Source organism: Rhizorhabdus antheiae (assembly GCF_049889055.1).
Classification (GTDB): domain Bacteria; phylum Pseudomonadota; class Alphaproteobacteria; order Sphingomonadales; family Sphingomonadaceae; genus Rhizorhabdus.
On record NZ_JBLTWO010000012.1, the window covers coordinates 1 to 56,545 of the forward strand.

The following is a 56,545-nucleotide window of genomic DNA, read 5'->3' on the forward strand; positions in this document are numbered from 1 at the left end:
GCTCCGTCGCCGCCAATGAACTGATCCGGCTGCCGCCATAAGGTCGCTTCCAGCGGGGCGCGGTCTCACAGGCTGGTCTCGATGAAAGGATGCAGCCGGTCATAGGACATCGCATCCGAGCGGGCTGCCATGGGCTGGATGCTCTTGCGAACTCCTTGCCCAATCAAACCGGCGATATAAGTTGGGCACATTCGACCCCGCGTCTTGTTGGCCAGGCTCTCCAGATACGGCGCTAGCCACCGCTCATGACCTGCCTACCGGTCGGCCGGCTCGGCGACGGACATGATTTTTCTTGCGCGGCATCCGACGTTGCCGCCCGCCAACATTGGCGCCTAGGCTCGCCCCCCTTTTCCCGAACAGCTATTGTAGAGCAACGCACGCACCACATCAAATGTGATGGGCGGTCAAGATGTGGGGTTCAGTGTGGGGTTATGAGGCAGTCGGAAATTTTACTTTGATAAAACAGGCTGATGTCAAAGCCCGATAATCCCTCCCGCTCCGCCATTCCGCATTTTGTACATACCAGAGACATGGGTGACAGGTTGTACCGGTCACATGGGTAACAACCTCGTGCCGAACGGGTTGTCGATGGTTTGCAGGGTTTTCTGTTCCAAGTCGATGTATCCGAGATCGTAATCGAGGAATGAGACGAGCCATATTCCGTCGTCGACTTCCTTGCTGCCGAGTTTCTGGCCGGCGAGGACGGTCGAGACGTTGATCTTTCTCCGGTACATGCAGATTCGGCCGCAGGCGGTGACGAGCACGTCGCGGTCGTGGAAGGGATACTCGATCTGGGGCAGGCCCTGATAAGGTCTTGTCGCGGGGGTATAGAGTTCGGCGGGACATTTCGTGCCGAGCGCTTCATGCGGGCGCTCGTGGTGGAACTCGGTAACGAAGCTGTCGAACCGGTCCTGCTGCTGGAGGAAGTTCATGCGCGCCGGGCGATTCGCCTCGGCTTTGAGCGTCCGATGCATGCGTTCGTGCCGACCGTTCTGCTGAGGCCGGCCTGGCTTGATCCGTTCGATGGCGATGCCGAGGCGGAGCCACCAGACGGACAGCTTGGACAGATTGTAGAGGCCGTTGGGACTGGCGAAAGGGATGCCATTGTCGGACCGTATCGCGGTCGGGAGACCTCTTTCTCTGAACAGTCTCTCGAAGCTCTCGATGACGGGCATTTCGCGCGTCGATTCCAGCGCCTCACAGGCGAGCAGGAAGCGCGACGCATGGTCGGTCACGGTGAGCGGGTAGCAATATCGACCGCTGCCGAGTTTGAACTCGCCCTTGAAGTCGGTGCACCAGAGCTCGTTCGGGGCCAGGCCGGGCGACAGGGATGTTCCTGACGCCTTGTTTCGCCGCTTTCTGGCGCGGGTAACACGTCCATGGCGATCGAGCACCGCGTGAACGGTGCTGACGGACGGTACGCGATAATCCCCGTCGAGCTTGCGCACCAGCAACTCCTGGATCTTGCGGGCGCCCCATCCCGGCTTGTCCTGCTTGGTCGCGATCAGCAGCTGCACGATCTGGTCGGGCAGCTGATTGGCGTATCGCACCGGACGGCGGGAGCGATCACATAGCGCGACCGGCCCATCCTCGCGGTACCGGCTGACGATCTTGTAGCCGGTCTTGCGAGATATGCCGAACTCCCGACACACATCGGTCATCGGCTCGCCCTCCAAAATGCGGGCCACGAAGCGCAGACGTTCGTCCATCACGGAGACTTCCTTCCACGGCATCGACACATCTCCCCTGCGATCGCAGGGGAGATGTGTCACCCATGTCTCCGGTACAGTCTGTCACCTATCTCTCGGGCCGCTCATTGAGTAATGACCATTATTCAATGCTTTGGGACCTATTTCCGACAAGGCTATCTTAATGACGCTGGCTTGGTCGAGTGTTACACCATCGCAGATTTGCGAGATGGTTCCGGTTAACGGACTATAGGATCTAGAAGGAGCCCACTATTTGCACCGGTAAAGCGGTGATGGAGTTGATAGGCTTCATTCTCGGTCAACGACGACACGCAATCCGCCGCGAGCCGCGCCGGTCTGTCACTACCGAGGTGATCGGCCTCAATGACATAGCGCGTGACCCGGCTACGGCAGCAGGACCGCCTTGATGCAATGGCCGGCGGCCTGTTCGTCGATCGCGCGGTTGATGTCGGCGAGCGGGTAGGTGGAGATCAGCCGGTCGAACGGGAAGCGGCCGGCGCGGTGGAGCGCGACCAGTTCGGGAATGAAGCCGTCGAGATCGCTGTCGCCTTCGATGATGCCTATGATCCGGTGGCCATAGGTGATCAGCGAAGCGAGGTTGACGGACAGGCTGCTCTCCGGGCTCGACGGCACGCCGACCAGCCCCAGCATGCCGCGGCTGGCGAGGCTGGCCAGCGCTGCCTCGACCACCGCCTCGCGCCCGCTCGATTCGAAGGCGAAGTCGACGCCGGCGGGCAGGATCGCGCGGATGGCAGCGGCGATGTCGCCCTGCGTCGGATCGATCACATGACTGGCGCCGAGCTCCTGCGCGATGCGGCGGCGGGCTTCGACAGGTTCGACCAGGATGATCGTGGTGCAGCCCTGGACGACCGCGCCCATCACGGCGGCGAGGCCGACAGGGCCGCCGCCGAAGATCGCGATGCTCGATCCGGCCGGGCAGGCGAGCGACCGCATCACGCCACCGGCTCCGGTCTGAAAGCCGCAGCCGAGCGGGCCGAGCAGTTCGATCGCGAGATCGTCGCCCTCGACCTTCACCACATTGCGCTCGCTGGCGAGCGCATGGCCGGCGAAGGAGGACTGGCCGAAGAAGTTGGACGACAGCGGCGTGCCGTCGAGGCTGAGCCCCGAGCTTCCGTCCGGGCGGCCGCCGGCATAGTTCAGCATCGGAAAGTCGCGGCAATAGGAGGGGTAATGCGCCTCGCATCGTGCACAATGGCCGCAGCTGGCGAAGCTCAGGACGACCCGGTCGCCAGGTGCCACCTTGGTCACGCCCGCGCCGACGGCCTCGACCACGCCCGACCCCTCATGGCCGAGCACGGCGGGGAGCGGGATGGGGATGAACTGGTCGCGCGTGATCAGGTCGGTGTGGCACAGGCCCACGCCAGCGATCCGCACCAGCACCTCGCCGGCGCGCGGCGCCTCGATCTCGATCGGCTCGACCGAGAAAGGGGCATGGGGTTCGCGGGCGATCGCGGCGATGGTCTTCATATATGTCCTCGATGGGCCGGAGAGAGGTTCAGAGGGAGACGATGACGGACTTGGGCTCGAGATAGGCGTCGAGCACCTCGGAGCCATTTTCGCGGCCTATGCCGGACATCTTCATGCCGCCGAAGGGAAAGGCGGGGTCGGCCAGCAGCACGCAGTTGACGAAGACGGTGCCGGCCTGGAGTGCGGCGGCGGTGCGGTGCGCGGTCGACAGGTCGCGGGTGAAGACATGGGCGGCCAGACCATAGTCGCTGTCATTCGCCAGCGCGACCGCCTCCTCGACATCCTCGAAGGGCGCGGTGACGAGGACGGGTCCGAACACTTCCTGGCGCGCAATCTCGGCATCGACGGGCACGTTCCGCAGCACGGTCGGCGGAAAGTAGAAGCCCGAAGAGGGTATCGCGACATCGGCTGCCAGCGCCTCGATGCCGGCCCCGCGCGCGCGGTCGACGAAGCCTGAGACGCGCTGGTGCTGACGCGCGCTGATCAGCGGGCCCATGGTGCTCGACCGGTCGGCACTGGGGCCGAGCCGCTGAGCGGCGCCGAAGGCGAGGATTCCATCGATCACCCGATCCTCGATCGACCGATGCACATAGAGGCGCGTGCCCGCATAGCAGACCTGCCCACTGTTGAAGAAACAGCCCATCGCCAGTTGCGGGATGGCCTGATCGAGATCGGCGTCGGCGCAGAGGATCGAGGGTGACTTGCCGCCGAGCTCGAGGGTGACGCGCTTGAGCGAGGGTACCGAGGCGGCCAGGATCGACTGGCCGGTCGCGGTCGAGCCGGTGAAGGCGACCTTGGCGATCGACGGGTGATCGACGAGGGCTGCGCCCGTCGCGGGATCGCCGGTGACGACCGACAGCACGCCATCGGGCAGGCCGGCCTGGCGCGCCAGTTCGACCAGCCGCAGCGCGGTCAGCGGGCTTTCGAGCGCGGGCTTCAGCACCACGGTGCAGCCGGCGGCCAGCGCCGGCGCGATCTTCCACATCGCCAGCACGATCGGGAAATTCCACGGCGTGATCGCCGCGACGACGCCGACCGGCTCGCGCCGCGAATAGACGTGAAAGTCGCCCGGTGTGGTCGACAGGGTTCCGGCACGCCCGGCCAGCTTGGTCGGCCAGCCCGCATAGACCCGCAGCCAGTTGATCGCGACGGGAATGTCGAGCGTCTCGGTGACCGAGATCGGCTTGCCCGTGTCGAGCGATTCCAGGGCGGCGAGGCGCGGCAGATCGGCCTCGATCGCATCGGCGAAGCGGTGCAGCAGCCGCTCGCGCGCCAGCGGCGACAGGTCTTTCCAGCCGGGCGCATGCAGCGCGCGTTCGGCGGCGCGGACGATCTGGTCTACCTGATCCGCGTCGGCGCAGGCGATTTCGGCGAAGGCCTCGCCCGCGCAGGGGTCGATGTCCGGCACGGCGCTGGTCGTCGCCAGCCGATCGCCACCGGCGAACAGGTCCAGCGTGGGCAGGACCAGATCTTCGAAACCCCTTGTGGCACCCACTGTGAATTCTCCTATCGGCGCCTGCGGAAATCGCTGGGCGTCTCGCCCGCAAATTGTCGGAAGGCGCGGGTGAAATGGCTCTGACTGGTGAAGCCCAGCCCCTCGGCGATCGTCGCGAGCGGCGTGTCCGACTGCTCGAGCATCTGGCGGGCCCGGTCGAGCCGAGCACGCATGACATATTGGTGCGGGCTGACGCCGGTCGCCTTCTTGAAGATCCGGCAGAAATGGGTCGGCGTAACGCCCGCCTGCGCGGCCATCGCTTCCAGGCTGTGATCGGCTTCGGGCCGCTCCAGGATCGCGTTCATGATGTGGTGGATGCGGTAGGAGGAGAAGGCGGCGGTCGGGATCTCGGTCTTGCCGGAAGCGACGGGCCCGCGCAGCATATGCGCCTTCAGCGCATCGACCAGCGCGCTGACATAGACGTCGCGCTCGGCCGTATGCGGTGCATAGAGTTCACCCAACACCTGGCGGGTCAGAGCGACGCCAAGCGGGTCCGAAAAGGCGAAGCGCATGCGCTTGAACTGGTCGAGGGCGGGCGCCCGCTGGAGGTCGTTGGACGCGACGCTCAGGGTCACGACATCGAGCTCACCATCGACCAGCCAGCCGGTCGGCTGGCCCGAGGGGACGATGGTGGCGCAACCCGGCAGCGACGCGGTTTCGCTCCAGCCGTCGCGTTCCCAGGTCCTTACATTGGGCTTGCCCGCTATGTGCACGACGAACATCGGATCGGGCAAGGCGGGCAGGGTGTAGCTGCCGACGAACTGCCGCCAGCGACACAGGCGCCAGCGGCCATGCTCATTGCCCAGCTCCATATCGGGTGCGCGGCCCAGGGCATCCGCAATGATGTCTTCGTCGTGCCAGCTCTGGCTCGTCATCGTGACCTCTCCCCTCCTCAGGCGGGCGTCAGCCTCACGTCGAGATTTTTCAGGCCGTTGATGAAGTTGGACCGGAAACGACGTGGCGGCTGCACCACCTCGAAGGATCTAACATGCGAGGCGAGGAGGCCAAAGGCCACGCGCAGCTGCATCTCGGCGAGACGCGAGCCGACGCAGACATGCTGTCCGCTGCCGAAACCGAGATGCTGGATATTGCCCCGCGCGACGTCGAAGCGGTGCGGATCGGCGAAGACGCTCTCGTCGCGATTGGCCGCGATGTACCACATCACCACTTTGTCGCCCTGGCGCACCCGCTGCCCGCCGATCTCGGTATCGGCGGTCGCGGTGCGGCGCATGTGCATGACAGGGCTGGCGTGGCGCACCATCTCGCGCACGCCGGTCTTGAGCAGGTCGGGATCCTGCCGGATCGCCTCCCACTGCTCGGGGCTGTCGGAGAAGGCCGCGATGCTGTGGCTGATCGAATTGCGCGTCGTCTCGTTCGCGCCCACCAGCGCGAGAATGAGATTGCCCAGGAACTCGCGGAAGGACACGGGCGCACCGTCGACTTCCATCGTCGCCAGCAGCGTGGCGAGGTCCTGTCCCGGCGTTGCGCGCCGCTCCTCGAACAGGCGCTCCGCGAAGGCAAGGAACTCGCCCATGATCTTCGCCATCGCCTCGGGCGACTGGCGGAAGTCGGGATCGTCTTCGCCGACGAAGGCGTTGGTCCAGTGGTAGAGATCGACCCACATGTCGGACGGCAGGTCGAACAGCTCGCACAGGGTGAGCAGCGGCAGTGGCGCCGAGAGCAGGGGGACGATATCGACGGTCTCGCCGAGCGGAATGCGGGCGATCAGCGCTTCGCAGCGTTCACGCACACGCTGCTCGATGCCGGCGAGCCGCCCCGGCGCGACCGCCGGCATGATGAACTTGCGATATTGGGTATGGAGGGGCGGATCGACCGAGATGAAGGGGATGCCGATGGCGGACTCGCCGGCACCGGTCAGCCCCACTTCATTCTCGTTGAAGATCCGGTGGCCGCCATTTTTGTAGGCCGACGAGAAGAGCCGGGGATTCTTCGATACTTCGACGATGTCGGCATAGCGGGTAAGCGCCCAGAAACCGGGACCATCGCTCTCGGGGTTCCAATGGACCGGGCTCTCCCGCCGGAGGCGATCGAACAGGTCGTGCGGTACCCGGTCGAGATAGAGGTCCGGATCCTTGAGATCCGCAGGGGCGATGGTCGTGGCCACGGGGGCGCTCACCGGCCGGTCAGAAGCTGTAGCGGGCGCTGACGCCGAAGGTGCGCGGCGTGCCCGGGATCAGGAAGTTGTAGGGGAAGCCGGCACCGCGCAGGTCGAGACCATAGGTATAGATCTTGCGATTGAACGCGTTGTTGATCCAGCCGCGCAGCTGCACCGGCCCGTGGGTCCATGCGATCGAGGCGTTGACCTTCGCATAGGCGCCCTGCTGCAGTTCCGAATTGACCTGCCCGGTTCCGGTGGCGTTGGTCGCGTTGAACGGCGAGAAATACTGCCGGCTGAAATAGTTCATCACCGGCGAGAAGGTCACGCTGTCGGTGCCATTGTCGAAGAATGTCCAGTCGGCACCGAGCGTCGCGGTCCAGCGCGGCGCGAAGGGCAGCGAATTGCCCGAGAGGTCGGTGTTCTGCAGCGTCAGCGTCTTGTATTTCGCGCTGAGATAGCCGGCCGAGGCATTGATCGTGAAGCCGCGCACCACGCGATAGGTGGCTTCGACCTCGCCGCCATAGACTTCCGACTTGGGCGCATTGACCAGGAAAGAGACCGGGCCTGGGCGGGTGTCCTGCACCTGCTGGTTGCTATAGTCATAGTAGAAGCCTGCCGCCGACAGCGTCAGCGCATTGTCGAGGAAGCGGCCCTTGATGCCCGCCTCATAGGCGTTGACCCGTTCCGGATCGATATAGGTGATGCCCACCGACGAGGTGTAGCCGCCGCCGTTGAAGGCGCCGGAGCGATAGCCGCGGCTGTAGCTGGCATAGAGCAGCGTGCCGCTGTCGAGCGTGTAGCTCAGCGCGACGCGACCGGTGAGCGCGTTGTTCCGGCCGGAGATCGCGTAGCGGGCGGCGGGATTATAGGCGCAGGTGCCGGCTACGCCGGCACAGGGTACGGTCGAGGCGAGCGGGGTTTCCGCGCCGCCGATATTGCCGGCGAAGAGATAGGCGAAACCGTCGCTATAGCGGGAGCGGTCCCAAGTGTAGCGCGCGCCGAGAGTCAGCACCAGCTTGTCGGTCAGATCATAGTCGCCCTGGAGGAAGGCGGCATAGGATTTGCGGGTCTGGCGATAATGCTGGAAGAAGCCGCCGTTCACGCCCGGCCCGAGCGCGCTGGCGATGTTGAAGAGATTGTCGGTAACCGTGCGGTCCCAGCCATAGAAAGCGCCGCCGACGAGCTTGAGCTTCTCGCCCTCATAGTTGATCCGGGCTTCTTCGCTGAACTGACGGAAGTTTGACCGCCAGTTGATGTCGAGGACGTCGAGCGGGGAGCCGTCGGCTGCCTGCTGGAGATTCTGCTTGCCGCCATCATAGGAGGTGATCGAGGTCAGCGTCATCTCCGGGGTCAGTTCCAGCGCGACGTTCGCCGCGACACCCCAGGCATCGGTGCGGTTGTCGCCGATCCGGTTCTCGTTGACCTTGAAGAAACCCTGGCCCGGCGTGGCGGGGCCGGTCAGGCCGTGTACGCCCGCCTGCGTTCCGCGATCGCGACCGGCATAGGCGCGGATCTTGATGTCCAGCCCGCCATTGCCGGGCTTGGCGCGCAGGTAGAAACGGCCCTGGAGCGTGTCGACGCTGTTGGCGTCGCGGCCACCCGCGGCGACATTGCGGATCTGGCCGTCGCCCTTTTCGTAATTGCCCGCGACGCGAACGCCGACCTGGTCCTCGACGATGGTCGTCTCGACCGCGCCCTGCGCACGGAAGGTGTCGAAATTGCCGTAGCCGGCCTCGAAATAGCCGTTGCTGCCTTCGAGCTTCGGCGCGCGGGTCACGAAATTGATCGCACCGCCGGTGGTGTTGCGGCCGAACAAGGTGCCCTGCGGCCCGCGCAGCACCTCGACCCGGTCGAGGTCGAACAGGCCCATGCCGTGGCTGGTGCGCGCGGCGATGTACACGTCGTCGATATAGACGCCGACCGGCGACGCCTGGTTGCTGTTATATTCGTTCGCGACAGAAATGCCGCGCAGCGAGAAATTCGGCTGGGTGCTGCCATAGGGGCTGCTCACCTGCAGGTTGGGAACCGCCGTCGCCAGATTCGCCGAATTGGTGATGCCCTTGTTCTGCAGCGTGTCGCCGTTCAGCGCGGAGATGGCGAGCGGCACGGTCAGCAGCGACTGCGAGCGGCGCTGCGCGGTCACGACGATGTCGGCGATATCTTCGGTTACCGAAGCATCCGCCGCCTGAGGTGCAGAGGTCTGGGCCTGGGCGACCGTAGCGAGAGAAATGCCGGCGGCCAGAAAGGCGGGCAGGGACAATGTCCGGAAAGCAGTGCGCATAGACCTCTCCTCCATGTTGATTCGGCCTGTTCCGGCCGTTGGTCCTGACGCCGATGTAGGGGAAGACGTCCGCGCTGGCTTTACATGGCAATGACGCGACTTTTGACATTTCTTGCGCGTCATCTTGCCTCACGGGGACCGGGTGATGCTTTTGCGAGCGCGATAAGCGCGCGTGCTTCCGGACGCCGCACACCCTTTGGAGAGGCGTCCCATGCATCCTTCCCACTTCGCCGCGAGCAAGCCTGCTTCGCCTGCGATCATCATGGCCGAGAGCGGCGAGACGATCAGCTATGCCGCGCTCGACGCCGCCGCCAATCGCGGCGCGCATCTGCTGCGCCGGCTTGGCCTGCGGCGTGGAGACGTGATCGCGGTGATGGCGGACAATGACGCGAGCCTGTTCGACATCGGCTGGGCAGCGCAGCGGACCGGCCTCTATCTCACCAGCATATCGACGCGGCTGAGCCTGGCGGATTTCGGTTATATCCTGCGCGATTCCGGCGCGCGGCTGCTGATCGCCTCGGATCGTCTCGCGCCGGTGGTCGCGGAGCTGCGCGACGAGATGGTCGATCTGCAGCCTTTCCTGTTCGACCAGCCGGCTTTGGGGATCGCGTCCTGGCGCGAGGCCTGCGCCGGTCTGCCGTCGACCCCGGTCGCTGACGAGAGTGCCGGCACCGACATGCTCTATTCGTCGGGCACCACCGGTCGGCCCAAGGGGGTCAAGCCGGAGCTGCCCGAGGGAGCGATCGACGCCCCGACGCCGCTGATGGGGATGGGCACCACGCTTTATGGCATGGACGAGGCGTGCGTCTATCTCTCGACCTCGCCGCTCTATCATGCGGCACCGCTGCGCTGGGCGATGACGATCCATCGGCTGGGGGGCTGCGTGGTCGTCATGGAGAAGTTCGATTCGGAGGCGGCGCTTCGGCTGATCGAACGCTACCGGGTGACGCATGCGACCTGGGTCCCGACGCATTTCGTCCGGCTGCTGCGGCTACCCGATGTGGTGCGGAACGGCCATGACCTGTCGTCGCTGCGCGCGGTGGTCCATGCGGCTGCGCCCTGTCCCGCGCCGGTCAAGCAGGCGATGATCGATTGGTGGGGCCCTATCGTCCACGAATATTATTCGGGTACCGAATGCTGCGGCATCACGGCGCTGTCGGCGGAGGAGTGGCTGGCGAAGCCCGGCTCGGTCGGCCGCGCGGTGCTCGGCACAATCCACATCCTCGATGAGGACGGGACCGAACTGCCGGTCGGCGCGACGGGCGGGGTCTATTTCTCCGACGGCCCCGCTTTCTCCTACCACAAGGACCCGGCCAAGACCGCGCAGGCGCATAGCCCGCAGGGTTGGGCGACGCTCGGCGACATCGGCCATGTCGATGAGGACGGCTATCTCTACCTGACCGACCGCAAGAGCTTCATGATCATTTCGGGCGGGGTGAACATCTATCCGCAGGAGATCGAGAACCGCCTGGCGACCCATCCGGCGGTCGCCGACGTGGCGGTGATCGGCCTGCCCGACGAGGAAATGGGCGAACGGGTCGTCGCCGTCGTCCAGCCGACCGATGCAGCGGCCGATCATGCGGAGCTGGCGGCCGAGCTGACCCGCTTCGCGCGAGAGGAGCTGGGCGGGGTGAAGACCCCGCGCCAGTTCCTGTTCCGCGCCGAACTGCCGCGCGAGGCGACCGGCAAGATGATGAAGCGGCGGCTGATCGACGAGCTCAGGGACGCGAACGCCGCCTGAGCCTCGTCGCCGGGGCTGCGCTCAGCGACCCTGCCAGTGCGGCGCGCGCTTCTCGGCGAAGGCGCGCGGGCCCTCGACGAAATCCTCGGATCCGAGCATGGCCGTCATCGCCGGCCATTGCCATTGTTCGCGGATCGCCTCGGCAGTGCCCAGGGTGGCGCTTCGCCGCACCGACTCCTTGGTCGCGCGGATCGACATCGGGCTGCAGGCGAGGATCTGTTCGGCCCAGCCTCGTGCAGCGGCAAGGACGTCGCCGTCGGTGACCTCGTTGACTATGCCGATCTTGAGTGCTTCCGTGGCGGGCACTCGGCGTCCGGTCAGCAATATGCCCATCGCGCGCGTGCGCCCGACGATCTGCGGCAGGCGCTGGATGCCGCCCGCAAGTGCGGCGAGACCGACGCGGGGCTCCGGCAGGGCGAAGAAGGCGGTCGAGGCCGCGACGACGATGTCTGCCGCCAGCACGATTTCGAATCCGCCGCCAAAGGCCGGTCCGTTCACCGCGGCGATGACCGGCTTGGTCAGGCCCTCGCGCATCGTCAGGCCGCCGAAACCGGACTCGGGCGTGAACATGTCGCCGCTCGCCGCCTGCTGCTTCAGGTCGTGCCCCGCGCAAAAGGCCTTGTCTCCGGCGCCGGTCACGATCGCGACCCATTGCTCGTCATCGGCCTCGAACGCGTCGAACGCCGCCGCCATGGCGCGCTGGGCGGTCGCGTCGAGCGCATTGCGCGCGGCGGGCCGGTTGATGGTGATGATGGTCAGGCGACCTGCGCGCTCGACCAGGACGGGCGGTTCGCTCATGCTGCGAGCATCCCGGCGAGCCGTCCGGTGATGATGGCCTCGGCGTCCCGAACCATGCGCGCGATGAGCTCCCGGCAGGTGGGGATGTCGTGAATCAGGCCCTGGATCTGGCCCGCCCAGACGAGCCCGGCGTCAAGGTCCCCGGTTTCGAGCGCGACGCGGCCGAGCGCACCCGACACGAGCGGCCGGATGTCCTCGAAGGTCGCTTCCGGCCGGCTGCTGATCTCGACCACGCGATCGGACACGCTGTTCTTCGCGACCCGGCCTGTGTTGTGGAAGCGGCGGAAGATCAGGTTGGTCGAGCGCTCGTCATTGTCGAGCAGGAACTGCTTGATCCGGTCGTGGATCGGCGCTTCGACCGTCGCGCAGAAGCGGGTGCCCATGTTCACGCCGTCGGCGCCGAGCGCGAGCGCAGCGGCGAGCCCCCGTCCGTCGCCGAAACCACCGCTGGCGATCATCGGGATGGTGATCCGGTCGGCGGCTGCGGGGATCAGCACCAGCCCCGGCACATCATCCTCACCGGGATGGCCGGCGCATTCGAAACCGTCGATCGAGATCGCGTCTGCCCCCATGCGCTCGGCGGAAGCGGCGTGGCGGACTGCCGTGCATTTGTGGATCACCTTGATGCCGTGCGCCTTCAGGTCGTCGATATGCTCCTGCGGCTTGTGGCCGGCGGTCTCGACGATCCGCACGCCCTCCTCGATGATCGCGCGGCGATAGTCGGCATAGGGCGGCGGGGTGACCGACGGCAGGATGGTGAGGTTCACGCCAAAGGGCTTGTCCGTCATGTTGCGGCAGCGCTCGATCTCGCGCCGCAGCTCGTCCGGTGTCGGCTGGGTCAGCGCGGTCAGCATGCCCAGGCCGCCGGCATTGGACACGGCCGCTGCCAGTTCGGCGCGACCGACCCACATCATGCCACCCTGGACGATCGGATGCTCTATGCCGAAGGCTTCGGTGAAGCGGGTGCGGATCGCCATTACAGCGCCTCCACGATCGTAACATTGGCGATGCCGCCGCCTTCGCACATCGTCTGCAGGCCATAGCGCAGGCCGCGTGTGCGCAGCGCATGGACGAGGGTCGCGAGCAGCTTGGTCCCGCTGGCGCCGAGCGGGTGGCCGAGCGCGATCGCCCCGCCGTTGACGTTGAGCCTGGCGGGATCCGCGCCGAGGGCCTTGAGCCAGGCGAGCGGTACCGGGGCGAAGGCCTCGTTCACCTCATAGAGGTCGATCTGGTCGATCGAGAGGCCGGCGCGGTCGAGCGCCTTGCGCGTCGCGGGGATCGGCTCTTCCAGCATGATCACCGGATCGCCGGCCGAGACCGTCATGGTGACCAGCCGTGCGATCGGCGTCAGCCCATAGGCCTTGAGCGCGCGTTCCGACACGATCAGCGCGGCGGAGGCGCCGTCGCAGATCTGGCTGGCATTGGCGGCCGAGATGACCCCGCCCTCGCGCAACAGCTTGACCGAGGCGATGCCTTCGAGCGTGGCGCCCGCGCGGATGCCTTCGTCGACCAGATGCGGAACACCATCGACGTCGAGTGGTACGATCTCGTCACGGAAGGCACCCGCCCCGGTTGCGGCGGCGGCGCGCAGATGGCTTTGCAGGGCGAAGCGGTCGAGCGTCTCGCGGTCGAAGCCATATTTGGCGGCGAGCATCTCCGCGCCGTCGAACTGGCTGAAAGTGTCGACGCAATAACGCTGCCTTATGCGGGGGCTGATCGGGCCGGTGCCGATGCCCTCCTTCTCATGCAAGGAGACGTTCGAAAACATCGGCACGCGGCTCATGCTTTCCGCTCCCGCCGCGATGACCACGTCCTGCATGCCCGACATCACCGCCTGCGCCGCGAACTGCACGGCCTGCTGCGACGAGCCGCACTGGCGGTCGATCGTCACGGCGGGCACGCTTTGCGGGAGACCGGACGCGAGGACGGCGTTGCGGGCGAAGGCAAAGGCCTGCTCGCCCGCCTGGGTGACGCAGCCCAGGATCACATCCTCGATCGCGGCGGGGTCGACCCCCGTGCGGGCGACGAGCGCATCGAGCACGGCGCCCGCCATGTCGGCGGGATGCCAGCCTGCCAGTTTTCCATTGCGACGCCCGCCAGCGGTTCGAATGACGTCGACGATATAGGCCTCGGCCATGGTCATGCTCCTTTGAAGTCTGGGGTGCGTTTGGCGATGTAGGCGGCAAGCCCCTCGCGACATTCAGCCGAGCCGCCGGCCTGGGCGATCGTGCGCGCCTCGCTGGCCAGCTGGGATTTCAGGTCGGTCTGGAAGCTGTCGCGCAGCAGGGCGCGGGCGGCGCCGAGAGCGGCGCGGGGGCCGTCTGTCAGCGCCCTTGCCATCGCAAGACCTTCCTCACCGAGCCGTTCGTCGTCGACCATCCGGGTGACGAGGCCGATGCGCTCGGCCTCGTCTGCGCCCACTCGCCTGTTGGTCAGGATGATCTCTTGCGCCTTGCGGAGGCCGACGAGGCGGGGGAGCATCCAGCTCATCCCGCCATCTGGCGTCAGTCCGAGCGCGCCGTAAGCGGCGGTGAAATGCGCTGATCGCGCGCACAGCACCACATCGCCAGCAATGGCGAGGCTCAGCCCCGCACCGGCCGCCGGGCCGTTGACGAGGACGAGCAGCGGCTTTGCCATGCGGGCGAAGCGTTCGATCGCGGCGTGAAGCGTGGTCGCGAGCTCCTCGAGAAACGCGTCCACCTTGTCGCCGGCCGCGCGAAAGGCGCTGAGATCCCCGCCCGCGCAGAACAGTCGGCCTTCGCCGGACAGCAACACGCATCTTATCGGGTCGTCCTGCTCGCACCGGATCGCCACGTCGAGCAGGGCCTGGGCCATGTCCATGTCGACCGCATTGCCGGCTTCGGGCCGGTTCAGCGTGACCCGCGCGATGCCGTCGGCGATCGACAGACGGACGGAGCCACCTTCGCTCATCGCGGGGCCATCCGGATCGCGCCATCGAGGCGGATCGTCTCGCCGTTGAGCATGGGGTTCTGGACGATGCTTTCGACCAGCTGCGCGAACTCGGCCGGCTGGCCGAGGCGGCTGGGGAAGGGCACCTGCCGGCCGAGCGAATCCTGTGCCTCCTGCGGCAGAGTCGCGAGGAGCGGGGTCCAGAAGATACCCGGCGCGACCGTCATCACGCGGATGCCATAGCGGGCGAACTCGCGCGCGATCGGCAGGGTCATGCCGACGATGCCGCCTTTCGATGCGGCATAGGCGGCCTGGCCGATCTGTCCGTCATAGGCCGCGACCGAGGCGGTGTTGACGATCACGCCGCGCTCGCCATCCGGGCCGATCGGATCGGCGTCGTGGATGCGGGCCGCGAACTTCGACAGGGTGTTGAAGCTGCCGATCAGGTTGACCGTGACGATCTTCGCGAAGTCGGGCAACGGCAGCGCCGACCCGTCGCGGCCGATCACCTTCGCGGGCGGCCCGATGCCGGCGCAGTTGACCAGGATTCGCGCCTTGCCATGCAGGCCTTCGGCCTCGGCGATCGCATCCTCGACGGCCTTTTCGTCGGTGATGTCGATTGCGGCGAAGTGGCCGCCGATGGCGGCCGCACGGCTGCGGGCCAGATCATGATTGAGGTCGAAGATGGTGACCTTGGCGCCTGCAGCGGCAAGCCGTTCGGCGGTCGCTCCGCCGAGCCCGGAGGCGCCCCCGGTCACGATTGTGGCGATACCCCGAACGTCCATGCCCAGCTCCCGATAAAACTCATGAGATTAATATGCACTCGTGAGTGTATTGCGCATCTTCGGGTTTGGTGTCAATCAGCCCCCGCATGGAAGACGTGACCCCTTTTCGTTCGGCAGAGCAGAGGCTGGCCGACCGCGCGGCGAAGCGCTCCGCGGTCCTCAGGGCCGCAGTGCGGATGTTCAACGAGAAGGGATTCTTCGCGACCTCGCTCGACGATGTCGCGGCGAGCCTGGGCGTGTCCAAGCGCACCATCTATCATTATCTGTCGAGCAAGGATCAGGTGCTGCTGGAGTGCCTGACGATCGGGCTCGAACAATTGCTTGAGGCTGCGGCACAGGCCCGCGCGGAACCGGGGACGGGGCGCGACCGCCTCGCAAAATTCCTGCGACGCTATTCCGAGATCAACATGAACGACTTCGGCCGCTGCGTGATCCGGACCGGCGAGGAGGCGCTGTCGGCAGAAAGCCTGCCCCGCTATCGCGCGATGAAGCGCGACATCGACCGCGAATTGCGCGGCCTGATCGCGCAGGCGGTCGAGGACGGATCGATCGCGCCCGTCGACGTCAAGATCGCCGCCTTCACGGTGGCCGGCGCGATCAACTGGCCCGCGCGCTGGTACAAGCCGGACGGGACCGAGAGCCCCGAAAGGCTCGCGGCGGAGATCGTCGAGCTTCTGTTGAAGGGGCTGGATTTGCGAGGGCCGTTTCCAGGCCCGGATGCCGCAGCTTGAAGATTCCAGTGACCATGTCCTAAGAACATGTCGCGCGCATCTGGACAGAAGACCCAGACCGATTCAAGCTTGCCCGTACCTCCAACACCTCGGGAAGAAACACCTGGATCGGTGCTCAGCCTGGCAGGACTGACAGGATAATGCCTTGTGGGAGCGCCCGTCAGCGAAAGTCGACGTTAGCCAACCATGGAAGAGCCGATTGTGGTGCTCGCCCGGGTCACCGATCACTGAACCTTCGGTCGAGGGCGTGGGGAGCTGTTGGAACTGGTCGGTCGTCGCATGCTCGTTGATGCGGTTACGCCGGCTTGACGCGATGCTCGGGGCGACTGGCATGGCGCTGAATAGCCTTGCGAGTCGGTTGGGAAGGTCGAACGAATTTGGAATCCCTGGCCTGCTTCAGTATCAGACCTCTCCTCCCCGATTTGAGTACGGTCTTACTGAGGCATGCCCCGCGCTGCATCCGCTCGTCTCCATCTGACGATCTGACTTGTCAATGGCATGATTTCCGGGGAGCAGGTCATGTGTTACAAAGCAGCCAAGGTTACTCTCTAACAGGCCCCAGGAATATGGAACAATTTGAGCGATTCCATCAATCTACTCCATGTAGTTAGAAGTAAGGCTTCAATTGTTCATCTTGGTACGATCAGCGCCCTTTAGACCGAGCCTCGCGCGCGCTTCTTCTGGCGTTGCAGGCTCAAGCCCCATCTCCTTGATGATCCGAACGATCTTGGTCACTTGCTCTGCATTGCTCGAGGCAAGCTTGCCTCGCTCGAGAAAGAGGCTGTCTTCGAGTCCGACACGCACGTTGCCGCCCAGCATCGCAGCCTGCGTGCAAACTGGCATCTGATAACGTCCTGCACCGAGGACGGACCACACATAGTCGTCACCGAACAGCCGATCAGCCGTCCGTTTCATGAAGATGACGTTATCGAGATCGCCGCCGATGCCGCCCAGAATGCCGAAGATCGACTGAATGAAGAATGGTGGCTTGGCGATGCCCTTGTCGACGAAATAGGCGAGGTTGTAGAGGTGTCCGATATCATAGCATTCATGCTCGAACCGAGTACCGTGCTCGGAGAGCAGATTGTAGTTCTTGGCGATGTCGGCAAATGTGTTTCGAAATATGAAACTCTCACTGTTTGCAATATATTCTTTTTCCCAACCGAATTTCCATTCGGTGATCTTCTTTCCCATGTCGTGAAAAGAGAAGTTCATGCTGCCCATATTGAGAGAGCACATCTCTGGCGAAAAAGTCAGGGCTGCTGCCAGTCGATCTTCCGGCGACATGTCGGGACTACCGCCAGTGGTCAAGTTGATAACAGCATCTGTGCCCTGGTGGATTATGGGCAAGAACTGGCGGTAAACATCAGGATTGCCGGTAGGTGCGCCTGTCTCAGAATCCCTCGCGTGGAGATGAAGGATGGCAGCGCCCGCATTGGCTGCAGCAATGGCCTGAGTTGCGATGTCCGATGGCGTATAAGGAAGGCCATCCGACAAGGACGGAGTGTGGATTCCCCCTGTGATCGCACATGTAATAATGACTTTATTTTTCATAGTTCGTGTTCCACTGGGCTAGAGCGTGTTCACGATGGGCGAATAGGCTCTTGTCTTTTGATGCCGCATTTTCCGAGCCGTTGACCGAATCCGGTCAACTTGAAAATGCTCTAGCAGGACAATTTGTGGCTTCTTGTCCCCTGGACTGGAGCGCGCCCGCACCGTCCCCGCGCAATTCACGGCGTTAAGATTGCCGGGAGGTTATGTAGCGGTATCGAGCATTCAGGCCTTTGCCATCGACGCTCAGGTCGGTGAACGGGTTGCGACGGGTGTCCGTTACGACGCGGTACAGGCGGTAGATGTCGGGCAGGAAGTGAACCCAATTACCGATCTCGGTCGCAGCATGAGCCGCCCAGACCTTTCCCTGTTCATGATTTTCGGGTTTCCGCGCGCCGATTCCGGTCGAATGCCCAATCACGCCTCCGTCGGACTTCTGCCACTGATGAACGCGATAACCCATCGGGTCGGTGGATTGAATTGACGCTTCATCGAATCCAAGCCCTGCGACGACAATCACATGCTCGAGGTGGATCACCTCGCGGACGGCGTCAGGCAAGTCCTCGAACCGCTCGAAGCGAATGTACAGGTCCTGACGTCGGCCATCGTCCCAGGTCTGCGGCGCGTTGTGAACCGCGCCCAAAAGGTTTCCGTGAATCGGAGGAATTGGCCAGCTCATCGCCTCATGTTGCTCGGGATGCCAAAGTATGAAGCCCTTTTCCATGTTGCTCCAGAACCAGTCGATCATTGTGGCGGTTACGCCTTCGAGCACCCAGTGAATGTGGGTGCCGAGATCGTCCTGAACGACTTCGTATTTCATACCCAAGAGCCCTTTAGTTGGTCTGAGATTGCGTTACTTCACGATGTGTTTTCATGAGGCCGCCGATGATCATGATTCCCAAGCCCGCCCCTACGGCCAGATAGAGCGGCGCTGAAAGACCACTAGAATCAGCGAGCGCGCCACCCAAAAGAGGAGCAAGGGTTGCGCCGAACACTTCCGCGCCCATCACCGCAAAGCCAATTGCTGTCGCAGACAATCTACGAGGCACTGCTTCCGAGGGCAGAAGAATCATAACTAGCGCTGCAATCGCAGGGCCCGTAGCTGTAATTAGTAGCAACGTAGCGGTTACCCAGCTTCCACCCAGCATCGATCCCCATATCGCCACAAGCGGTTGCATCGCCGCCAGACCGCCCAGTATGAGCAGCACCTTCTTGCGGCCCAGGCGATCCGACACCGTCGGCCAGAAAATGCTGGAAAGGAAACCTCCCAGTCCAGTTGCCGCCATCAAAAAGCCAGCGGTGGTACCGGATAGTCCTTGTACCCTTGTGAGGTACAGTGGTGCGAAAACAGTAATCGAGAAGATCCACGAGCCTAGCAGGAAGGCACCCAAAAAACAGGCCCAAAGCTGCGGATAACGCATGACCTCGAAAAGAGACGCCATCTTGCTGTATGATTGATCGCTTTGGTCGTTCGCGCGCTCGGGCTCCGGGACAAACTTCCAGACGAGGAATGCCAATATGAATCCAGGTATCGCAGCAAGAAAGAATGCCTCGCGCCATCCAAATGCCGCCGCGATCTGGGTTGCGAAGACAGGCGCAATTGCTGCACCAACTAGTGGTCCCATAGAGTTGGTTGCGCCTATATTTCGGCCGCGCGTGTCCACCGAGGAGGAATCTTTGACGAGTGCCATGATGACGGAGAAGCATGGTCCCTCGGCAAGCCCCAGCAATACTCGGCAGATCAGAAGTTCTTCGAACGTGGGGGCCAAACCCGAAAAGCAAGACAATATCGAAAAGATAACCATGGCAGGCACCAGCACCCGCTTTCGGCCAATCTGATCGGAGACCATGCCGAACAGAAAACTTGAAACGCCCCATGACACGGACATAGCCGCTGCAAGTAACCCGATTTGCTGCCCGGTCAGGTTGAATGCCGTGACTAGCTCGGGTCCCAAGAAGAGTTGCACCATCCGATCAAGCATCACGACCCCGAATGCGAGCGCGAGGATGGCGACTGTTCGCCGCTCGATAGAGGCACCCTTCGGCAGGTTAACTTCTATCGTCATCTTTTCGCCCTTCGTTCGCGGCAACCAGGTGCGCAACCAACCTATTTTTTAGGGCGATCTGATCTGCGTCAGACCACTTCTGAAATCCCGCGCCGGACTTGAATCCCAGACGTCCTTCTCCGACGAGCACATCAAGTATCTTGTTTGGCTCTGCGTCGCGGTTCAGTTCTGGAGTTATGATACGATGGATGTCGCGGGTTAGATCCAGACCGACAAGATCTGCATTTTCCAGCGGGCCAAGAACAGCAAGCCTCAGCCCGAAGCTGTTCTTCACGCAATCATCGACTGTCCTAGCGTCACATATCCCATCTGCGACCATCGATATCGCTTCGCGCCACAAGGCATGCTGAAGACGGTTGGCGACGAACCCGGCGACATCCTTCTTCACATGGGCGGGCCTCTTCCCGACGCTGGACAGTAGCTTCATGGTCGTATTGACGGTCGCTTCCGAGGTCTTGGGCCCTTGGATCACTTCGACCAGCGGGATCAGAACGGCCGGGTTCCACCAGTGCGTGCCTACAATCCGGTCTGCCGTAGGTAGATTCCAGGCAATGCTGCCAATCGGCATGACCGAGGTATTGCTCGCAAGGATTGCGTCGCCCGGAGCGTGTTCGATCAGCTGAGCGAAGATGGAACGCTTGAGCTCAAGCTTTTCGGGAGCCGCCTCAGTGACAAAGCCAGCTTCGCGCACAGATTCGGCCAAATCGTCAGTGACGCTAACATTGGCAGCGAACTCCGGGTCGTCACCGACTTGAGCCAAGCCTGCTCGAATTCGATCGGTGATCGTTTCACGGACGGAGTTGACTGGCTCGTTCACCACCACACGGTGGCCAGCCGCGGCAAACACCTGAGCAATGCCAGTCCCCATCAGACCGCCACCGATCACAGTGATATTCAATTTGTTCATCGATCAGCCCGCCGTGTAACCGCCATCGGCGTAGATGATATGGCCGGTGTGGAAATCCGAAGCGGAAGAACACAGGAAAAGTAGCGGACCGGCCAAGTCTTCGGGTTCGCCAAGGCGCCCAATTGGCACACGTGCAAGGAACCCGTTGCGCACATTGATGGCATTTTCATTATCTTCAAACATCCAGGCGGTCAGCGGCGACCGAAAGACGGTTGGCGCGATCGCATTCACGGTTATGCCGTATTTGCCCCACTCGCAGCCCAGAGATTTTGTAAGACCATCGACGGCGGCTTTGGACGCACAATAGGCCGAATAGCCTGCCGGATGGCCAAGCTTGCCCCGCGCAGATGACGTGAGGACAACCTTGCCGCCGCGGCCTTGCGCGATCAATTGTGCGCCGACCGCGCGTGCGATCAACCAGGCCCCCTCGACATTTGCGAGCATGACCTTCTGGAAGCGCTCCAGCGAAAGATCGCCTATCAAACCGACTTCATTGACTCCCGAGGCGATAACGAGAATGTCAACAGCGCCGTAGGCTGCCACTGCAGCCGTAACGATTGCCTCGCAATCAGCTTCAGTTGTCGGGCGCCGGTTGACCGAGGTCGCATCGATGCCCGCCGCTTCCAACTCAGCCTGCAATTCAGCGAGATCGGACGCATTGCCTGCCGTAATTGTGAGCTTCGCGCCTGCATTGCCGAGCGTTGCACACACTACTTTTCCGAATGAGCCCGTCGCCCCGACGACAATGGCAGATTTGCCAGCGACATCGAACAGCCTGCTGGTATCGATTTGCGGAAGGCTCATGCCGATTTCTCCAGATAGGGCATGACGACAATCATCGTTGCGATGGCCTGGCCATCATTGCGCACCGCCCGCGCTTCGCCGGCTGGAATGAAGCAGCTATCGAGTTTGCCGAGGATTTGCGTCACGCCCGACCCGAGCTCGATTGTGATCTCGCCATCGATGACTATGTAAATTTTGCCGAGCGGTCCTGCGTCCATTTCGGCACCACCGCCCGGCAGAAAATAGGACAGTCCGGCCCAGGCGAAGTCGGCACTGCTCGCCTCGCAACCTTGCAGGCGCAATGAACGCATGTCGTAGTGCAAGGGAGCTATATATGCCTTGGCGTCTGCCAAGCGTACGATTTCCATCTTCGATCCTCTCGCGCATGCTCCCGGCATTCATCCGGTTCACAAATCGGGGCGGGCCTAAGCCCGCCCCACTCGCTGTTCAGTCGTTGTTCTTGCCGGTCTCAATGCGGAAGTTGCCGGTCGGATCGACGATCGCGACCAAGCGGACGATGCAGCCGTCGCCCTTCTTCCACCGCCACGGGAAGGCGGCGAAAGTCACACGCTTGCCAGTAACCTTGTCGATGTCGCCGCCGACATTCTCGAACCCGCAGATTCCCGCTGACAGGATAGCGTTATGACAGGGCTCCCAATAAGGAAAATCCTCAATGACTTTGCGCCCGGTTTCCCGGAAATATTCATCATTGACCTGAGGAATCAAGCCGTTGGGTGCGCCAGTACCGTGCGGGCCGATCGCCGTTCCAAGCGGGTGATCAAGCGCCTGCGTGTCCGAACCGCACATCTTGACCTTTTTGTTGACGAACCATTCTCCGGCTTCTTTGTAGAAACCCGGCGAATAGGCGTAATAATGGCGGTTATCGCCATAATATTTGTGCCATCCGGTGTTGACGATGACAATGTCGCCCTCGCGGATTTGGGGGCGGGCATTTTTCAGATCCTCAGCAGTGATCACTTCCCACTTCTTCTTGGGTATCGAGACCACGACGCCGGTTCCGAAGAAATATGGCAGCGGCACTTCGTCCATGAACGGGGTGCCCGGGACCACGTGTGCGGGGGCGTCGATGTGCGTGCCTGAATGCATGACCGTGGTGATCTTCTGCGTCAGCACGCCGGAGCGCGACATGCCGTGCAGCCGCTCGATCTTCACATCCTCGAAATAGGGCCAGCACGGCTGTCCTAGCCCCCACGGATGCGACAAATCGTAGAATTCGAGCCCCATGCTGTTGAGCAGGTTCGATTCCTTGAACTGGCACAAACTCTCATCGCGCCAATCGCCTTCTTCCCAACCCGGCATACCATCTCCATACCATATCGTAGTTCATATGTACCGTATTACGGTATGTAAGTCACCGTGGTTCGTCAAGCAGTTTGCACACTCATGGTGGCAACCCAGACGGAGAGTTGGCATCCTTCAATCAAAGGTTGATTCAGGGAATTGCGGTGCAATCGACCCGCAAAATGGGAATGGTTCAGGATTGCCAGACAAAGGTCCACTGCGTACGCCGATCCACATAAGCAAGGCCTTGATCTGCCCCTCTGCATGATTCACGGCCCAAATTTTGGCGTTAGGATGTTTGAATGACCGATAAGACAGGCCGGCAGAGTGAGCTGGCAAAATCAGCACAAAGCGACCGTAATGGCATTCAAGTCATTGCCCGCGCAGCTGCAGTCATGCGTGCATTGGAAGACCAATCCGAGGGGCTAAGTCTCGCGGAGATTTCCTCGCTGGTGGGATTGGCCCGTTCGACGGTCCAGAGAATTGTCGGAGCGTTGGCGGATGAACATTTTCTCATTGCCGCAAGTCCGAAGGGCAGGGTCAAGATTGGACCAGCCATAATCCGGCTTGCCTCTACTGCGAGCATGGACCTGGAGCGAATGGTCAGGCCGATCATGCTTGAGCTCTCGCGCAAGCTCGGAGAGACTGTGGACCTGTCCGTCCTGAAAGGCGATGAGGCGGTGTTCGTTGAGCAAATTCCAGGATCACATCGACTTGTCGCAGTTTCGAGCGTTGGCGAAACATTTCCGCTGCATTGCACAGCAAATGGCAAAGCACTTCTGGCGCAACTTCCACCCGCTCGAATTGCCAAGTATTTTGCCAAGCCGCTCGAAGCGCATACTTCTAACACGGTAACGGATTCTAAGGTCCTCAAGCAGATTTTGCTCGCCGTCCAGAAAGATGGTTTTGCATGGGATAATGAGGAACATACCGAAGGAATTAGTGCCGTCGGAACGTGGATAGAGGATCCCTTAGGCCGCCTTTTTGCTCTGTCAGTTCCCGTGCCAACCAAGCGCTTTGAAGCGAAGAAAGACAAGATATTGCAATCCATGCTCGCGGCAAAGGATCGGATCATCGATCTGGTTGGTGGTTGATAAATAGCAAGGAGCGCCGACCGTTCGGACGGTCGACGCTCCCATTCCGCACCGTTATCAGTTAGAATTTCATAGACGCAGTTACGCCATATGTCTGAGGCGCTGCCGGTATTAAGAAGTCGCCTTGTGTATCTACGTACTGGCCTATGTTGTAGAGCGTATCGGTAATGTTCTTACCCCAGAAGCTCAGCCCCCAGCGTTCGTCGGTCGATGTCCAGCCAATCCTCGCATTCAAGACGCCATATGGCTCTTGGACGACGCGACCCGCGAAATAAAGGTTGAATGCGCTGCTGTGGCGATAGTTTGCGTTCAGGTTAAATTCGCCAATACTCGTCGGAATCCGATAGTCCGCGCCCAAGGTGAACACAAACTTCGGCGAGTTCTCGGTGCGCATACCGGACAGATCAACGGTCGTCGTACCGCTGTTCCCGCCGGCAGCCAGCGGAAGCTGAGGACGCGCGCCGGGATAGGACACATATTTCGATGTCGGCATCCAGGTGAACCCACCCGTCAAAGTTAAGTTGTCGACCGGTATCGCAGTGATGTCGCCTTCAACCCCGATAAAGCGGGCCTTTGCGACGTTAACCAATTGCGGAGTTGGACTGCCCCCGAAAATCGCGCTTTCCTGCTTGTTGTTGTAGTCTGTGTGGAACGCGTTCAGGTTGAATCGCAGATGCCTGTCGAGCAAGTCGGATTTGAAACCGATCTCGAAGGAATCGACGGTTTCAGGCTCGACTGGATTGGCAGTCGGCGACAGCAAGTCGAATCTACCGTTGCGATAACCGCGGTTGTAGCTCGCGAACAACAGCAGATCATCGTTTGCTTGATAGTCGATGGCCAAGCGCCAAGTGGGTTGAGACCAGCTCTTGTTCTTGACAGTGAACGGGAAGTTAAGTGCAGCAACCGCTGAATCACGCGAGGCTTCGAGCCTTTGCTTATCCCAGCTATACCGGACACCACCGGTAAGATTGAGCTCGTCGGCAATCGGTACGGTAGCTTGGGCGTAAAGCGCAACCGAGGTTGTGAAAGCCTCGAACTGCCCGGTAAAAAGCGGCGTTCCGGCAGCTATACCAGCGTTTGAACCAACGATAATCGGTTTCGGGCCGCCACCGCCATCCTGCAAAAATCCGCCAACCACCCAAGTGAAGCTGCTCCCCTGGGCTGATGCAAGCTGAATTTCCTGAGTGAACGAGTTGGTCCGCGAGTTGATACGCGGGCTCCCCACACCGTCAATTGCAAGCATGTCGGTGTCAACAGTGAAGTACGAGTGCTGCTTCCCATACCGGGTCAGGCTGGTTAAGTTCGCCCACCCCATTTCATGCTCCACCTTCATCCCAAGTCCCCAACTGCGGGAATAGTGGACTGCAGCCGAAAGATTGCGGCGCGTGTCATAAGGAGATGCCGTGGGCAGCGAGCCGTTCGCGGTAACTGTTCCGGCGCGCTGGTAGGACGAAGCCCCGATGTCGCTATTCTGGTAGGAATAGTCACCAGCGATCGTTACGCGCAACGTGTCGGTCTCAAACAGCCATTTGCTGCGCGCTGCAATCGAGTCCCGGAAATGTGCCTGTTCGCCAGTGGTCAGGTTCCTCCCCCAGCCATCATGCTTTTCGTAGTAGACCGAAACGTCACCGGCCAATTGCTCCGATACGCCCACCGAACCATACAAGCTCGCGGTTTTCGCATCGTAGTTGCCGTATCCCAACTGGATGTTGAGCATCGGATCATGACTGGGGTCGCGCGTAATGACCTGCATGAGACCTGCAGTCACATTGCGACCAAACAGCGTTCCCTGCGGCCCTCGCAAAATTTCGATCCGCTCAATGTTTGAAAAATTGAACAAGCCGGATTCGAAGGAGGGATAATAGAACCCGTCAACGTATAGCGCCACCAGAGGCTCGCTGGTGGGTTGCGTGTTCTTCGTTCCAATCCCCCGCATGAAGGGGGAAGCGCCGTTATAGGCGTTGCTGAAGACCAAGCTCGGCGAAACCATGCCAAGGTCTTCAGAGTTCCGGATGCCAGCCTTCGCGAGGGAGTCGTCCGAAAACGCCGCAATAGCGATTGGCACATCCTGCTGCGACTCGCCGCGTCGCTGGGCGGTCACAATGATTTCGGCGATGCCGCCGTCATTCGCATCAGCAGCTTCAGACTGCGCTGCAGTGTCCTGCGCAAACACCGGGGCACTGGCAAGGACGGCCACTATGCCCGCCGATGCCATCAGAATTTCTCGTGTCTTGAGCATTGTTTCCTCCCTGATCCGCTCGGTTTTACCCTTCATGCCGCCAAGGCGAACGAAGGCATGCAAACGCGCTTCTGATGCAGCGAGCAATGAACCGTGGATAAGGGACTTCAGCCAACTTCTAGCGATGCAGCAACAGCACCGGCTCTGCCCCCTCGGCAATCCTCTCTGTACCATTATGCGGTTTGTCTGTATCGTGTAGCAGTTGCAATGATGGTGTCAACCATTGTCGGAAAGACACCCCTCGCACCGGCTTTTTGCTGTGCGGCGAGTTGCCTTGCTGGTTGCCTCCACCCGATCTGTTCCCGCCGATGACGACGGTGCAGCATTGCTTCTACCGCTGGCACGACATTGAGCTGTGGCGCTCGATCAATCGTAAGCGCTGTTCTCAGACCACTGCGGTCCAGGGCATGAGCTCGGAGATGCGGTTGGCGGGGTGCCCTTCAGCCAGTCTGGTGAGCGAGCCGGTCAGCCAGTCGTGCGGGTTGACGCTGTTCAGTTTGCAGCATTCGATGAGGGTGGCGATGACCGCCCAGTTGTCAGCGCCATCGTCCGAGCCTGCGAAGAGGGCGTTTTTCCGGTTGAGGGCGATGGGCCTGATGGACCGCTCGACGGTGTTCCTGTCGAGATCGATGCTGGGCCCAATCTCTGGCTTGATCATCACGGATACTCTAGCTTGCTCTTGGCACTCACTTGCCGGAGCTTGGCATCGAGGTGGCGATGGAGGTTGTCGACAATGGCTCGACTGCATCACATTGACTCCGGCGACCGCCGTGGCGGCATCAACCTGCGGCTTTCGATCCACGCTTTATCGGTTTACGACCTTGTGGTGGCTGTTCCTCAGCGGATCGGTCGGCTCAGAGGGAAGCCGCGTTCGCGGGCCCAGAGGATCGCGGCGGCGCGGCGGTTGACGCCGATCTTCGCGTAGACGCGCGCGATATGATTGCGCAGCGTGTTGCGCGACACGCCCATCTCGCGGGCGATGCCGGCATCGTCTCCGCCTTCGCACAACAGGCTCAACACCTCCTTCTCGCGCCGGGTCAGCTCGCTGACCTCGACCGGGGCGGCGTGGGGGTGGGGCGAGCGGAGATTGGCCAGTTTCTCGACCACGGTCCGGCTGAACCAGTTGGTGTCCTTCATCACCGCCTCGATCGCGGTGATCAGTTCCAGTTCGCTGTGCCGCCGCTCATGGATGTCCTGGACGACCCAGAGGATGCAGCGGTCGTCGTTGAGTGGGATGACCTCGGCCGAGACGAGGCAGTCGACGAAGCCGCCATCCTTGGTTCGTACCCGGACGTCGCGGCCGCGAAAGCCGGTGCGTTCGTCGAGAAGTGCCGCCGCTTCCTTGAGAAAGCCGGCGGGCTCCCACAATTTGAGCCGCGCCATCGCCTCGTCCATCGCCTCGTCGCCGACATAGCCGGTCAGCTGTTCGAAGGCGTCGTTGACGTCGCACAGCCGGAAGTCGTTGCTGGTGGTGATCGCCATGCCGACGGGCGCGAGCCTGAAGGTCCGCACGAAGCGCTCTTCGCTGGCGCGCAGGCGGTTCTCGGCCTGGCGATGCGGCTCGAGGTCGGCGAAGGAGAAGAGCATGCAGGCTTCGTCGTCGAGGTCGATCGGCTGGCCGGCGACGATCACCAGCTTTCGCCCTCCATCGGGCAGTTCGAGATCGGCCTGCATCTGCGATATCGTTCTGCCCTCGCGCAGCCTTTCCTTCGCCTTGTCGAGATCGGCGGCGTCGCGCAGCACATCGATGTCGTAGAGCGACCGGCCCAGCACTTCGTCGCGCGCAAAGCCGGTCATGTCGAGGAAGCCCTGATTGACCTTCACATAGCGATGGTCGCTCAGCCGGCAGATGACGGCGGGAGCGGGATTGACGTTGAAGGTCTGTTCGAAGCGGCGCTCGGCTTCGAGCAACGGCGCGGCATCACGAACGATCAGGACATGGAGTGGCGCTCCCCCGGCATCGTCGAGCGACAGACCGCTGATCCGCAACGTGCGGCAGGCTTCCTCGGGCGTTTGAGGGACGATTTCCACGACCATCTCGTCGACCTTCTCGCCACGCAGCAGCCGGTCGAGCGGATAGGCCTCGGGGTCGAGCGCGCGGTTGTTCCGATAGCGGAGCGGATGGCGGTCACGATATTCCTCGGCGTTGCGGCCCAAGGCCGCCAGCGTGTCGGCTCCGTGGAGTTCGGCGGCGAGGGCATTCGCCCAGATCAGCCGTCCGCGCCGGTCCGCGAGGATGAGCCCGTCGCCGAGCCGGGCGAGTATCTCTTCCCACTGTTCCGCTCCAATCGGGAGCACGTCCAACGCCTTCATGCCACGCCTCGCTCTGCTCATCCTGCCAGACGAGCGGAGGACGGCTTGGTTCCAGAGCCGTATCGTTCCCGCTCAGCTTGTGGCGAGCACCCGCAACAGGCGATCGCGGGAGCGATCCGTCGCCAGAGCCAGCGCCGCGAGAGTGAAGCCGTAGCGGACGGCGCTTTCCAGCGCGGCGGTGTCGATCCGTCGGTCGGTCCACGCCATCAGTGCGCCCGACAGCAGATAGACGAAGTTGCGGGTGAACGCAGGCATGTCGGTGTCGGACGACAGGAGATCTTCCGCGTGTAGCGGCAATAGCAGTCCATCCCAGAAAGCCGTCGCCGTCTCCACCTGAGCATCGTGATCTTCGGCATCGGAGGCGTAGATGGTGGCGAAGAGTTCGCGATAGAGACCGGCCTCGCGCTCCATCCGCGCCGCCATCAGACGGATCGCCGAATACATGCGGTCGAGCGCGTCGCGCGACTCGGTCGCCGCGACCGACTCGATCAGCTCGGTTTCGAGTTCGCGGTGGAGGGCGACGTAGAGCCGCCGCTTGGTGCCGAACAGATTATAGGGGGTTGCCTGGCTGACGCCCGCCGCCTCGGCAAGGCGGCGCATCGACAGCGGCTCCGCCTGCAAAAGGATGCGCGCGGCCTGCAATATCGACTGTTTCCGTCGTTCTGCCCCGGCGTGAAGCCTCAAAACCATCTCCCCCTTTGTCACTCTGTAGCATCGTCGCGCCTGCCCGGGATGCAAAATCCCGCTTGCTTCTTTTTTGATTTATAGCATGCTCTAAAAAATCAAAGGGCGAAGACAGGCCCTGCACGAGGAGAGGCAGCATGAAATTTTCCATGGCGTTCGAAGCGCAGATGGCGGACACGTCGCGCGAATCCGAGCAGCGGACTTTTTTCGAGGCGGTCGAGCAGTCGGTCTATGCCGAGAAGATGGGGCTCGACTGCATCTGGGCGGTCGAGCATCACGCGCTCACCCAATATTCGCACATGTCCTCGCCCGAGAGTTTCCTCGCCTTCGTCGCGGGCAAGACCGACCGCATCCGCATCGGCCATGGCGTGATCTGCCTGCCGCCGGCGATGAACCACCCGGTCAAGGTCGCCGAGCGGGTCGCGACGCTCGACATATTGTCGCGCGGTCGGCTCAATTTCGGGATCGGCAAGGGTGGCACCCAGCAGGAAGCGGGGACCTTCGGCTATGACCTGGCGGAACTGCAGCCGATGATCGACGAGGCGATGTACCTGATCCCCAAGATCATGGTCGAGGACGAGATCGAGCATGATGGCCAATATATCAAGATCCCCCGCCGGGCGATCCACCCCAAGCCCTATCAGGACCCGCATCCGCCGATGTTCATGGCGGCCACGCGCGAGGAATCGCTGAGGGTCGCCGCGCAGCGGGGGCTCGGCGGCATGATCCTCGGCTTCAGCACGCCCGAGGAAACCGCGCGTCTCAACAGGGTCTATCGCGAGGCCTTCGCCACGCGCGATCCGAAGGATCAGGTCGGCTATTTCCCCAACGAATATCTGGCCGTCGGCTGCCCGATCATCGTCAGCACCGATCGTGAGAAGGCGGTTCGCATCGGTCTGCGCGGCCAGCGCTTCTTCGGCCAGGCGATCCACCATTGGTACGGCGCCGGCCCGAAGCCCGATGTCGACGATGTGACCGTCGACGAGCACCGCCAGGCGGTCGATGCCGCCAAGCAGGCGACGATCGCCTATCTGCACGAGGCGCAGATCCCGATCACGGCCGCCGCGACCGACATGTACAACACCGACCACGCTTATGGCACGCCTGAGGATGCGATCGCGCATATCGAGCGGCTGGAGGCGGCGGGCGCGGACGAGATATTGATGCTCATGCAGATGGGCACCGTTCCGCATGAGGCGATCATGGAGACGCTCACCCATCTGGGCGAGACGATCATCCCCTATTTCCGCGAGAAGCAGCGCCGCGCCGCTGCCGCCTGACCGTCGGGCCGCCGTCTCCCCACGGGACGGCGGCCTTTTCTCGCGAAAGGGAAGACCATGCCGCTCAACGCCATCGCCCAGGCGATGCTCGCCCATATGAACGCCACTCCGATCGACTGGGCGTCGATCACGCCGCAGCAGTTCCGCGCGATGAGCGCGACGATGGAACAGCCGGCCGATCCGGCCGATGCCGTGGCGCACAGGGATGTCGATGCCGGGGGCGTGCCTGCGCGCATCTATCGTCGGCAGGAGGTGCAGGGACCGGAGCCGGTGCTGCTGTTCTTCCATGGGGGCGGGTATATCGCCTGCGGGATCGGCAGCCATGAGCGCCTATGCTCGCGCCTGGCGCGGCGGGCCGAGTGCGCCATCGTGTCGGTCGACTATCGCCTGGCGCCCGAGCATGTCTTTCCAGCTGCGGTCGACGACGCGCTGACGGCGCTGCGCTGGCTGGGCGCGCACGGCATCGACCACGGCCTCGACACAGGCCGCATCGCGGTCGGCGGCGACAGCGCCGGTGGCTCGCTCGCAACGGTCGCGGCGATCCGCGCGCGCGACGAGGGCGGTCCGGCGATCCGCCACCAGCTGCTCTTTTATCCGGGCACCGACCTGACCGGCGAAACCGAGTCCGAGCGGCTCTATTCGGACGGCTATTTCCTCGACTCCGATTTCTCGGCGATGTGCATCGGCGCCTATCTGCCGAGCGCGGCGGATCGCGCCCATCCTTGGGCGTCTCCGTTGCTCACGCAGGATTTGTCGAACCTGCCGCCGGCGACGATCCTGACGGCGGAGTGCGATCCGCTGCGCGACGAAGGGCGGGCCTATGCCGATCGCCTGCGCGAGGCGGGCGGCGTGGTGCGGTACAAGGATTTTCCGGGTGTCTTTCATGGCTTCGTCAGCATGTTCGGCGTCCTGCCCGACGCCGACGAGGCGATCGAGGACGCGGCCGGCGAATTGCGGCGCGCCTTTGCGGGGGTTCCGGCATGAGCGTGCGTCCCTTCCAGATCGCCGTCCCGCAGGAGAAGCTCGACTGGATCGAGCGGCGGCTGCGCGATGCGCAATGGCCGAACGAGCCGGTGGTCGACGATCCCTGGGCTTACGGCGCGAGCGTGCCCGAGATGCGCAGCCTCGTCGCCTATTGGCTCGACGGCTATGACTGGCGCGCGCGCGAAGCCGAGATGAACCGGCTGCCGCATTTCCTTTATGCGGTCGAGGTCGACGGGGCGCCTTATGATGTCCACTTCATCCATGTGAAGGGCAAGGGCGAAAACCCCCGCCCGGTGATGATCATCCATGGCTGGCCCGGCTCCTTCGTCGAATTCCTGGGATCGATCGAGCGGCTGACCGACCCGGCGAAGTTCGGCGGCGACCCGGCCGATGCGGTGAGCGTCGTGATCCCTTCGCTGATCGGCTACGGCTTCTCGTCCAAGCCCTCCCGCCCGATCGGCCCGCGCACCATCGCGCGCGCCTTCGACCGGCTGATGCGTGAGGGGCTCGGCTACACCGATTACATCGCCCAAGGCGGCGACTGGGGGTCGTCGGTCTCGGGCTGGCTCGGCTATGAGGGCGAGGGCTGCGCGGCGGTCCACCTGAACTTCGCCTTCGGCTGGACGAATCCCGATGCACGTCCGGAGACGCCCGAGGAGATCGCGGCGGCGCAGACGCTGGGTCAGGTTTGGCAGACCGAGAGTGGCTATATGGTCGTCCAGTCGACCAAGCCTGTCTCGCTCGATCATGCGATGGCAGACAGCCCATTGGGCGTGGCGGCCTGGCTGGTGGAGAAGTTCCAGCGCTGGTCGCAGCTCGATGGGGGCGATCTCTGGTCGGTCTATACGCGTGACCAGATCCTCGACAACATCATGGTCTATCTCGCCAATAACAGCTTCGGCACGGCGTCCTGGCTCTATCGCGGCGTGATGAGCGAACCGGTGCCCGCCGGTGCGCGTGTGACGAAGCCGGTGGCGATGTCCGACTTCCCCGGCGAACTGGCGCGCTTTCCGCGCAGCACGCTGGAGAAAAGCTACAACATCGTCCGCTGGAGCGAGCCGCCGCGCGGCGGCCATTTCGCCGCGATGGAGCAGCCCGAGTTGTTCGTGAAGGAAGTGCATGGCTTCGTGCGGCAGCTGCGGGAAGCCGGGGCTAGCTGATCCCCTGCGCCATGACCGTGATCGCGAGGGCTTGCAGTCCGACGCTATTTCCGTAGCATCTACGGTAATTGTCGTGACCGACCGATCGAGTCGGCAGAGGAGAGGTGAGAGATGCAGAGCATTCTTCTGAAAGGCGGCACCGTCGTCGACGGCACCGGTGGCCCCGCGATCAAGGCCGATGTCCGCGTGAAGGGCGACATGATCGTCGATGTCGGACCCGATCTCACCCCCGGTGACGATCGTGTGATCGACTGCACCGGCTGCTTCGTGACCCCCGGCTTCATCGAACCGCACACCCATTTCGATGCGACCATGTGGTGGCAGCCCGATCTCGATCCGCTGACCGGCTATGGCGTCACCACCATCGTCATGGGCAATTGCGGCTTCTCGGCCGCGCCCGTTCACGAGACGGACGCCGAAGCCCGGCTGGAGATGATCAAGATCTTCTCCTTCTTCGAGGACATCCCCGAAGAGCCCTTCCTGACCAAGCTGCCGTGGGACTGGCGCAAATGGTCCGAATATCAGCGGTCGATGACCAGCAAGCTGCGGGTTCCTGCCAATTACACCGCCTTTGTCGGCCATATCGCGATCCGCCTCGCCGTGATGGGCATGGACGCCTGGGAGCGGAAGGCGACGCCCGAGGAGATCCGCCAGATCGCCGCGCATGTCGACGACGCGCTCGCCGCCGGCGCCTGCGGCGTGTCGAGCAATCTGCTCGACCATGACGGATCGGACCGCCCGGTGCCGACCCAGATCGCCTGCGACGACGAATATCGCGCGATCCTCGAAGTGCTCGCGCGCTATCCGGGCCGTTCGCTGCAGGTCGTCATCGACACCTTCATGCGGATGACGGCGCCCGCGAGCATGGAGCGGCTGACCCGGCTCAACGCCGATCTCAACGTCCGCATCCAGCTGGCCGGCGGCATTCCGACGCTCGAGTTCCAGCGTCCGATCCTGGAGCAGATGCGCGCGATCATCGAGAAGGCGCATGCCGATGGACAGGATGTCTGGCCCGCCTTCACCCACACCTCGCCCACCAACACGCTGTCGCTGATCCGCTCGCTGATCTTCGCGCAGTCGAACGACTATGTGTGGCACGAGGTGGTGCTGCTCGAGGACCTCGACGAGAAGGTCAAGCTGCTCCAGGATCCCGACTGGCGCGCCCGCGCTCGCGAGAGCTGGGACACCAAGGTGTGGCCGCACGCGCCGATGGCCAATCCCGATCGGCTGCTGCTGCGCAACTCGGACAATGGCTTCGGCCCGGTCAACACGACGCTCAAGGCCTATGCCGACAGCCGGGGCCTGCACCCGTCCGACGCGATGGCGGAATGGATTCTCGCCAACGGCATCCGCTCGACGGTGCATATGGCGCCGTTCGACATGAACCGCGACGAGATCATCCGGCTGATCCGCGATCCCAAGGCGCTCGGCAATCTCAACGACGCGCCCGCCCATGGCCAGATGTTCTGCGGCGGCGGCGAAAATATCCTGATGCTCACCGACTATGTCCGCAAGGGCGAGCTTTCGATCGAGGAAGCGATCTTGTCGATCACCGGCCGGATCGCCGAGCATTTCGGCTTCACCGATCGCGGCCGGATCGCGCCGGGGATGCGCGCCGACATCACCGTGTTCGACCTCGACGAGATCGAACATCGCGAGGAGTATAAGCGCTTCGACGTGCCGACCGGCGGCTATGACATGACCTGGCGCTACACGCGCGATGCAGCACCGATGCGGCTGACGATGGTCAACGGCATGCCGACCTTCATGAACGGCCATTTCACGGGCTCGATGCCCGGTCGCTATCTCGTCCCCGCGGGCGAGCAGCAACTGGCCCAGGCGGCCGAATAAGCCGAATCCGAAGACCGGGAGGGGCGGCGGGGCCTAAGCGCCTCGCCGCCCCTTCTTTTTTCATCCGGGCAGGGCGCTTCCCCGCGAGCGGTCCGGCCTCTAAGGACGATCCATGGCCAGTCGCGCAGGACGATCGCCGGGCAGACCGAACCGCATCTCGCAGGAGCAGATCCTGGAGGCGGCCGTCGCGCTCATCCGCGAAGGCGGGCTGGACGGCTGCAACATGACGCAGATCGCCCGCCGCCTGGGCGTGTCGGTGATGGCGCTCTACACCTATTATCCGAGCCGCGACGCTTTGGTCGAAGCCGTCGCCGCCGACGTCTTCGCGGCACTGCCGATCCCGTCGGAGGAGGGCGGCTGGAAGGCGTTCCTCACCGCCTGGATGCGGACGCTCTATGACGAGTTTATCCGGCGGCCCGAGGCGATCGAGCTGATGTACCGCGACGACCATGTCCCGCGGGCCTGGCTGAGGCTGTGGCTGCCGATGATGCGGGTACTGTGGCGGCAGGGGCTGCGGGGGCCCGATCTCGGCATGGTTTCGACCTGGCTGGGCCTGGTGGTGCTGCAGATGATCGCCGGGCTCTACAAGTTGCGATCCTCGGCCGAACTGCTCGATGAGCTGGGCATAGCCGGCCTCGACCCGGCGGATCGGCTACTCTTCGAGGACGTCAATGTCCTCGCCACGCCCGATGCCCGGCGGCGGCTTGCAGACTTCACGATCGAGAACATCATGTTCGGGATCGAGCGCGCCATCGAACAGGCCCGCGAGGCGGGGCGCCTCGCCGCTCCGCCGGGAACCGCGCTGCCCTGAGCCCGAGCCCGCGTGCGTTCAGCGCGGCAGGATGCGGGCGAAGGCGGCGACCCCCTGCGAGGCCGGGGCGGCCGGCAAGGATGCGTTCGCGGTCGGCGCGGGCGCCGGGGTGACCGCGCCCACCCCGGCGAACATCGCCTCGATATTGCGCACGCACAGCGCGACCGACTCGTCGGCGAGACGATACCAGACCTGCTTGGCCTCCTTGCGCGTCTCGACGAGTTCGGCGCGGCGCAGTTCGCCCAGTTGCTGGCTGAGCGCGGGCTGGCCGATGCCGGTGGCGTCGGCGATCTCGCCGACATTGCGTTCGCCGCGCAGCAGGCAGGACAGGATCATCAGGCGCTGTGCCTGTGCGAAGATGCGGATCTTCTCGGCCGCCGCCGCCGCGGCGTCCCGATCCTGGTGCAGTGCCGTCATTCGCTGTCCTCGAAGCGGCAGAACCAGTCCGCAGCATCGCTGGCCCGCTCATCCGGGGGAAGCAGCACGGGACCTCCGGGTTGCCAGCCCTCCGGCGTGAGGCGGCCAGATGCGTCGACCCGCTGCAGCGCGTTCAGCAGGCGCAGCATCTCGTCCGCCGATCGACCGACATTGTGGGGATAAGAGGTTGTCGCCCGGATGATGCCGTTCGGGTCGATGAAGAAGGTCGTCCGCATCGCCATGCTGTCGGCTGCCTCCTCGCCGATCATGCCATAGGCGCGTCCGATCGCCATGCTCGGATCCTCGATGACCGGGAAGTCGATCGTCACGTCGAACAGGTCGCCCAGCGCCCGGACCCAGGCCATGTGCGAATAGAGGCTGTCCACCGACAGGCCGACGAGCTGGCAGTCGAGCGCGTCGAACGCCGCCCGCCGCCGCGCCAGTGCCACGAACTCTGTACTGCAGACCGGGGTGAAGTCGGCGGGGTGCGAAAAGAGAATGACCCACCGGCCGCGTAGCTGGGAAAGCTGAAAGGGACCTCTGGTCGATCGGGCGATGAAGTCCGGGGCGGGGTCGCCGATCCGCGGCGGGACCGGGTTGTTCATGAGGCTATCCATCGCGTCCTACCTGCTGCCGGCCCCGCAGTTCCGCAAGCCCTTGACGATTGCAGAATATACAAATACAAAGTTCATGTAAATGTGAATTATAGGAGAGTCGCCGTGTCCGACCCCGCTCTCGCAAAGGCAGTCGCCCAGATTGCGGGGGCCCGGAAGGGTGTGCCCGCGATCAAGGCCTTCTTCGATGCGCCGACCTTCACCGTGACCTATGTCGTCCATGATCCGGAGACCCGGCGCGCGGCAGTGATCGACAGTGTGCTGACCTACGATCCTGCATCCGGGCGGACGTCCACCGACGCTGCCGAGCCGGTGCTGGCCCATGTCCGCGAGCAGGGCCTGACCGTCGACTGGCATCTGGAAACCCACGCCCATGCCGATCACCTGTCTGCGGCGCCCTTTCTTCAGAAGGAACTCGGCGGTCGCATCGCGATCGGCGCGCATATCTGCGAGGTGCAGAAGGCTTTCGGCGCCCTCTTCAATGCCGGGTCCGATTTCGCCCGCGACGGTTCCGACTTCGATCAGCTCTGGGGGGATGGGGACAGTTTCGCGATCGGCAACCTCTCTGTCACCGTCCTGCACGTGCCGGGACACACCCCGGCCTGCGTCGCCTATGTGATCGGTGACGCGGTGTTCGTCGGCGATACGATGTTCATGCCCGATTATGGCACGGCGCGGGCGGACTTTCCGGGCGGCGATGCGCGGACGCTGTTCCGGTCGTTACGACGGCTCCTCGAGTTGCCCCCCGAGACGCGGCTGTTCCTGTGTCACGATTATCTGCCGGAGGGTCGCGACCATTATGTCTGGGAGACGACCGTTGCCGAGCAGCGCCGCGCCAATGTTCACGCTCATGACGGCGTGACCGAAGACGAGTTCGTCGCCATGCGCGAGGCGCGCGATCATATGCTCGCCGTGCCGCGCCTGATCCTCCCCTCGGTCCAGGTGAACATGCGGGCGGGGCATCTGCCGCCGGCCGAGGACAATGGCACGGTCTATCTCAAGATTCCGGTGAACCAGCTGTGATCGGCTCGCTCTTTCCCGAGGCGCAGCCGCTGGCCGGCTTTGCAGGTGGGCTGATGATCGGCCTAGCCGCTGCGATCATGTTGCTGGGGCTCGGCCGCATCGCCGGCGTCAGCGGGCTCGCCGCGCGAGCGATCGGTCTGTCGGATGGTGGCCCGCCCAGATCGGTGGCGCTGGCCTTCATTGCCGGTCTGCCGCTTGGAGCGCTGCTGATCGCGTTTCTTCAGGGCGGCGTCGCTGCACAATTCGCTTCGCTCCCGATCATGATCATCGCCGGGCTGCTGGTCGGCTATGGCACGCGCCTCGGCTCGGGTTGCACCAGCGGCCACGGCGTCTGCGGCCTGTCGCGCCTGTCGCGCCGGTCGCTCGTGGCGACCGCACTGTTCATGGCGAGCGGTTTCGCCACGGTGGGGCTGATGCGCCTCGCGGGGCTGTCATGAAGCGTGCGCTCGTCGCCCTGGTCGCCGGAACCCTCTTCGGGGCTGGCCTGGCAATCTCCGGAATGGTCGATCCGTCCAGGGTGCGCGCCTTCCTCGATCTGTTCGGCGCCTGGGACCCGACGCTGGCCTTCGTGATGGGCGGCGCGATCCTGCCGATGGCGGTCGCCTGGCGATTGAGGGCCCGCATGGACCGTCCACTGGCCGACGACATCTTCGCGCTGCCGGAAACCCGCACGCTCGATGCGCGGCTCGCCATAGGCGCCCTGCTGTTCGGCATCGGTTGGGGATTGGGTGGGCTCTGTCCCGGACCGGCGATCGCCGGCTTTGCGCTATATCCCCTTGCCGTCGCGCCCTTTCTGCTGGCGATGGGCGCCGGCTTCGCCTTGCATCGCTTCACGGCATGATGACGAATGCACAATATCTGCTGGGCGGCATGTCCGGTGGGCTGGTGGGCTTCGTGCTCGGGCTGGTCGGCGGGGGCGGGTCGATCCTCGCGGTGCCCCTGATGGTCTATCTCGTCGGCGTGCCCAACCCGCATGTCGCGATCGGCACGAGCGCGCTGGCGGTTGCCGCCAACGCCGCCGCCGGGCTCGCGGGCCATGCCCGGGCGCATCATGTCAAATGGCGCTGCGGGGGCATGTATGCGGCGGCGGGGGTCGTCGGCGCGCTCGCGGGATCGACCTTCGGCAAGATGGTCGACGGTCAGAAGCTGCTGCTGCTGTTCGCGCTGCTGATGCTCGTGGTCGGCCTGCTCATGCTGCGCGGGCGCGGGGATCCCGGCAATCCGGGGGCGGAGTGCAACCGGCAGAAGGCGCCCAAAGTCCTCGCCTTCGGCCTCGGCTCGGGGGTCTTTTCGGGCTTTTTCGGTATCGGCGGCGGCTTCCTCATCGTGCCGGGCCTCGTCGCGTCGACCGGCATGCCGATGCTGATGGCGGTCGGAACCTCGCTCGTCGCCGTTACCGCCTTCGGCCTCACGACCGCCGCCAACTATGCCCTTTCCGGGCTCGTCGACTGGCCGCTTGCGCTGATCTTCGTGCTCGGCGGCGCTCTGGGCAGCATCGGGGGGCTAAGGCTGGCGGAAAAGCTCGGCGGCAAGACCGGTCGGCTGACGACGCTGTTCGCACTGCTGATCTTCGCGGTCGCGCTGTACATGATCTGGCAGGGCCTCGGTACGGCCTTTCCCGCGCTGGACATTATGCCTCATCCCGCAGACCCAAGCTAAGGGCTACGAGGTCGCTGAGAGGAACTCATGATGTTCGACACGGCCGATGCGCTCATTCTCGCCCGCGCGCAGTTCGCCTTTACGGTGAGCTTCCATTTTTTGTTCCCCGCTTTCACCATCGGGCTCGCCAGCTATCTGATGGTGCTCGAGGGGCTGTGGCTCAAGACGGACAAGGGCGTCTATGCCAATCTCTACCGCTATTGGCTCAAGATCTTCGCGGTCGTCTTCGCGATGGGTGTCGTGTCGGGCATCGTCATGTCGTACCAGTTCGGCACCAACTGGTCGGTCTTCTCGGACAAGGCCGGGCCGGTGATCGGGCCGCTGATGGCTTATGAAGTGCTCACCGCCTTCTTCCTCGAAGCCGGCTTCCTCGGCGTCATGCTGTTCGGGATCAACAAGGTCGGGCGCAAGCTGCATTTCGTCGCGACCTGTGCGGTGGCGGTCGGCACCTTCATCTCCGCCTTCTGGATATTGTCGGTAAACAGCTGGATGCAGACCCCGGTCGGCTATGAGATCGGCGCCAACGGCCAGTTCCTGCCGGGCCCGAGCTGGATCGCGATCATCTTCAATCCCAGCTTCCCTTACCGCCTCGTACACACCGTGCTTGCCGCCTATCTCACCACCGCCTTCGCGGTCGGCGGGGTCGGGGCCTGGCATCTGCTGCGCGATCGCACCAATCCGGGTGCGCGCACGATGTTCTCCATGGCGATGTGGATGGCGGCGATCGTCGCCCCGATCCAGATCTTCGCCGGCGACATGCACGGGCTCAACACGCTCGAGCATCAGCCGGCGAAGGTGATGGCGATGGAGGGCCATTATCAGAGCCACCCCGATGGCGCCCCGCTGATCCTCTTCGGCATTCCCGACAGCCAGGCCAAACGGGTCGACTATGCGATTTCCATCCCCAAGGCGTCCTCGCTGATCCTGAAACATGATCCGAACGCACCGTTGAAGGGGCTCGATACGGTGCCGGAGGCGGACCAGCCCCCGGTCGGCATCGTCTTCTGGGCGTTCCGCATCATGGTCGGCCTCGGCTTCGCCATGATGGGCCTAGGCCTGTGGAGTCTGCTCGCGCGGATGCGCGGCCGGCTCTACGACTGGCGTGGGCTGCACCGGGCAGCGCTGCTGATGGGACCGGCGGGATTCGTCGCAGTCCTGGCTGGGTGGGTCGTGACCGAGGTCGGGCGGCAGCCCTTCACCATTTACGGACTGCTCCGCACCGCGCAGAGCGCATCGCCGCTCGACGCCCCCGCCGTCGGCGCTTCGCTGCTGGCCTTCGTGCTCGTCTATTTCACCGTCTTCGGCGCGGGCATCTGGTATCTGCTGCGCCTCGCCGCGAAGCCGCCCGAGGCGCATGAGAGCGCACCGGCGGCCACGCCCATCAGAACCGCCGGCATCACCCCCGCACCCGCCGTCGAGGGAGGCAAGGCATGATCGACCTGACCGTCATCTGGGCCGCTATCATCGGCTTCGCCATCGTCGCCTATGTCATCATGGACGGCTTCGACCTCGGCATCGGCATCCTCTTTCCGCTGTTCGCGGTGGGCCAGGACCGCGACCGGGCGATGAACAGCATCGCACCCGTCTGGGACGGCAACGAGACCTGGCTGGTGCTGGGCGGCGGGGGGCTGCTCGCGGCCTTTCCGCTGGCCTATGCGATCATCCTGCCCGCACTCTATGCACCGCTGATCGCGATGCTGCTCGGCCTCGTGCTGCGCGGGGTCGCCTTCGAGTTCCGCTGGCGTGATCCCGCGCACCGCGCCTGGTGGGATCTCGCCTTTTTCGTGGGGTCGACCGTGGCGACCTTCGCGCAGGGCATTACCCTCGGCGCGCTGCTTCAGGGGATCAGCGTCGACGGCCGCGCTTATGCCGGCGGCTGGTGGGACTGGCTGTCGCCCTTTTCGCTGCTGACCGGGGCCGGCCTGCTCGTCGGCTATGCGCTGCTCGGCGCCTGCTGGCTCAACTGGAAGACCGACGAGGCGCTCCAGCGGCAGGCGGTGACCTATGCCGGCCGGCTCGGCATCCTGCTGCTGCTGGTGATCGGCGCAGTCAGCCTCGCGACGCTGACGCTGGACGCCGGCTATCAGCAGCGCTGGCTCGCCTGGCCGGGCGTGCTGGCGACCGCACAGGTGCCGCTCGCGACGCTGATCGTGACCGCGCTCTTCTATCGCAGCCTGTCGGCGCGCCGGGATGCGCAGCCCTTTTTCTGGGCGCTGGCGCTGTTCATGCTGTGCCTGCTCGGGCTCGGCATCTCGATCTGGCCCTATGTCATCCCCGCGCGGGTAACGATCTGGGAGGCGGCGGCGCCCTATCGCAGCCAGCTCTTCATGCTCGTCGGGGCCGGCCTGCTCGTGCCGGTGATCCTCGCCTACACCGCCTGGGCCTATTGGGTGTTCCGCGGGAAGGTCGGCCATGACGGCTATCATTGATGGCGCGCGCTGACATGGCGGGGCGCTGGAAGCGGTTGGGCTGGTTCCTGGCCATCTGGACCGGGAGCGTGCTCGCGCTCGGTGCGGTGTCGATGCTGATCCGCTTCTGGTTGAGGCCATGATGGCGCGCCACGTCGGCTAAACCGGATCTCCCTATCACAAAGGCGAGCCGTCCCGCTGGCCGCCGATTGACCTCGATCAAAGGCCGCCGGTTCGGCGCATGGTTTGTCTTCTCCACGTACAGGAGAGGAATTCGCCATGGCCGATCGTGACCCCGCCATCCACCGCGACGCCGCCCGTTGTCCCGGTCCCGGCTGGGAGGAGATCCTGCGCGAGGACCTGATCCCGCCGCCCGCCTTCATGGCGGAGGATCGCTATCGCTATCTCGGTTCCGAACCGATCGATGCGAAGCGCTATCATGATCCGGCCTTCTTCCGCGCCGAGATGGAGAAGATGTGGCCTTTCGTCTGGCAGTTCGCCGCGCGCGAGGAGGACATGCCCGAGCCCGGCGACTATGTGACCTACGACAATGCCGGGCGGTCCTACCTCATCGTTCGCCAGCCGGATGGCGAGGTTCGTGCCTTCCACAATGTCTGCCTCCATCGCGGGCGCAAGCTGGCGACGGAGTCGGGCATGGCCGAGAAGTTCGTCTGTCCCTTCCATGGCTTTGCCTGGAACACCGACGGCAGCCTGCGCGACATTCCCTGCCGCTGGGATTTCGGCCATCTGAGCGACGAGCGCATGAAGCTGCCGCAAGCGAGCGTCGCCCGCTGGGACGGCTATATCTTCGTCCGGGAGAAGGACGAAGGGCCGACGATCGAGGCGTTTCTCGCGCCGCTACCGGAGTTTTTCACCCGCTGGCGGCATGAGGATTGCGAAACCATCGCCTGGGTCGGCAAGGTCGTCGACGCCAACTGGAAGATCACCATGGAAGCCTTCATGGAGAGCTACCACGCCTATATGACGCATCCGCAGCTGTTGCCCTTCACCGGCGACGCCAACGCGGCCTATCATGTGCTCGGCAAGCATGTGAATGTGAACTACACCCCCTTCGGCACCATCTCCCCGCATGTCGCCGGCACCGAGCGTCCCGAACAGTGGATCGTCGAGGAGTTCGTCAAATATAACGGGCGGTCCTCGGACAATTACGACCCCGAGAAGGACCAGTTCAACATCACCGTCCCTGAGGGGGAAAGCGCCCGCCACGCCCTTGGCGCCGCGATGCGCGAGAGTTCGCAGCGGGCCTTCGGCGGCGACTATTCGGCGGTGTCGGAATCCGAGCTGCTCGACGCGCTGGTGTTCAACGTCTTCCCCAATTTCGCGCCGTGGGGCGGCTTCATGCCCAACATCGTCTATCGCTGGCGGCCCTGGCCCGACCAGGATCGCTGCCTGATGGAGGTGCGCGTCCTCGCGCGCCGGCAGGACGGAGCCGAGCCGCGCCCGCCGATGACGATGCATCTGCTCGAAGACGGCCAGACATGGGCCGATGCGCCGGAGCTCGGAGCGCTGGGGGCGGTCGTCGACCAGGACATGGAGAATATGGAGCTGACTCATCAGGGGCTCAAATGCTCGGCCAACGGCCTCGTCGAACTGGGCGACTATCAGGAGGTGCGCATCCGCCACTTCCACCAGACGCTCGACACCTATCTGGAACGCTCAGGGGGAGCCTTGCGATGACCGATCTCTACAAGGCTTATGGCGACGCAGCGGAGCGGATGCTCCATTTCGTCGAGACCCGCAGCACCGACCAGGCGAGCGGCGTGTTCGAAGTGCCCGTCGCCCATTATCTGGACGAGGCGCGCTGGCAGAAGGAGATGGATCTGATCTTCCGGCGCCTCCCATTGATGCTCGCGCTGACGATCGAGCTGCCGCGGGTCAACGATTACAAGGCGATGGATGTGATGGGGCAGCCGGTGCTCATCACGCGCGGCAAGGATGGCAAGGCGCGCGCCTTCCTCAATGTCTGCAAGCATCGGGCGATGCATCTTGCGAAGGAGGGCAAGGGCAATTGCTCGCGCTTCGCCTGCCAATATCATGGCTGGACCTACGCCAATGACGGGCAGCTGGTCGGCATCGCCGAGGCGAGCACCTTTGGTGACGTCGACCGCCGCACCTTGGCGATGACCGAATTGCCGGCGGAGGAAGTCGCGGGAATGATCTTCGTGATCCTGACGCCAGGCCTGCCGATCGACGTGCGCGGTTTTCTGGGCGGCATGCTCGACGATCTCGCCGCGCTGCGGCTGGAGACCTGGTATTATCACAAGGCGCGGACGATGGAGGGCGCCAACTGGAAGGTGTCCTTCGACGGCTATCTCGAAGGCTATCATTTCCAGGCCGCCCACACCCAGACGGTCGCGACGCGTTCACCGTCCAACCGAGCCAGCTATGAGGCTTTCGGTCCGCATATCCGGCTGGGCTTCCCGCAGAACGGGATCGTCCGCCTCAAGGATCTGCCGCGCGAGGAGTGGGGCCGGCAGGAGAATGACGGCTACGACTTCATCCGGATCCTGTTTCCGAACTTCAGCTTCTTCCTCGCGCCCGAGATGTGCCAATATGCCCAGCTGTTTCCGGGGCCGACGCCCGACCGCAATCTGACGGTGATGAACTATATCTACCCCACCGCGCCGAAGGACGAGGAGGAACTGCGCACGCTCGACGAGATGAGCGACTTCTTCTTCCAGGTCGTGCTCGACGAGGATTATGCGCTCGGCCTGAAGGTACAGAACGGGCTGGAATCAGGCGCGACCGATCGGCTCACCTTCGGCCGCAACGAGCCGGGCAACCAATATTTCCACAAATGGGTCGAGTACTATCTGTCGGGCTGCGAAGGACCGGCGCCGGTCCTTCGAGCCTGACAGCCGTCCTTCGCCCTACCGCGCAGGGGCGGGTGCGGCGGCGGGGGGCAGGGCGCCCAGATAGGTCATGATCTTCGGCATGTCGGCAGGATCGATCGGCGCCTTGTAAACGTCGATCATCTTTTGGACGATCCTGCCCCAGTCGGCTTGCGACAGCGGCGGCTGCACCAGCACCATCGAGGGCGAATGGCAGGCGCGGCAATTGTCGTTCATCACCTGCACTTCGGGTCCTGCCGGATATTCGACCTCATAGTCGGTCGGCAGGGTCACGCTGGTGGAGGCCAGGCGCGGCCGTGCCGCATCCTTCGCCCGGGTGCCCGCGCCGGCAAGCCCGGAACCCAGGACCGAGACCAGCGCGATCGTAGCCGAAAAGGTCAGCATCTTCGACATCAGGCGTCTCCCGCGATCAGGTGGACGGTCTCGACCCCCGCGCGCATATAGCCGCCGGGGTTCCAGTTCATTTCCAGCGGTTGCGCCAGCCCCTTCGCATTGGTGCAGCGCGTGGCAACGGCCAGGGCGCCGGATGCCGGGACCGTCACGCGCGCCTCGAAGCGGCGGAAGCTGTACGGCCCCTCGTCCTTGCCGAGCGTCGCCGCCTGCCAACTGGTCCCGCCGTCGGTCGACACCTCGACCCTGGCCACTCCGCAATCCCCGCCCATGGCGATGCCCGCGACCGTCAGCCTCCCGGGCTTCACCCGCTGCCCTTCGCGCAGGTTCGTGACCAGTGAGCGCGGGACCATGCGGCTGATCGCCTCGCTCGGATACTCCTTTGTCCCCGGCGCGATGTGGCCGAAGGGCGTGGAGGGGACGCGATAGGCCTTGGCCATCCAGAAATTGTCGTCCTTGCGGTCGAGCACCTCGATCTGGCTGAGCATCTTGATCCAGTAGGTCGAATACCAGCCAGGCACGACCAGCCGCAGCGGGAAGCCGTTGAGGAGCGGCAATTGCTCCCCGTTCATCTGATAGGCGACCATCACCTCGCCGTCGCGCGCATGGTCCAGTGCGAGCGACTTCAGGAATTTGGGCGCCTCGGACGTCATCGGATCGTCAAGCCCGCCGAAGCGTATGTCGACGGCGCCGGCCTTCACGCCCGCCCGGTCGAGCAGATCGCGCAGGCGTACCCCGCGCCAGCGCGCATTGCCCATCGCGCCATGCGCCCATTCGGCACCCGGCACATTGGGCTGGAACAGGCCGCGCGAATTGCCCGAACATTGGTTGACTGCGACATAGTCGATCGGCTCGAACTCGCGGATCAGCTGGTCGAGGGTGAAGCTGACCGGTCGATCGACATGGCCGCCGATGGTCAGCCGGAAACTGCCGACATCGACGCTCTCCGGAAACCCCCAATGCCAGCGGACATAGAAGCGGTCGTTCGGCGTGATGACGCCCTGGTCGAACACCTCCATCGGCGTTTCCAGCAAAGGCGGCCGCACCCGCTGCAGGATCATCGGGCCCTTGCCGGGAAAGGCCGTGGTCATCGGTCGTGTCGGCGGCTTGCCCGGCAGGCCAAGGTCGGCAACCGCCTGCGCCCAGCCTGGGAAGGCGATCATGCCGGTCCCCGCCGCTGCACTCCGCAGCAGGGCGCGCCGGGAGAGGCGGGAGGCAGTGTCGGGCGTGTCGCTGTGGATCATGTCAGGCCTGTCCCAGTTCGAGCGCCAGCAGGGCGCGCCATTGATCGAGCCGCCGTTCCCGCGTCGCGGCGTCCATGCGCGGTACGAACGTCGAGACGTCCGATCGCATCGCCGCAGCGTCGGTGAGCGTCGCGTGAAGCCCGCAGCCCACCGCCGCCAGCATCGCCGCGCCCAGTGCCGTCGTCTCGACATTGTGCGGCCTTTCGACCTCCAGGTCGAGCATGTCGGCGAGATCCTGCGCAACCCAGTTGTTGGCGCTCATCCCGCCATCGAGGCGCAGCATGGCCCAAGGCGATCCGTCGGCGGCATAAGCCTGTTTGAGATCGTGCATCTGGTGCGCCATCGATTCGAGCGCGGCGCGCACGATGTGGGCCCTGGTCGCGCCCTGGGTCAGGCCGCCGATCAGGCCACGCGCCTCGGGTCGCCAGTGCGGCGCGCCGAGACCCGACAAAGCGGGCACGATGCACACGCCGCCATTGTCGGGCACCGACCGGGCGAGCGCCTCGGTCTCGGCTGCGGTGCCGACGAAGCCCAACTGGTCGCGCAGCCATTTGACGAGACTGCCGGCGACGAACACCGAGCCTTCGAGCGCATAGCTGCGCTTGCCGTCGCACTGCGCGAGGACGGTGCCGAGCAGCCGGTTGTTCGAGCGCGGCAGCTCGTGGCCGGTGCTGACGAGGACGAAGGCGCCGGTGCCCAGCGTCGCCTTCACCTGTCCGGCGGTCAGGCAGTTCTGCCCGATCGTGGCCGCCTGCTGGTCGCCGGCGAGGCCGCAGATCGGGATCGCGCCGCCGAGCAGGTCGGGCCGAGTGGTGCCGAAGCGGCCCGCCGTATCGACAATCTCGGGCAGCGCCGAAGCGGGGACGCCGAGCAGCGCGAGGAGGTCCGCGTCCCATGCCGCCTTGTCGAGCGGCATCAGCATCGTCCGGCTGGCATTGGTCGCATCGGTGATGTGCAGCCCGCCGGTCAGCTTCCAGACCAGCCAGCTCTCGACCGTGCCGAGCGCCAGCCGGTCGCCCAGCGCGGCGGCCTCGGGGACATTGTCGAGGATCCAGCGCATCTTGGTGCCGGAGAAATAGGGGTCGACGACCAGCCCGGTCCGCTCGCGGATCATCTGTTCATGGCCATCGGCGCGCAGTTGTTCGCAGAAGCCGGCGGTGCGCCGGTCCTGCCAGACGATCGCGCGGGTGACCGGCTCACCGGTGGTCCGGTCCCAGGCGATGACGGTCTCGCGCTGGTTGGTGATGCCGATCGCGGCGATGCGGTCCGCGCCCCCGGCCTTCTCGACCGCGCGGCGTGCGCAGGCGAGGGTCTTGGTCCAGATCTCGGTCGCGTCATGTTCGACATGGCCGTCGGCGGGATAATGCTGGGTCAGTTCGGCCTGCTCGATCGCGGCGACCGTCCCGTCGACCGCGAACAGCATCGCCCGGGTGGAGGTGGTGCCTTCGTCGAGAACCAGCAGATAGGGTGTTTGCACGTCGCTCTCCCCGCCGGCGCCTTGCCCTAAAGCGTGCACCGGCATCCGTCCTATTTCGCCATGCCGGCGAGAAACTCTTCCAGTGCCGCGCGTTGCGCCGCGTCGAGGCGCAGGCCCAGCTTGCCGCGCCGCCAGAGGATGTCCTCGGCGATCCGCGCCCATTCGCGCTCGACCAGATAGCGGACTTCGGCCTCGGTCAGGCCATGGCCGAAATGGCGGCCGCAGGCATCGAGCGATTGGGCGTTGGCAAAGATCTCCAGCGTCAGCCGGCCATAGCTGCGGACCAGCCGCTGAATTGTGCCAGCGTCGAGGAAGGGATAGCGCTTGGCGATCTCTGCGCGCAACGCCTCGACGCCCTCGACCGGGAAGTCACCGCCGGGCAGGGGGTGCTGGTCGCTCTCGAACGGCTCGCGCAGTACGGGCAGGCGCTCGGCCAGCGCCTCGATCGCCTCGCGGGCGAGGTGGCGATAGGTGGTGATCTTGCCGCCGAAGACCGACAGCAAGGCAGGCCCCTCGGCCTCGGGCGACAGTTCGAGGCTGTAGCCGCGTGTCGCTGCCTCGGGCTTGCCCGATCCGTCGTCGATCAGCGGACGCACGCCCGAATAGGTCCAGACCACGTCCTCGGGCCGGATGGCCTTGCGGAAATAGCGGCTCGCGCCCTCGCACAAATAGGCGATTTCCTCCTCGCTCGCGCGCACCTCGGCGAGGCTGCCTTCATGGTCGCGGTCGGTGGTCCCGATCAGCGTGAAGTCCTGCTCATAGGGAATGGCGAAGAAGATGCGCCCGTCGGGCAGCTGGAAGAAATAGCTATAGGGGTGGTCGAACAGCGCGGGCACGACGATGTGCGAGCCCCGGACGAGCCGCATCCGCCGGCCGCTCTGTTCTTTTGCCCGGCCGAGCAGCGAGAGGACCGACGGTCCCGCCGCATTGACGACGGTCTTAGCCCTGAACGCGCCGGCCGAGGTCCGGATCGCCCATTCGTCTCCCGCCCGTTCTAGTGCCAGCACCTCGGTGCGGGTGCGGACCTCGGCGCCCCGGTCGGCGGCGTCGCGGGCGTTGAGCGCCACCAGGCGCGCATCGTCGACCCAGCAGTCCGAATAGACGAAGGCCTTGGCATATTCAGGCTTGAGCGGACCGCCGGCCGGATGGCCGCGCAGGTCGATCGACTCGGTTGCCGGCAGCTTCTTCCGCCCGCCGATATGATCGTAGAGAAACAATCCGAGCCGCAGCAGCCAGCGCGGGCGCAGCCCCCGCACATGCGGCAGGACGAAGCGCATCGGCCAGATGATGTGCGGGGCGATCGCCCAGAGACGTTCGCGCTCGCTGAGCGATTCCCGCACCAGCCCGAACTCATAATGTTCGAGATAGCGCAGCCCGCCATGGATCAGCTTGGTCGAGGCCGACGACGTCCCCTGGGCAAGGTCGCCCTGTTCGAGCAGCAGGACCGACGCCCCGCGCCCGGCCGCGTCGCGCGCTATGCCGCAGCCATTGACGCCGCCGCCGATAACGGCGACGTCGAACAGCCGGTCCTGGTTCGTCCGGGGCGTCGTCATGCCGTCTCCGTTCAGCCTTCGAGCGGGCCATGCTGCAGATGCGGCAGCACGTGGCGGGAGAAGAGATCGGCTTCGGCCGCGTGCGGATAGCCGGACAGGATGAAGGCCTCGATGCCTTCGGCCTGATAGGCGCGCAGCTTCGCCAGCACCTGGTCTGGATTGCCGACGATCGCTGCACCGCAGCCCGAGCGGGCGCGGCCGATGCCGGTCCACAGATTGTCCTCGACGAAGCCGTCGCCGCCGGCTGCGCTGCGCAGTTCGGCCTGGCGCTGCACGCCGACATTCTTGGCGTCGAGCGACTTCTCGCGGATCGCGCGGCCGATCTCGTCGTCGAGCTTGGACAGCAGCCGGTCGGCGGCGGCGCGGGCCTCTTCTTCGGTGTCGCGCACGACGACATGGACGCGGTAGCCGAACTTCAGCTCACGGCCGAAGCGCGCGGCGCGGCTCTTCATGTCGGCGATCGTCTCGCGGACCTTGTCCATCGTGTCGGGCCACATCAGATAGACGTCGCAGCCCTCGGCGGCACATTCGCGGGCATCTTCGGACAGGCCGCCGAAATAGAAGGCGGGGCAACTGCCCGAGATGGTCGAGATGCGCGGCGGGTCGAGCTTGAGCTTGTAGAACTCGCCCTCATGGTCGAGCGACTGCCCGTCGAGCAGCGTGCGGACGATCTTCATCACCTCGGTCGCACGGGCATAGCGCGCCTTGCCCGGCAGCGCCTCGCCCGGCATGTCGGACGAGATGATGTTGACGTTCAGCCGCCCGCCGGTGCCGGCGGCATTGGGGCCCAGGATGCGGTCGAGCGTGGCGATGCGGCGCGCCAGCTGCGGCGGCCAGTCCTCGCCGATGCGGGTGGCCCAGAGCAGCTTGATGCGGCGCACCTGCGTTGCGACCGCCGCCGCGAAGGCGGTGGTGTCGAGGCCGAGCTGGTAGCCCGAGGGGAGCAGGATATTGTCGAATCCGCCCTTCTCGGCCTGCAGCACGATGTTGCGGCAATGCTCCCAGCTCGACTGCAGCCGGCTGTCGGGCACGCCAAGAAATTCATAATCGTCGTCACACAGCGCGGAGAACCACGCCACTTCGCATTGCTGCGTCATCTTCGCCTCCCGGGCCTATCCTTGAACAACCGGCTGCTCAGGGCAGCCTTTCTCCGCGTGCGGCCACCAGCACCGCATACCAGTCCTCGCGCGACCAGCGGACGTCGCGGGCCTTCGAGCCCTCGGCGATCCGCTCGGGCTGCTGCGACCCAATGATCGGGACGATGCCCGCCGGATGCGCCATCAGCCAGGCATAAGCCGCCACCGTCAGCGACACGCCCTGCTCGGTCGCCACCTTGGCCAGCGCCTCGACCACCGCCTTGTCGCGCTGCGTTTCGGGGTTGGCCAGGCGACCGCCGCCGAGCGGCGACCAGGCCATCGGCACGAGGCCGAGCATCATCGCCTGGTCCAGTTCGCCATTTTCGAAGCAGGTGATGCGCAGCGGGCTGATCTCGGGCTGGGTCGTCACCAGCTTGTTGCCCAGGAACTGCTGCAGCGCTGCGGTCTGGTGGATGGTGAAGTTGGACACGCCGATGGTGCGGATCTTGCCGGCGGCGACGGCATCGTCGAGCGCGCGGGCGACTTCCTGCGGATGGGCGAGGATGTCGGGGCGGTGGACCTGCCACAGCTCGACGCCGTCGACCTTCAGGCGGCGCAGCGAGGCGTCGATCGCTTCGGCCAGATAGGCCTTGCTCTGGTCATAGGGCAAAGGCGGGCGGATGCCGCCCTTGGTCGCCAGCACCATGCGGTCGCGCAGCGCCGGTTCGGCGGCCAGCACCTCGCCCAGCATCGCCTCGGCATCACCGAAGCCATGGGTGCCGTCGAATCCATAGATGTCGGCCGTGTCCAGCAGGGTGATGCCGGCGTCGAGCGCGGCATGGACCAGGCGCGCGGCTTCCGACACGGTGCGGCCGTCCTCGGCGAGGCGCCACATGCCCCAGGCAATGGAGGAAATCTCGATGCCGCTGGCGCCCAGGGTGCGGGTGGCCGGCGGCTGGGGAAGAAGACTCATGAACATGTCCTGCGTGGCGGCGCGACGGAGCCGCGCTCGATCAGTTGGTGGGGAAGACGGCGGTGGGCGATGTCGCCCCCCGCGATGAGGATCTCCGTGGCGGTGTGCGCCAGGTCGAACATCGGCTGGTGGATGGTGGTGAGCGGCGGCCAGACGGTGCGCGCCAGCGTGGTGTCGTCGAAGCCGGCCACCGACAGGTCGCCGGGCAGATCGAGGCCCCGGTCGTGCGCGACCGCGAGCACGCCCGCCGCCATGTCGTCGTTGGAGGCGAAGATCGCGGTCGGCGGCTCGGCCATGTCGAGAAAGGCGGCACCGGCCGTCACGCCGCTGTCGAAGTCGAACTCCCCGCTCGCCACCAGCTGCGGCTCATAGGATATGCCCGCCCGGTCGAGCGCGCGGCGATAGCCGAACAGGCGGTCGTCCGATGCCATGTGGTTGGGATGGCCCTTGATGAAGCCGATCCGCCGATGCCCCATGTTGACGAGATGGGTCGTCATGTCGTCGGCGGCCTGCGCGTCGTCCATATAGACCGAGCTCGTCAGCGCATGGTTGGTGCCCGGCGAGATGCGGACGAAGGGTATGTCCATCGCCTCCAGCGCGCGCAGCACCTCATCGCAGTCGGTGACCGGCGACGACAGGATGATCCCGTCGACATGGGTTTCGGTGACGAGCCCGCGCACCTGATCGCCGACATTGGGTGCTGCGACGTCGACCGGCTGGGCGAGCAGGCGGATGCCGTCGGCCTGGCAGCGCGACCAGCAGCCATTCTGGATCTGGAACATATAGTAGGGGCTGTGATTGTCGTAGATCAGCGCGATCTGGTTCGACTTGGCGCCCGACAGGATGCGCGCGGCGATGCTCGGCCGGAAATCGAGCTCGCGCATCGCCAGCTGCACGCGCGCCCTGGTTTCCGCGCTGACATAAGGATGGTCGTTGAGTACCCGGCTGACGGTCTTGACCGCCACCCCCGCACGCGCCGCGACATCCCTGATGTTCGATCTTTCGCTCACCCCTGCAACACCCCCGGCAAGGCCGCGAACAGCCCCCCAAATGCGCTGTCGGGCCGATAGAAGACCGGTGGCCGGCCGATCGGCGCGTCCACCCTGTGGAGCCCCGGCTGAAGATCCTCGCCGCTCCACACCGACCGCCAGGGCGAAGAGCCGGGCAGGACGACGTGGCGCGACGTGGCGCCTTCTTCGATCACGGGGGCCACCAGCAGGTCGGCACCGTAGAGGAACTGGTCCTGCACGGTCCACAAGTCGCGCTGGTCGGGATGGTGAAGAAACAGCGGGCGCTGGGCGGGCAGGCCGGTGGCGACGGCTTCGTCGCACAGCGTGCGGACATAGGGTGCCAGATGGGCATGGACCCGGCTCCACCGCGCGAAGCAGGCCATCAGTTCCGCATCGCTGTCATATTGCAGATTGTCGTCGGGCCGGTTGCCCTCATGGCTGCGCATGATGGGGGCGAAGGCTGCCAGTTCGCACCAGCGCTCGAGCAGTTCGCGCGTCCGGATATTGCCATGGAGCGAGGTGTAGCCGCCGCAATCCGAATGGCTGTAGGCGTTGCCGACGAGGCCCGAGGAAAGCGCCCCGGCCAGCACCGTCCCGATCCCGTCATGGCGGGTGAAGTCGACCGACTGGTCGCCTGCCCAGAGCAGCGGACAATGACGCTGCACACCCGAGAAGCCGGCGCGCATGAAGAACAGCGCGTCGCCGGTGCGACCGCGCGAGGCGAGCGCCATGGCGTTGACCTCGGCCCACAGTACCGGCCAGAGATTATGCGCCTCCATCGGGTCCGATCCGTCGGCCAGGCGAAGGTCGACGGGCAGATATTCACCGAAATCGGCCATCCAGCCGTCGATACCCTTATCGAGCATCTCCTCGCCCAACACCCGCTCGGCGAACCAGGCGCGGCTCTCGGCGCGGGTGAAGTCGACCACGCCGCAGTCGAACTCGCCGAAGTCGACCAGATAGGGCTCGTCGCGGTCGAGGCGCAGTGCGAAATGGCCGCCCGCCGCCGCCTCGGCATAAAGTTCGCCGTCCACCGCCAGATAGGGGTTGGCATAGGCGAGGAAGCGGATGCCGCGCGCCTTCAATCCGGCGATGCGCTGTTCGAGGCCGGGATAGCGCTCAGCGCTGCGCTCGGCGACATGCCAGTCCCAGAACAGCCTTCGACCGAAGCTGGTCTCGCGAATGCCGGCCCAGTCCTCGCACCACAGGCCCGAAACCGCCGTGCCCGCCTCGATGAACCGCTCCATCCGGTCGAAGCTGCTCGCACCCGACTTGAGGCCAAGGATCGCGCCGCCGATCGCCCAGTCGGGCAGCGGTGGCTGGCGGCCGAAACGCTCGGACAGCAGTCCGACCAGTTCGACCGGGCCGTCGGCCGCGAAGAATTCGAGTGCGGCGCTGTCTTTCCAGATTTCGACGCGGTGAAAGGCCGGGTCGCTGAAATCGAGCACGCTGTAACAGCTCTCGTCGAGATGGGTGGCGATCCAGCGCGAGGTCAGGAAGGTCGGCTGCGGGTAGTTGCTGTTCCAGTAATCGCCGCCCGCCATGCCCTGCTCGTCCATGATGCGGGTCAGTTCGGTGCTCTTGTCGCGACCGACGCCGGGCTCGCTGGTCCAGATCGGGAAGCGGCGCCCGTTGAGCGCGACATAGCTCATCTGCTCGCCGCCGCCCCAGACGCACTCCTCGGGATCTGCGAAGAGCGACAGCGTCAGGCGGTCATAGCCAGGCAATAAGGCCGCCACGTTCAGTCGATGGCCTTCGATCGCGAGAGTAGCCACGGCCTTGCCGCCGTCGAGCAGCGTCACGTGCTGATCGGTCAGCTCGAAGTCGGCCGGCGCGACCTTTTGCGCGGGCGCATCCTCGATCCGGAAATTGCCGCGATACATCTCGATCGCGGGATTGCCCTGCGCCATGGCAAGCGCTGGACAGTCGCAGCGGTGCGACAACAGGGTGCGACCCCCGATCAGGAGGTCGAAACCATCGGAATTCGAGACGAATTCGAGCTTCAAGACGCGTATATCCTCTGGTCGCGGGCCTTGTTGCAGAATTGCCGCACCATGGCCCGTCTCGTGTGACACCGCTTGACATATCGTCGCTTCCGCCGCAACACAAGGGCCGCAAGCGGTGATGCCAAACAGGTGAGCCGCTCCAGAAACGTTCGCAGCGGGGCGCAAAGTCCCGGACTAAAAGGGGAGGAAAACCCGTGAAATCGTTGCTCCGTGCCTCGTCCGCCATGGCTTTGGCGGCCATTTCCATTGGCTATGCCGCACCGGCCTTCGCCCAGACACCGGCCGAAGCCGAGGAGTCGGTCGCCGAGATCGTGGTCACCGCGCAGAAGCGCTCCGAAAATCTCCAGAGCGTGCCCGTGGCCGTCTCGGTCCTGTCGGGCCAGGCGCTCGCCACCACCGCGCGCCCGAGCATCGAAAGCGCGGCGCAGCTGGTGCCTTCGCTCAACTTCCTGAAGTCGGGCACGACGCTCAACCAGACGATCTTCCTGCGCGGCGTCGGTACCGCCACCTTCTCGATCGCCGGTGAACCCTCGGTGTCGACCGTGGTCGACGGCGTCGTCTATGCCCGCTCGGGCGAGGCCTTCAACGATCTCGTCGACGTTGCCCAGATGGAAGTGCTGCGCGGCCCGCAGGGCACGCTGTTCGGCAAGAATGCATCGGCCGGCGTCATCAACATCACGACCCAGATGCCGAAGAACGAGTTTTCCGGCACGGTCGACGCCAGCTATTTCGATCGCCAGGAATATCGCCTCAAGGGTTCGGTCAACGTGCCGCTGGGCGAGGATCTCGCCGCACGCTTCACCGGTTTCTATGGCGAATATGACGGCAACATCCGCAACCTGACGACCGGCGATCACGTCAATGGCTACAAGCATCGCGGCGTGCGCGGGCAGGTCCTGTACAATCCGTCGGACGCACTGCGCATCTATATCGCGGCCGACTATTACAAGAATGACGATGATTGCTGCGCCGAGGTCATCGGCACGGGTGCGCTGACCGGTGCCGGTGTCGCGACGACCAGCCTTGCCTTCAACGCCCTGCCGACGCCGCGCGGCTCCAAGACGCGGGAGATCCGGCAGGATCTCGTGACCAGCACCAAGGAAGAAGGCTGGGGCGTCTCGGGGCAGGTCGACCTCGAAATCGGCACGCACACGCTGACGAGTATCACCGCCTATCGCAGCTGGGACAATACCGAGATCCGCGACGGCGACTGGCTCGACCGTGCCTATGTCGGCTTCAACCAGCTGCACGACTCGGGCCCGCAGACGAGCCACACCTTCACCCAGGAGTTCCGCCTTGCCTCGCCGACCGATCAGACGGTCAGCTATGTGCTCGGCACCTTCTACTCGAACGCCAAGTCGCGCCGCATCTTCCGCCGCGACGACATCGTCTGTACGGCGGCGGCCGGCGCTCCGACCAACGTGCTGATCCCCTGCGGCAGCGCAAACGCCAATCCGTCGACCTTCCCGACCGGCGTGGCCGACTTCGGTTCGACCTTCCTCAACTATGCCGCCTTCGGTCAGGCGACCTGGAACATCAGCGAGGACCTGCGCCTCGTCGGTGGCCTGCGCTACAGCTATGACAAGCTGAAGGTCTTCCACAGCCGCAACACGACGCTGACCGGCCCCGGCATCCAGCCGAGCTTCCCGACGACGGCGACCGGCACCGGCCAGCCCGCGACCGTCTTCCGCGCCAAGACCGACAATGACGATCTGTCGGGCAAGGCCTCGGTCCAGTACGACATCAGCCGCCGCATCATGGCCTATGGCAGCTACACGCGCGGCTACAAGGGCCCGGCCTACAACGTCTTCTTCAACCTGACGGCGACCGGCACCAATTCGATCGCGCCGGAAACCTCGGACGCGTTCGAGGCGGGCCTGAAGAACACGCTGTTCAACGGCCGCATGACCCTGAACATCGCGGGCTTCTACGCCAAGTACAAGAATTTCCAGGCGAACAACCCGGATCTCGTCGCGGGCGTCGTGGTCACCCGCTTCACCAATGCGGGCACCGTCTCGACCCGCGGCTTCGAAGCCGACCTCAACTGGTTCCCGGTCGACGACCTGACGATCAGCGGCGGCATCGCCTATACCGATGCCAAGGTCGACCGCTTCCGCGTCGCACCCGGCGCCGCAGCCACTGCGGTCATCCCGGCTGGCTCCTCGCTGGCCTATGCGCCCAAGTGGAAGGGGTCGCTCTCGGCCGACTATCGCTGGCGGACCGGTGGCGCGTTCGACGTCTTCTTCGGCGCCCAGGGCAATTACCAGACCAAGCAGTTGTCGATCTTCACGCCCAACGTCGTGCAGACCCGGCTCGGCACGATCCCGTCCTACGGTCTGGTCAACGTCAAGCTGGGCGTCGGCGACGCCGATGATCGCTATCGCCTGACCTTCCAGGTGCGCAACCTGTTCGACAAGTCCTACATCGCCGCGATCCAGAGCGGCGGTCCGGGCGGTTCCTATCGCTACCAGATCCCGCGCGACGCCGATCGCTACTGGGGCCTGACCGGCACCGCGAACTTCTAAGTCTTTTCCAGTTATCTCCTACTGGGGCCTCCGGTTCTGCCGGGGGCCCCTTTTTTATGGCTGGGCACCGAAGGTCGAGGGAAGCTCGAGCCCTGAGCCCCGAGCCCAACCTGACTGCTTGCTCGCGCTGAGCCTTGTTGCGTCAGTGCCTTCTCGCTCTGCCGCGCCCGTCCGGCGGCGGCTGGCGTGAGCCAACGGCCTGTCCGAGCGACAAT

At 64.4% G+C, this 56,545-nt stretch carries 49 protein-coding genes and 2 pseudogenes; 18 read left to right on the forward strand and 33 right to left on the reverse strand.

Annotated elements, in window-relative coordinates; all coding sequences use genetic code 11:
• The 7 genes and pseudogenes from ACNI3R_RS18110 to ACNI3R_RS18140 form a co-directional block, all read right to left on the reverse strand.
• Positions 1 to 224, reverse strand: a pseudogene (locus ACNI3R_RS18110) (transposase); the annotation flags it as partial.
• Between the two features lie 327 nt (positions 225 to 551).
• Complete coding sequence (locus ACNI3R_RS18115) at positions 552 to 1,709, reverse strand: integrase core domain-containing protein (protein ID WP_426185932.1); 1,158 nt, start codon at positions 1,707 to 1,709, stop codon at positions 552 to 554.
• A gap of 384 nt (positions 1,710 to 2,093) precedes the next feature.
• Positions 2,094 to 3,197: an NAD(P)-dependent alcohol dehydrogenase gene (locus ACNI3R_RS18120; RefSeq protein WP_426185933.1), complete on the reverse strand. Its 1,104-nt coding sequence runs from the start codon at positions 3,195 to 3,197 to the stop codon at positions 2,094 to 2,096.
• 28 nt (positions 3,198 to 3,225) lie between these two features.
• A complete protein-coding gene (locus ACNI3R_RS18125; RefSeq protein ID WP_426185934.1) occupies positions 3,226 to 4,692 on the reverse strand; it encodes an aldehyde dehydrogenase family protein in 1,467 nt (488 codons plus the stop codon).
• An 11-nt stretch (positions 4,693 to 4,703) separates the two neighbouring features.
• Positions 4,704 to 5,567: a helix-turn-helix domain-containing protein gene (locus ACNI3R_RS18130; protein ID WP_426185936.1), complete on the reverse strand. Its 864-nt coding sequence runs from the start codon at positions 5,565 to 5,567 to the stop codon at positions 4,704 to 4,706.
• 17 nt (positions 5,568 to 5,584) lie between these two features.
• Positions 5,585 to 6,817, reverse strand: a complete 1,233-nt coding sequence (locus ACNI3R_RS18135; RefSeq protein ID WP_426185939.1) for a cytochrome P450 — start codon at positions 6,815 to 6,817, stop codon at positions 5,585 to 5,587.
• 19 nt (positions 6,818 to 6,836) lie between these two features.
• Positions 6,837 to 9,092 carry a TonB-dependent receptor gene (locus ACNI3R_RS18140; RefSeq protein WP_426185941.1) on the reverse strand — a complete coding sequence of 752 codons (2,256 nt, stop codon included), beginning with the start codon at positions 9,090 to 9,092 and terminating at the stop codon, positions 6,837 to 6,839.
• Positions 9,093 to 9,303: 211 nt separating this feature from the next.
• Here ACNI3R_RS18140 and ACNI3R_RS18145 point away from each other — a divergent pair, with 211 nt between their 5' ends.
• Entirely contained in the window at positions 9,304 to 10,833 is a 1,530-nt protein-coding gene (locus ACNI3R_RS18145) for an acyl-CoA synthetase (protein WP_426185943.1), read from the forward strand.
• Between the two features lie 21 nt (positions 10,834 to 10,854).
• Here the strand turns inward: ACNI3R_RS18145 and ACNI3R_RS18150 are convergent, their stop codons facing one another.
• The 5 genes from ACNI3R_RS18150 to ACNI3R_RS18170 are packed head-to-tail and all read right to left on the reverse strand — an operon-like array spanning position 10,855 to position 15,326.
• A complete protein-coding gene (locus ACNI3R_RS18150) occupies positions 10,855 to 11,631 on the reverse strand; it encodes an enoyl-CoA hydratase-related protein (RefSeq protein ID WP_426185944.1) in 777 nt (258 codons plus the stop codon).
• A complete protein-coding gene (locus ACNI3R_RS18155) occupies positions 11,628 to 12,608 on the reverse strand; it encodes an NAD(P)H-dependent flavin oxidoreductase (RefSeq protein WP_426185946.1) in 981 nt (326 codons plus the stop codon). Before ACNI3R_RS18155 ends, ACNI3R_RS18150 begins: the two co-directional genes overlap by 4 nt.
• Entirely contained in the window at positions 12,608 to 13,768 is a 1,161-nt protein-coding gene (locus ACNI3R_RS18160; protein WP_426185948.1) for an acetyl-CoA C-acetyltransferase, read from the reverse strand. Before ACNI3R_RS18160 ends, ACNI3R_RS18155 begins: the two co-directional genes overlap by 1 nt.
• A gap of 2 nt (positions 13,769 to 13,770) precedes the next feature.
• Positions 13,771 to 14,562 (reverse strand): enoyl-CoA hydratase/isomerase family protein, encoded by a 792-nt coding sequence (locus ACNI3R_RS18165; RefSeq protein ID WP_426185950.1) that lies wholly within the window; start codon positions 14,560 to 14,562, stop codon positions 13,771 to 13,773.
• A complete protein-coding gene (locus tag ACNI3R_RS18170) occupies positions 14,559 to 15,326 on the reverse strand; it encodes an SDR family NAD(P)-dependent oxidoreductase (RefSeq protein WP_426185952.1) in 768 nt (255 codons plus the stop codon). Before ACNI3R_RS18170 ends, ACNI3R_RS18165 begins: the two co-directional genes overlap by 4 nt.
• Positions 15,327 to 15,412: 86 nt before the next feature.
• On the opposite strand from ACNI3R_RS18170, the gene ACNI3R_RS18175 reads away from it, so the two are divergent.
• Positions 15,413 to 16,057 carry a TetR/AcrR family transcriptional regulator gene (locus tag ACNI3R_RS18175; RefSeq protein WP_426185954.1) on the forward strand — a complete coding sequence of 215 codons (645 nt, stop codon included), beginning with the start codon at positions 15,413 to 15,415 and terminating at the stop codon, positions 16,055 to 16,057.
• 621 nt (positions 16,058 to 16,678) lie between these two features.
• On the opposite strand, the gene ACNI3R_RS18180 is transcribed toward ACNI3R_RS18175, so the two are convergent.
• The 7 genes from ACNI3R_RS18180 to ACNI3R_RS18210 form a co-directional block, all read right to left on the reverse strand.
• Positions 16,679 to 17,611, reverse strand: a complete 933-nt coding sequence (locus tag ACNI3R_RS18180; RefSeq protein ID WP_426185955.1) for a beta-keto acid cleavage family enzyme — start codon at positions 17,609 to 17,611, stop codon at positions 16,679 to 16,681.
• Positions 17,612 to 17,795: 184 nt separating this feature from the next.
• Positions 17,796 to 18,428, reverse strand: coding sequence for a hypothetical protein (locus ACNI3R_RS18185; protein WP_426185959.1), 633 nt, complete (start codon positions 18,426 to 18,428; stop codon positions 17,796 to 17,798).
• 13 nt (positions 18,429 to 18,441) lie between these two features.
• Positions 18,442 to 19,674 carry an MFS transporter gene (locus ACNI3R_RS18190; RefSeq protein ID WP_426185960.1) on the reverse strand — a complete coding sequence of 411 codons (1,233 nt, stop codon included), beginning with the start codon at positions 19,672 to 19,674 and terminating at the stop codon, positions 18,442 to 18,444.
• Entirely contained in the window at positions 19,658 to 20,581 is a 924-nt protein-coding gene (locus ACNI3R_RS18195) for a 3-hydroxyacyl-CoA dehydrogenase family protein (protein WP_426185961.1), read from the reverse strand. The genes ACNI3R_RS18190 and ACNI3R_RS18195 overlap by 17 nt, the downstream gene beginning before the upstream one ends.
• 3 nt (positions 20,582 to 20,584) lie before the next feature.
• Complete coding sequence (locus ACNI3R_RS18200; protein ID WP_426185962.1) at positions 20,585 to 21,385, reverse strand: SDR family NAD(P)-dependent oxidoreductase; 801 nt, start codon at positions 21,383 to 21,385, stop codon at positions 20,585 to 20,587.
• A complete protein-coding gene (locus ACNI3R_RS18205) occupies positions 21,382 to 21,732 on the reverse strand; it encodes a cupin domain-containing protein (RefSeq protein WP_426185964.1) in 351 nt (116 codons plus the stop codon). Before ACNI3R_RS18205 ends, ACNI3R_RS18200 begins: the two co-directional genes overlap by 4 nt.
• Before the next feature lie 79 nt (positions 21,733 to 21,811).
• Positions 21,812 to 22,684 (reverse strand): cyclase family protein, encoded by an 873-nt coding sequence (locus ACNI3R_RS18210; RefSeq protein WP_426185966.1) that lies wholly within the window; start codon positions 22,682 to 22,684, stop codon positions 21,812 to 21,814.
• A 284-nt stretch (positions 22,685 to 22,968) separates the two neighbouring features.
• Here ACNI3R_RS18210 and ACNI3R_RS18215 point away from each other — a divergent pair, with 284 nt between their 5' ends.
• Positions 22,969 to 23,760 carry an IclR family transcriptional regulator gene (locus ACNI3R_RS18215; RefSeq protein WP_426185968.1) on the forward strand — a complete coding sequence of 264 codons (792 nt, stop codon included), beginning with the start codon at positions 22,969 to 22,971 and terminating at the stop codon, positions 23,758 to 23,760.
• Positions 23,761 to 23,821: 61 nt separating this feature from the next.
• On the opposite strand, the gene ACNI3R_RS18220 is transcribed toward ACNI3R_RS18215, so the two are convergent.
• The 4 genes and pseudogenes from ACNI3R_RS18220 to ACNI3R_RS18235 form a co-directional block, all read right to left on the reverse strand.
• On the reverse strand, positions 23,822 to 26,035 hold the full coding sequence (locus ACNI3R_RS18220; protein ID WP_426185970.1) for a TonB-dependent receptor: 2,214 nt from the start codon (positions 26,033 to 26,035) through the stop codon (positions 23,822 to 23,824).
• Between the two features lie 349 nt (positions 26,036 to 26,384).
• Positions 26,385 to 26,630: pseudogene (locus tag ACNI3R_RS18225) on the reverse strand (transposase domain-containing protein); the annotation flags it as partial.
• A gap of 206 nt (positions 26,631 to 26,836) precedes the next feature.
• Positions 26,837 to 28,312: a PAS domain S-box protein gene (locus ACNI3R_RS18230; protein ID WP_426185972.1), complete on the reverse strand. Its 1,476-nt coding sequence runs from the start codon at positions 28,310 to 28,312 to the stop codon at positions 26,837 to 26,839.
• A 72-nt stretch (positions 28,313 to 28,384) separates the two neighbouring features.
• Positions 28,385 to 29,002 carry a TetR/AcrR family transcriptional regulator gene (locus ACNI3R_RS18235; protein ID WP_426185974.1) on the reverse strand — a complete coding sequence of 206 codons (618 nt, stop codon included), beginning with the start codon at positions 29,000 to 29,002 and terminating at the stop codon, positions 28,385 to 28,387.
• A gap of 131 nt (positions 29,003 to 29,133) precedes the next feature.
• Between ACNI3R_RS18235 and ACNI3R_RS18240 the strand changes: the two genes are divergently transcribed.
• From ACNI3R_RS18240 to ACNI3R_RS18260, 5 genes are all read left to right on the forward strand, one after another.
• The gene (locus ACNI3R_RS18240) at positions 29,134 to 30,276 is read left to right on the forward strand and encodes an LLM class flavin-dependent oxidoreductase (protein ID WP_426185976.1); all 1,143 of its coding nucleotides are present in this window, start codon (positions 29,134 to 29,136) and stop codon (positions 30,274 to 30,276) included.
• 57 nt (positions 30,277 to 30,333) lie between these two features.
• Complete coding sequence (locus tag ACNI3R_RS18245) at positions 30,334 to 31,260, forward strand: alpha/beta hydrolase (RefSeq protein WP_426185978.1); 927 nt, start codon at positions 30,334 to 30,336, stop codon at positions 31,258 to 31,260.
• Positions 31,257 to 32,420, forward strand: a complete 1,164-nt coding sequence (locus tag ACNI3R_RS18250) for an epoxide hydrolase family protein (RefSeq protein ID WP_426185980.1) — start codon at positions 31,257 to 31,259, stop codon at positions 32,418 to 32,420. Before ACNI3R_RS18245 ends, ACNI3R_RS18250 begins: the two co-directional genes overlap by 4 nt.
• A 111-nt stretch (positions 32,421 to 32,531) precedes the next feature.
• Positions 32,532 to 34,271 (forward strand): N-acyl-D-amino-acid deacylase family protein, encoded by a 1,740-nt coding sequence (locus tag ACNI3R_RS18255; protein WP_426185982.1) that lies wholly within the window; start codon positions 32,532 to 32,534, stop codon positions 34,269 to 34,271.
• 112 nt (positions 34,272 to 34,383) lie between these two features.
• Entirely contained in the window at positions 34,384 to 35,082 is a 699-nt protein-coding gene (locus ACNI3R_RS18260; RefSeq protein ID WP_426185984.1) for a TetR/AcrR family transcriptional regulator, read from the forward strand.
• A gap of 18 nt (positions 35,083 to 35,100) precedes the next feature.
• On the opposite strand, the gene ACNI3R_RS18265 is transcribed toward ACNI3R_RS18260, so the two are convergent.
• Entirely contained in the window at positions 35,101 to 35,499 is a 399-nt protein-coding gene (locus ACNI3R_RS18265) for an ArsR/SmtB family transcription factor (RefSeq protein ID WP_426185986.1), read from the reverse strand.
• On the reverse strand, positions 35,496 to 36,104 hold the full coding sequence (locus ACNI3R_RS18270) for a peroxiredoxin (protein ID WP_426185988.1): 609 nt from the start codon (positions 36,102 to 36,104) through the stop codon (positions 35,496 to 35,498). Before ACNI3R_RS18270 ends, ACNI3R_RS18265 begins: the two co-directional genes overlap by 4 nt.
• Before the next feature lie 114 nt (positions 36,105 to 36,218).
• On the opposite strand from ACNI3R_RS18270, the gene ACNI3R_RS18275 reads away from it, so the two are divergent.
• The 9 genes from ACNI3R_RS18275 to ACNI3R_RS18315 all read left to right on the forward strand — a co-directional run bounded on the left by ACNI3R_RS18275 (position 36,219) and on the right by ACNI3R_RS18315 (position 44,079).
• A complete protein-coding gene (locus ACNI3R_RS18275) occupies positions 36,219 to 37,136 on the forward strand; it encodes an MBL fold metallo-hydrolase (protein ID WP_426185990.1) in 918 nt (305 codons plus the stop codon).
• Entirely contained in the window at positions 37,133 to 37,573 is a 441-nt protein-coding gene (locus ACNI3R_RS18280; RefSeq protein ID WP_459112869.1) for a YeeE/YedE family protein, read from the forward strand. The genes ACNI3R_RS18275 and ACNI3R_RS18280 overlap by 4 nt, the downstream gene beginning before the upstream one ends.
• Positions 37,570 to 37,977 (forward strand): DUF6691 family protein, encoded by a 408-nt coding sequence (locus tag ACNI3R_RS18285; RefSeq protein WP_426185992.1) that lies wholly within the window; start codon positions 37,570 to 37,572, stop codon positions 37,975 to 37,977. Before ACNI3R_RS18280 ends, ACNI3R_RS18285 begins: the two co-directional genes overlap by 4 nt.
• Positions 37,974 to 38,795, forward strand: a complete 822-nt coding sequence (locus tag ACNI3R_RS18290) for a sulfite exporter TauE/SafE family protein (RefSeq protein WP_426185994.1) — start codon at positions 37,974 to 37,976, stop codon at positions 38,793 to 38,795. Before ACNI3R_RS18285 ends, ACNI3R_RS18290 begins: the two co-directional genes overlap by 4 nt.
• Positions 38,796 to 38,825: 30 nt before the next feature.
• A complete protein-coding gene (locus ACNI3R_RS18295) occupies positions 38,826 to 40,229 on the forward strand; it encodes a cytochrome ubiquinol oxidase subunit I (protein ID WP_426186094.1) in 1,404 nt (467 codons plus the stop codon).
• A complete protein-coding gene (gene cydB / locus ACNI3R_RS18300) occupies positions 40,226 to 41,224 on the forward strand; it encodes a cytochrome d ubiquinol oxidase subunit II (protein ID WP_426185996.1) in 999 nt (332 codons plus the stop codon). The genes ACNI3R_RS18295 and cydB overlap by 4 nt, the downstream gene beginning before the upstream one ends.
• Positions 41,224 to 41,346, forward strand: coding sequence for a DUF2474 family protein (locus tag ACNI3R_RS18305; protein WP_426185998.1), 123 nt, complete (start codon positions 41,224 to 41,226; stop codon positions 41,344 to 41,346). The genes cydB and ACNI3R_RS18305 overlap by 1 nt, the downstream gene beginning before the upstream one ends.
• Positions 41,347 to 41,482: 136 nt before the next feature.
• Positions 41,483 to 42,901: an aromatic ring-hydroxylating oxygenase subunit alpha gene (locus ACNI3R_RS18310; protein WP_426186000.1), complete on the forward strand. Its 1,419-nt coding sequence runs from the start codon at positions 41,483 to 41,485 to the stop codon at positions 42,899 to 42,901.
• Complete coding sequence (locus tag ACNI3R_RS18315; protein ID WP_426186002.1) at positions 42,898 to 44,079, forward strand: aromatic ring-hydroxylating oxygenase subunit alpha; 1,182 nt, start codon at positions 42,898 to 42,900, stop codon at positions 44,077 to 44,079. Before ACNI3R_RS18310 ends, ACNI3R_RS18315 begins: the two co-directional genes overlap by 4 nt.
• Before the next feature lie 15 nt (positions 44,080 to 44,094).
• Here ACNI3R_RS18315 and ACNI3R_RS18320 read toward each other — a convergent pair whose 3' ends face one another.
• The 8 genes from ACNI3R_RS18320 to ACNI3R_RS18355 are packed head-to-tail and all read right to left on the reverse strand — an operon-like array spanning position 44,095 to position 53,805.
• The gene (locus ACNI3R_RS18320) at positions 44,095 to 44,469 is read right to left on the reverse strand and encodes a cytochrome c (protein WP_426186004.1); all 375 of its coding nucleotides are present in this window, start codon (positions 44,467 to 44,469) and stop codon (positions 44,095 to 44,097) included.
• A complete protein-coding gene (locus ACNI3R_RS18325) occupies positions 44,469 to 45,710 on the reverse strand; it encodes a molybdopterin-dependent oxidoreductase (RefSeq protein ID WP_426186006.1) in 1,242 nt (413 codons plus the stop codon). The genes ACNI3R_RS18320 and ACNI3R_RS18325 overlap by 1 nt, the downstream gene beginning before the upstream one ends.
• A gap of 1 nt (position 45,711) precedes the next feature.
• Positions 45,712 to 47,187, reverse strand: coding sequence for a glycerol kinase GlpK (gene glpK / locus ACNI3R_RS18330; RefSeq protein WP_426186008.1), 1,476 nt, complete (start codon positions 47,185 to 47,187; stop codon positions 45,712 to 45,714).
• Between the two features lie 50 nt (positions 47,188 to 47,237).
• Positions 47,238 to 48,740 (reverse strand): glycerol-3-phosphate dehydrogenase, encoded by a 1,503-nt coding sequence (locus ACNI3R_RS18335; RefSeq protein WP_426186010.1) that lies wholly within the window; start codon positions 48,738 to 48,740, stop codon positions 47,238 to 47,240.
• Positions 48,741 to 48,751: 11 nt separating this feature from the next.
• Positions 48,752 to 49,837 carry an LLM class flavin-dependent oxidoreductase gene (locus tag ACNI3R_RS18340; RefSeq protein ID WP_426186012.1) on the reverse strand — a complete coding sequence of 362 codons (1,086 nt, stop codon included), beginning with the start codon at positions 49,835 to 49,837 and terminating at the stop codon, positions 48,752 to 48,754.
• Positions 49,838 to 49,874: 37 nt separating this feature from the next.
• Positions 49,875 to 50,789: an aldo/keto reductase gene (locus tag ACNI3R_RS18345; protein WP_426186014.1), complete on the reverse strand. Its 915-nt coding sequence runs from the start codon at positions 50,787 to 50,789 to the stop codon at positions 49,875 to 49,877.
• Entirely contained in the window at positions 50,786 to 51,799 is a 1,014-nt protein-coding gene (locus ACNI3R_RS18350) for a LacI family DNA-binding transcriptional regulator (protein WP_426186016.1), read from the reverse strand. The genes ACNI3R_RS18345 and ACNI3R_RS18350 overlap by 4 nt, the downstream gene beginning before the upstream one ends.
• Positions 51,796 to 53,805, reverse strand: coding sequence for an alpha-glucosidase (locus ACNI3R_RS18355; RefSeq protein ID WP_426186018.1), 2,010 nt, complete (start codon positions 53,803 to 53,805; stop codon positions 51,796 to 51,798). Before ACNI3R_RS18355 ends, ACNI3R_RS18350 begins: the two co-directional genes overlap by 4 nt.
• 194 nt (positions 53,806 to 53,999) lie before the next feature.
• On the opposite strand from ACNI3R_RS18355, the gene ACNI3R_RS18360 reads away from it, so the two are divergent.
• Positions 54,000 to 56,330: a TonB-dependent receptor gene (locus tag ACNI3R_RS18360; RefSeq protein WP_426186020.1), complete on the forward strand. Its 2,331-nt coding sequence runs from the start codon at positions 54,000 to 54,002 to the stop codon at positions 56,328 to 56,330.
• The last annotated feature ends 215 nt before the right edge of the window (positions 56,331 to 56,545 follow it).

What these genes read in the sequence shown, in the direction of transcription:
- ACNI3R_RS18265 (WP_426185986.1), bottom strand. Translation starts at nt 35,499, where the DNA reads ATGACGGCACTGCACCAGGATCGGGACGCCGCGGCGGCGGCGGCCGAG.
- ACNI3R_RS18160 (WP_426185948.1), bottom strand. Translation starts at nt 13,768, where the DNA reads ATGGCCGAGGCCTATATCGTCGACGTCATTCGAACCGCTGGCGGGCGT.
- ACNI3R_RS18170 (WP_426185952.1), bottom strand. Translation starts at nt 15,326, where the DNA reads ATGGACGTTCGGGGTATCGCCACAATCGTGACCGGGGGCGCCTCCGGG.
- ACNI3R_RS18270 (WP_426185988.1), bottom strand. Translation starts at nt 36,104, where the DNA reads ATGAACAACCCGGTCCCGCCGCGGATCGGCGACCCCGCCCCGGACTTC.
- ACNI3R_RS18290 (WP_426185994.1), top strand. Translation starts at nt 37,974, where the DNA reads ATGATGACGAATGCACAATATCTGCTGGGCGGCATGTCCGGTGGGCTG.
- ACNI3R_RS18215 (WP_426185968.1), top strand. Translation starts at nt 22,969, where the DNA reads ATGACCGATAAGACAGGCCGGCAGAGTGAGCTGGCAAAATCAGCACAA.
- ACNI3R_RS18285 (WP_426185992.1), top strand. Translation starts at nt 37,570, where the DNA reads ATGAAGCGTGCGCTCGTCGCCCTGGTCGCCGGAACCCTCTTCGGGGCT.
- ACNI3R_RS18175 (WP_426185954.1), top strand. Translation starts at nt 15,413, where the DNA reads ATGGAAGACGTGACCCCTTTTCGTTCGGCAGAGCAGAGGCTGGCCGAC.
- ACNI3R_RS18185 (WP_426185959.1), bottom strand. Translation starts at nt 18,428, where the DNA reads ATGAAATACGAAGTCGTTCAGGACGATCTCGGCACCCACATTCACTGG.
- ACNI3R_RS18305 (WP_426185998.1), top strand. Translation starts at nt 41,224, where the DNA reads ATGGCGCGCGCTGACATGGCGGGGCGCTGGAAGCGGTTGGGCTGGTTC.
- ACNI3R_RS18260 (WP_426185984.1), top strand. Translation starts at nt 34,384, where the DNA reads ATGGCCAGTCGCGCAGGACGATCGCCGGGCAGACCGAACCGCATCTCG.
- ACNI3R_RS18120 (WP_426185933.1), bottom strand. Translation starts at nt 3,197, where the DNA reads ATGAAGACCATCGCCGCGATCGCCCGCGAACCCCATGCCCCTTTCTCG.
- ACNI3R_RS18310 (WP_426186000.1), top strand. Translation starts at nt 41,483, where the DNA reads ATGGCCGATCGTGACCCCGCCATCCACCGCGACGCCGCCCGTTGTCCC.
- ACNI3R_RS18165 (WP_426185950.1), bottom strand. Translation starts at nt 14,562, where the DNA reads ATGAGCGAAGGTGGCTCCGTCCGTCTGTCGATCGCCGACGGCATCGCG.
- ACNI3R_RS18245 (WP_426185978.1), top strand. Translation starts at nt 30,334, where the DNA reads ATGCCGCTCAACGCCATCGCCCAGGCGATGCTCGCCCATATGAACGCC.
- ACNI3R_RS18115 (WP_426185932.1), bottom strand. Translation starts at nt 1,709, where the DNA reads ATGGACGAACGTCTGCGCTTCGTGGCCCGCATTTTGGAGGGCGAGCCG.
- ACNI3R_RS18190 (WP_426185960.1), bottom strand. Translation starts at nt 19,674, where the DNA reads ATGACGATAGAAGTTAACCTGCCGAAGGGTGCCTCTATCGAGCGGCGA.
- ACNI3R_RS18240 (WP_426185976.1), top strand. Translation starts at nt 29,134, where the DNA reads ATGAAATTTTCCATGGCGTTCGAAGCGCAGATGGCGGACACGTCGCGC.
- ACNI3R_RS18145 (WP_426185943.1), top strand. Translation starts at nt 9,304, where the DNA reads ATGCATCCTTCCCACTTCGCCGCGAGCAAGCCTGCTTCGCCTGCGATC.
- ACNI3R_RS18140 (WP_426185941.1), bottom strand. Translation starts at nt 9,092, where the DNA reads ATGCGCACTGCTTTCCGGACATTGTCCCTGCCCGCCTTTCTGGCCGCC.
- cydB (WP_426185996.1), top strand. Translation starts at nt 40,226, where the DNA reads ATGATCGACCTGACCGTCATCTGGGCCGCTATCATCGGCTTCGCCATC.
- ACNI3R_RS18295 (WP_426186094.1), top strand. Translation starts at nt 38,826, where the DNA reads ATGTTCGACACGGCCGATGCGCTCATTCTCGCCCGCGCGCAGTTCGCC.
- ACNI3R_RS18195 (WP_426185961.1), bottom strand. Translation starts at nt 20,581, where the DNA reads ATGAACAAATTGAATATCACTGTGATCGGTGGCGGTCTGATGGGGACT.
- ACNI3R_RS18180 (WP_426185955.1), bottom strand. Translation starts at nt 17,611, where the DNA reads ATGAAAAATAAAGTCATTATTACATGTGCGATCACAGGGGGAATCCAC.
- ACNI3R_RS18320 (WP_426186004.1), bottom strand. Translation starts at nt 44,469, where the DNA reads ATGTCGAAGATGCTGACCTTTTCGGCTACGATCGCGCTGGTCTCGGTC.
- ACNI3R_RS18210 (WP_426185966.1), bottom strand. Translation starts at nt 22,684, where the DNA reads ATGCCGGGTTGGGAAGAAGGCGATTGGCGCGATGAGAGTTTGTGCCAG.
- ACNI3R_RS18325 (WP_426186006.1), bottom strand. Translation starts at nt 45,710, where the DNA reads ATGATCCACAGCGACACGCCCGACACTGCCTCCCGCCTCTCCCGGCGC.
- ACNI3R_RS18335 (WP_426186010.1), bottom strand. Translation starts at nt 48,740, where the DNA reads ATGACGACGCCCCGGACGAACCAGGACCGGCTGTTCGACGTCGCCGTT.
- ACNI3R_RS18235 (WP_426185974.1), bottom strand. Translation starts at nt 29,002, where the DNA reads ATGGTTTTGAGGCTTCACGCCGGGGCAGAACGACGGAAACAGTCGATA.
- ACNI3R_RS18200 (WP_426185962.1), bottom strand. Translation starts at nt 21,385, where the DNA reads ATGAGCCTTCCGCAAATCGATACCAGCAGGCTGTTCGATGTCGCTGGC.
- ACNI3R_RS18340 (WP_426186012.1), bottom strand. Translation starts at nt 49,837, where the DNA reads ATGACGCAGCAATGCGAAGTGGCGTGGTTCTCCGCGCTGTGTGACGAC.
- ACNI3R_RS18150 (WP_426185944.1), bottom strand. Translation starts at nt 11,631, where the DNA reads ATGAGCGAACCGCCCGTCCTGGTCGAGCGCGCAGGTCGCCTGACCATC.
- ACNI3R_RS18220 (WP_426185970.1), bottom strand. Translation starts at nt 26,035, where the DNA reads ATGAAGGGTAAAACCGAGCGGATCAGGGAGGAAACAATGCTCAAGACA.
- ACNI3R_RS18155 (WP_426185946.1), bottom strand. Translation starts at nt 12,608, where the DNA reads ATGGCGATCCGCACCCGCTTCACCGAAGCCTTCGGCATAGAGCATCCG.
- ACNI3R_RS18345 (WP_426186014.1), bottom strand. Translation starts at nt 50,789, where the DNA reads ATGAGTCTTCTTCCCCAGCCGCCGGCCACCCGCACCCTGGGCGCCAGC.
- ACNI3R_RS18255 (WP_426185982.1), top strand. Translation starts at nt 32,532, where the DNA reads ATGCAGAGCATTCTTCTGAAAGGCGGCACCGTCGTCGACGGCACCGGT.
- ACNI3R_RS18130 (WP_426185936.1), bottom strand. Translation starts at nt 5,567, where the DNA reads ATGACGAGCCAGAGCTGGCACGACGAAGACATCATTGCGGATGCCCTG.
- ACNI3R_RS18250 (WP_426185980.1), top strand. Translation starts at nt 31,257, where the DNA reads ATGAGCGTGCGTCCCTTCCAGATCGCCGTCCCGCAGGAGAAGCTCGAC.
- ACNI3R_RS18230 (WP_426185972.1), bottom strand. Translation starts at nt 28,312, where the DNA reads ATGAAGGCGTTGGACGTGCTCCCGATTGGAGCGGAACAGTGGGAAGAG.
- ACNI3R_RS18205 (WP_426185964.1), bottom strand. Translation starts at nt 21,732, where the DNA reads ATGGAAATCGTACGCTTGGCAGACGCCAAGGCATATATAGCTCCCTTG.
- ACNI3R_RS18315 (WP_426186002.1), top strand. Translation starts at nt 42,898, where the DNA reads ATGACCGATCTCTACAAGGCTTATGGCGACGCAGCGGAGCGGATGCTC.